We start from the raw sequence: 47,658 nt of genomic DNA, 5'->3' as shown, positions 1-47,658 counted from the left end.
ACTTTTTTGTAGTAACTTTGCAATATAAAATAATAAAATTTCAATTATGAGAAAGAAACTGTTATTATCCTCATTGGTATTACTAATGGCTATGGGGATTTTTTTTGCCGCTTGTACGGAGACGGTGCAGAAAGCTTACTATGATGCAATTCCTGAAAATGCCTCGGCAATCGGTAGCATAAAGATAAACCGCTTATTGGAAAAATCGGATGCCGGAGAAAAATTGTCTGCTTATGCCGGACAATATGTAACTCCTGAGATAGCCGGTAAATTGGATTTATTTTTGAAGAACGGGAATGAGTCCGGTTTGGATTTGAATGAGAACGTATTTCTTTTTACAGCCGATTGCGAAGGTGCTGTTGCCAAAGTTGCAGACCTGTCCAAGCTGAAAGAGACTTTTCAAATACTGCAACAGCAAGGTAAATGTGAAGCCTTATCGAAAAAAAACGGATATTCCCGTACGGTAATCGGAGGGGAATTTGCCTGTCTTTTTAATGAGTATGTGTTGTTGGGACTTAATATACAGAGTACTGCCGAGGAGACATTTGCGACAGCCGAAAAATTACTTACCGCTCAGTCAACTGCAAATATCAGTGAGACACAAGGATTTAAAGATATGGTTGCAGTCGATAGTGATATTGCTTGGTGGTTCTCTTTTAAAAAGTGGGGGGAAGAGTCCTTAGCCCAAAGCAACCCATTGCTGAACGGAGTAGATATATCCCAAATCAGTATACTGGGAACCTTGAATTTTGAAAATGGAAAAATAGGGTTGACATATAAGATATTGTCGGACGATCCGGTCATGAAGCAATGGATAGCACAGGCCGGAAATCTGAATAACAGCCTGTTGAATTATTTCCCGGCAACGACGCTTTGTTATGCTGCGGCTCATATCAACGGCGAACAGATTTGTCAGCAATTTGAGCAAAATGAAGCCTGGAACCAGGCCCTGCAACAAGTGAATAAAGATGAATTAGTAAAGGTTTTATCGGCTTTCGACGGGGATTTTTCCTGGGGAATATCGGCCTTTAATCCCATGGGCATTCCGAATGTCTTAGCTTATGCCCAGGCTAAAAATGCTTATCCGGTTCAACTGTTGGCACTTACATTACAACAACCGCAAATGGGACAAGTGGTTGAGGTGAAAAATAAAGGTAAAAATGCGTACGAGGCAAAAATAAATATGGTGGGAATGACGGTATATTTCGGAGAAAAAGACGGACTTCTTTACCTGACAAATGATTCGGATAGTTTCAAAAACCTGGGTAAAAAGGCAAAGAAACCTCTAGGAGATACACCCTGGACAGCCGGTTTAAAAAATGCCGGATCAGCTTTATTGCTTAATGTAGAGGAAATGCTGGCATCTCCATTTATTCAGATGAGTATTTATCAGATGCAGGGTCCGCAACAAGGAGCCCTTATGCTGCAGGCTCTCTCTATGTTCTCATACGTGGAAGCTTTAGGCGTTAATAATACGGCTTATCTGAATATCTATATGAAAGATAAGGAGCAAAACAGTCTGAAGGTTCTGATACAGGAAGGCACCCAAATAGCTAAGCAGTAAAACACTCGTTCCGGAAATTTTGATTGAAAACAGATGGAAGAGATCTTATTGCGAAATATTGTACCTGAAATATTCAGCCGACAAGATTGCCGGACATCTGAAATCTGGCATAAAGAGGTGACTTTCCGCTCGGGACAAAAGTATTTGATAGAAGCTGTATCCGGAGCCGGAAAATCGTCTTTATGCAGTTATATTTACGGCTATCGCCGGGATTATCTGGGCGAAATTGCATTTGACGGACAAAATATCAGGCACTTGGATAAGAAACAGTGGGGATTATTGCGTAAGGATTCGCTTAGTATTCTTTTTCAGGAATTACGTTTGTTCGGAGAACTGACTGTCTGGGAAAATATCCAGATAAAGAACCGGCTTACGGGTTTTAAAACGCCGGAATGGATCATGGAAAGTCTGGAACGCTTGGGTATAGGCGATAAGAAAGAGCAGTTGGCCGGAAAACTATCTTTCGGTCAGCAACAGCGGGTTGCCTGTATCCGGGCTTTATGCCAACCTTTCCGTTTTGTATTACTCGACGAGCCGGTAAGTCACCTGGACGAAGCGAATAACCGGGCTGTCGGTGCTCTACTGGCAGAAGAAGCCGCCCGTCAGGATGCAGCGATCATTGTGACCTCTATCGGCAAAAAGCTGGATGTTCAATACGATAAAATTTTGCATTTATGAATCTGGTCTGGAAATTACTGCGTGCGCATCTGAGTCCTGCCCAATTGATCGGGTTCTTTTTCGCCAATCTGGCCGGAATGGTTATCGTATTGCTGACCCTCCAAATCTATTTGGATTTACGGCCTTTATTCGAAGGAGGAGACAGCTTTCTCAAAAAAGATTATCTGGTGGTCACAAAGAAAGTCAGTACCTGGGGGGTATTATCCGGTAAAGACAATACTTTCAGCAGGCAGGAAACAGAGGAATTGGCGCGACAGCCTTTTGTCAGGAAAGTAGCCGGTTTTACCGCTTCCAGATTCAGAGTAACGGCAGGTGTTGAAATACAGGGGCGCGGATTTGCTACGGAAATGTTTTTCGAATCGGTTCCGGATGACTATATCGACGTGAATACGGATGAGTGGCATTTTGATGAAAAAGAGGGAGTAATTCCTATTATTATACCTCGCAATTATCTGAATTTGTATAATTTCGGTTTTGCTCAATCCCGTAGTTTACCGAAACTTTCGGAAAATGTAATCGAAATGCTTCGTATGGACGTAGAACTGCGTGGAAACGGACAGCAGACAGACTACACGGGGAAAGTTGTCGGTTTCTCGAACCGGTTGAATACGATTCTGGTGCCGCAACAATTTATGGACTGGGCCAATCGTACTTTTGCATCCGGCGATTCCAACCCGGTTTCCCGTTTAATTGTAGAAACCGGTAATCCTGCCGATGAACGGATTACCCGCTTTTTCCGGCAAAAAGGATATGAGAGCGAAGAAGGTAAGGCGGATGTCGGAAAGATGACCTGGTTCTTGAACGTTTTGACAATTTCGGTATCCGTAGTCGGATTGCTGATATGCCTCTTGGCTTTCTATATTTTAATGTTGAGTATTTATCTGCTTTTACAGAAGAATAGCTATAAGCTGGAAAATTTATTATTGATCGGATATCCGGTCGGACAGATAGCGCGTCCTTATCGGAATTTAACGTTATTTTTAAACGGATCGGTTATTGCGGCCGCTTTATTGCTTGTCATGCTGGTCCGCAATTTCTATATGGACTGGTTCCGGGCAATCTGGCCTGAATTTACACCGGGCGGTGTGGCTGTTTTATGGATGACCGGAATAGGCTTGTTTCTTTTGGTTTCCGGTTTTCATGTACTGGTTATCCGGAAGAAAATCAAAAAGTTATAGTATTCTTTTGCCGTTTCCGGCAAAAGAATACTTCATTATTTTATTGACGTTGCAAGATAAATCCCAATTCCAGGGTTTCGGTTTTGTTCAGTATACCGGTAATTTGCTCGTTTAAACTCTGAATGACAGCGGGTAAGGCCTGTTCCGGAATCCGGTCGAATCCCGGTATTAAAGAAAGAATTTTTGAACGCAATTCTTCATTTCCCATGATGGTACGAACCAATGAATTAACGTAAACTTTATCAAAATAAAGCAGTAATTTATTGTTCTGTAGGGTATAAGTAAAGCTGATCGCCGGAATTTGAGGGATATTTCCACCCATAATCTGCTGTAATATCTCCGTATCGAGATTGATCTGGACATGTTTACCGTCAGTTTTATATGTACCACTCATAGCCATCGTCGTTCCACCTTGCAAACTCATATTGATTTTGAGGGTTCCGTCGTTTTTAAAATCCACACCTTTGAAGTAAGCTCCCATTTTTTCTGTTGCCATAGCCAGAAACTCCGTTTTTAAATCTTCAACCTTCTTTTTATATGGCTCCTGCATAATTTGGAATACAATCGAATCTTCGGCATATTCAAATTGAAAATGGGGTTCCTCGTAGGTCCATGAACCGGTGAGAGGGCTATCGTCGTTCTTCTTATCGTCACAGGCAATAAAAACGGTTGAGAACAGTGCAATAATAATGTAAATGATATGCTTTTTCATAATCATGTATTTAATAAGTTAAGTAATTGTTCAAAATCAAGTATACATCCTAACAATTTAAGTGTTTGTATACAAATAGTCTACAAAAATACTGAATACGTCAACGGACTTAAATTTTAAATGTTACAGAGGCTCCGAAACGGGCAGGGGCTCCGGACTGTCCCATATCGTAATATTGAGGTAGTTTCTGTCCGACCGGATTATTCAGCATATAAGTAAAAAATGCTTTGTCCAGTATGTTCTTGCCCCATATATGGAAATCCACGTATTTCCCGGATAGGGTAATATCCATATTCCACAGGAAGTAAGGAGATTGTTTTAACCGGTTGGCTTCGTCAAAATACTGGGTACCGAAACCGGTGACATTTGTCGATATTCCCAGGGTCCGGCACCAGCTTGTGCGAAGCGCTTTTTGGTAAGCGATTCCCGTATTACCCGTAAATTCAGGAGCCATAACGATACGGTTGCCTTCGTATTCTTTGGTCAGGTGATGATAATATTTCGAATTGCTGTATCCGGCAGATAAGAAATAAGTCAAATTAGGGAATAATTCCCAGTTTAAGTCCATTTCACCTCCGATACTCCTTGCGTCTCCGGCATTTTTTATACTCGGACCCATCATACCCATAACGAATATCTGCTGGTCCTTCCAATCGATATAGAAAACGGCGGCATTCAGGTTGAATGTCCCGGCGGGACTGAAATATTTGAAACCCAATTCATAGTTCCACAATTTTTCTTCGTCATATCCGAGATCCGTCAACAACGAGCTCATTTCGTTGGCAATGATATTGTATCCTCCGGCTTTATAGCCTTTCGCTATACTGAGATAAAGAGATACACGGTCGTTCCATTTCTGCATGAAAGAGAATTTGGGCAACCAGGCGTGAAAATCACTTTTTTTATCCGACGCATGAAAAGGACCGAAAGCTGCATCTCCGGTGAAAAGAAGACTATCCCGGTAGGTGAGGGCTGCATTTTCATAGTCATAGCGGATACCGGCCGTTACTGCCATACCGGGCCACATCTCTTTCAGAGTGATTTGTCCGTAACCGGCAATGCCTTTCGTTGTGGTATTATTAAAATATTTGGCCTGATCCAAAGGTAAAGGCAACAGGTAAGCCTTGTCTTTGCCGAAAGTTGCCAGGTATTTATTCGTCAGGTCTTTATAAAAGCCGAATGCACCAACGGTCCAATCCCAGTGTGCTGCGGCAATCGATTGGAGGTTGATTTCCTGGGTAACCAAATTCTGATTGGATTTTTTGATATTGTCAAATACGTCCAGATAAGTAAAATCCGCATCCAGAATCTGTTTATCCTTTGTCCAGGAATAAGATGTGATCCAGTTAAAAGCGGTATGTTTTCCCATTTTCTTCAGATTCAGATAAGAAGATATCATATCTCTTTTGTAAGAAGAAGGGGTATTGTAATTTACCAGATACCGGTCGGCTTTTAACGAATCGACTGCATGATAAGCATATCCGCCGTCGAAAGAATGATTGTAGTTTACACCGAAAGCGATTTTCCAGTCTCTTGCTGCATATATATTTCCCTGATAGCGGCCATTATAAGATTCTGTCGGATTCGAACGCCTGTCATTGTCATACCGGTTTTTGAAATAACCTTTCGATTTATTGTAGGAAAAAGATAATTTATTGTAAATAAATTTAACCGGCAGATTGACAATCAGATTGTAATTTTGAGAATAGTAACTGGCAAGACCGGCCTTCGCCCGGATGGCAAATTTGTTATCTGCCGGACGGGTGTTGATATTGATCAGGCCATTGATACTGTTCCGTCCGTACAATGTCGTCTGGGGTCCACGCAACACTTCTATCTGCCGGATATCATACAGATCGAAGACAAATGCATTTTTATCGAATACAGGCACTCCGTCAACATAAAGTCCTATCGGAGGGGTTCCGGAAACCGTCCCTATACCTCTGATATACAAAGGTGTGGAAAGCTTTAAGCCGCCTTCCTGCATGTAAAAATTCGGAACAATACCGGATATATTCCGCAAATCCGGATTATTCTCACCCGGAATTGTACGTTCCGTAACCACCGTCAAGGCAGCCGGAATATCTGTCGGTTTCAGCTCTCTCTTTTCAGCCGTAACAACAACCTCCTGCATCTGTTGTATGATGTGATATAAAGAATCGTCTGTCGTTAATATAGCCGATTTCTGAGAAAACGCCGGAAATACCGGAATAATAAATAAAATATAAAATAGATAACGCATACACATCATTTTAATGATGAAATAATACAATGCTAAAATTTATCGGATGACTTATCCGGACAACATTACCGGATTGAAATTCTTTCCGGTATTATCAAGCCATAGGGACAGGCGGAGCACGCAAAGCCTTCCGTGTTAAGAAAAGACTTTGATAGTGAGGTGGGACATAAAGCGGTGTCTGTATTTCTACATATACGATGGTATGTTCTTTCTCCGCTTTCGGTACGATTTGTTCGCAATAAGCATACCATTCGTAATGAACCGGCTCTTCCTGCCGTGTTTCGACAACGACGACAGCAGAACTGACATATTCTGCCGGCACACTCTTTTCATGTGTATACAAAAGTACACCCAAAAAGGCAGAAGCCAGTAAATAAATCAATATGTTTGCCGATATACCTAAGAAAAACATGTGGCGAAGTTAGAAAAATATTTTATACACTTTACAACTATTTACATCGTTTATTTTATTTATTGTGGAAATAGCTTTTCGTAAACTTATAAAATGAACGGAATATATAGCTTTTTCATGACCGCTAAAAGAGAAAAGATAAAAAATTCATTTCATATTAAGTATTTGCCAATTAATGATTTGTAGATACATTGTCCCTGTATTGAAACAACGTGAATTCAAAAAAATTTCTTACATTTTGGCGATTTATGAGAAAAAATATAATTTTGTATTAAAATCAAATTTGTAATCATTACAAATAAAAAATGGATTCAATCGTAACGGCTCAGGACTATTTGGCCAAATATGGGATAAAGCCTTCCGTACAACGGATAGCCATTATGGAATATCTGATGGAACACCGGACACATCCCAGTACGGACGAGATTCATTCTGTGCTGATTAAATGGATGCCTACTTTATCGAAAACAACTGTCTACAATACATTGAAGCTGTTCACCGAGCAAGGTGCATTGATGGCTTTGGGAATAGACGATCGGAATATACGTTATGATATTGATGTTTCGGATCATGCGCATTTTATCTGTTTGGGATGTGGGAAAGTGTATGATATACCGGTTGATCATCTGGATAAACTGATTGTCCGGGGGGGAGAGGAATTGACGATAACGGAAACTCATTTATACTATAAGGGATATTGTAAATTGTGTGATAATAAGAGACTTAAGTAACATTAATCGTTAATTTAAAATCAAAATCATTATGAAAAAATTTATCTGTACAGTATGTGGTTATGTGTATGAAGGAGAGGAAGCTCCGGAATTTTGTCCTCAATGTAAGGCTCCGAGAAGTAAATTCAAAGAAATGGAAGCAACGTCAGGTAAGCTGACATTTGTCGACGAACACGTCATCGGTGTGGCACAAGGTGTAGATCCGGAAGTTTTAGAAGGATTGAAAGCACATTTTAACGGGGAATGTACAGAAGTCGGAATGTATTTGGCCATGAGTCGTCAGGCCGACCGCGAAGGTTATCCGGAAGTTGCCGAAGCTTTCAAACGTTACGCTTGGGAAGAAGCCGAACACGCATCAAAATTCTGTGAATTATTAGGTGAAATGGTATGGGATACCGAAACAAATTTGAGAAAACGTATGGAAGCAGAAGCCGGCGCATGTGAAGATAAGAAAAGAATTGCGACATTGGCCAAAAAACTGAATTTGGATGCTATCCATGACACCGTACACGAGATGTGTAAAGACGAAGCGCGTCACGGAAAAGGATTTGAAGGACTGTACAACCGTTATTTCAAAAAATAAATTCCGTCGCTGGACTATAAACCGGATTCAGGGAAAAACTCTGAATCCGGTTTTTTTGTGTATGTTTGCGAATAAAATTATCAGTAATGACGGATCTGTTTTCTTGTGGAAATCCAATCTTCACGCTTCCCAAACACTCGGATAAACTATGTATTCCGATACAAAAGTGGGAATTTTTATGCCATACCCTGTATTTGAAAAAATATCCTTTTTTACTGGGTCCGAAAGGTTGCGGCAAATCTTCTGTGGCCAAAGAGCTGGCGGATGCTATGGGTATGGAATACCATGCCTTTAATATGGGACAGGCGTTTAAGCCCAAAAAAATGTTTGTGGGCAGTCTGATCATTGGAGAAGACGGAAAAACTCTTGCGGTACGTTCAGAGTTTTTCCGGGCATTCGTTTCAGACCGGCCGACGTTGATTTTTTTGGACGAATTGACGCGTACTCCGGCTGTAGCCGCTAATTTTCTAATGACGGTACTGGATCGGCATCAGTCGTATTTGTACGACGAAGATTCCGGACAAAGGTATGATAAAGGCAGGAATGTCCTTTTTATTGCAGCGGGTAATACCGGTTTTGCTTATGTTTCGGCTCAACGTCTGGACACGGCTTTTGAAGACCGCTTTATCAAAACACGTTTGGATTATTTGTCTCCCCGGGAAGAATCGGCTCTGATATGCAGCCGGATTGAAGGTGTAGCCCGTAAAGATGCTGTCCGGTTAGCGGAAATCGCCCGCATATTAAGGCTGGGGGAAGCCAAAGAAACCCTTTCCGTATCCTTGTCTACCCGGCAGGTACTGGACGCTGCCGCTTACCTTCCGTTGGGTTATTCGCTACAGGATGTGGTAGAAGAAGTCATTCTTACCAATTATATGTTGTCGGGGGAGGAAGTGCTTGCCAGAGCTTTGTTGCAAGGTATATGAACTAACCGGGATAAAGTATGGATTTTGAACGACTGCAACGAATATATGAAGATCAGTTTATCGACCGGGCCTGGTGGGGACATTTCAATATTTCCGGGGCACCGGTCAATAAATCATTTCATACGGTAAATCTCGTCGGGATCGTTGCAGCCTGTGCTAAGCTGGCTTTGCATATCACCGGCGAAATTCCCAGAATCGTACTATCGAACAAAGCTCCCAATTTGTCGGTAAATCCTGCAAAAATTGCATTGAATATCAAGATTTTGCGTTTGGATATACCGGAAGATATAAAAGTAAATGCCCTGTTTGGAAGTTTTATTCACGAACTGGGACATCTGCTCTATACCCGCGAGGATATCGGGGCCAGAGAAGCCAGGAGGTATACCCCTGTACAAACCGGTTTTTTACATATGCTGGAAGACCGCCGGGTGGAATCCAAACTGGTAAATGCGTATCCCGGCTATCATTCTTTTCTGTATACGGCCAGGCGTTTGGCCTTATCCATGGGATGGTGGGCTATGGAACAGCGCATCGGATTTTACGGAGGGATGGACCCGGAAAACCGGGATATCAACGGAAACGACGGACATGAAGCGTTAACTGATTATATATGTTGTAAAATATTGTATCCCAACATCCTGGAAGATCCGGTATACATACGGGAGGTAAACAGTTTTCCGGGTAATTCCCGGAAAGTGAAAGAGATTGATTTATTATTGGATAAAATCAAAGGATATGCTGCGTTGACATTTACGGAAATAGAGAACGTTGCAGAAGAATTGGCTGGAATTGTCGGAGAAAACGGGACGGTTAGCGAAAATTTCTGTTTACAGGAAGTAAAGAATACACTCCGGCAATTTGAAGATTATACGGCTGACCGCGATATCCGGATGGCAGAGTCTGTTATTGCAGATATGCAAAGGACATTCAATCCGGAAAAGTTCCATTATTATGCGAAGACCTCTTCTTCGGAGAGCAACCGCCGGACACAGGCGTCTGCCAGGGAATTTGTACATGTAATCCGGGAAGTGGAAGCCGAAGCCGGAACGATTTCCGGTGAACTGCTGAAAAAAGCCAGAGAATTGGCCGCAGGTATACAACTTCAGTTGTCGATGTTTTCGGCAAAAACAGATAAAAATAAGGTGATTTATGAACAGGATGCGGGAGAACTGGACGAAGAAGAATTATATCAATCCCGCTATAACCGGAATATTTTCTGGGAAGAAACCCCGGCTCCTTCGGCCCGGTTGGAAGTCGTCATTTTACTGGATTTGTCCGGCTCTATGGTTACGGGAGATAAAATCGCCATGCAAACGGTCTTGGCTGTCGCCCTGGTATTGGCTTTTGAAAGATATGCGAATGTGGTAACGTATTCCGTATATGGACACCGCTGCGACGACAACGGTATTGAAGTAACTTGTTTTCATAAACCCGGACGGCGGTTGCAACTCGCTAAACTTTTCTCACAAAAGGCTTTGTATGCCAATGCCGACGGTTATGCCATGCAATATTGCTTTGAAAAATTTCAGCCCGACAGTCCCCATAAATTGTTTCTGATGATATCGGACGGAACGCCTTCTGTAGTTGCTTCTGAAGGAGAGGATCCCCAAGAGCAGGTGCGGGAAGTTGTTCATGAAGGGAAAAAGAAAAGAATCGAAGTCTTATCTCTGGGAATCGATAATTTTGACCAGGCAGATATGTATGATGAATTTATTCCGTATTCCGGAGCTGATACAATTGTACTGTTTTCCCGCTGGCTAAGAAAGAAATTCAGTTCGCTGGCCGATGAAACCGTATTCTGACGGCTTAGCGGGCATATAGGATAAATATGGCCGGGCGTTTGTCTATAGCGGGTGGAGGCAATTGCTTCCATTCCCGTATTGTTTTTGTCTTAATATATTCGTTATCAGTAGTGATATCACAGGCTACCGTAAGTTTTGTTTGAAGAGAAAGCACATGCAGCATTTCTTGAAAAAGTTTCAGGTTACGATAGGGAGTCTCGATAAAAATTTGGGAGCGGTTTTCCAGGGCAGACTCTTTTTCGTAGTTTTTTAAAGCTTTACTGCGCTCGTTATCTTTCACAGGCAGATAGCCGTTGAAAGAAAAATGTTGTCCGCTGCAACCGGAAGCCATAAGTGCCAATAGGATAGAAGAAGGACCTACAAGGGGACATACCCGGTAACCGCGACGATGAGCCAACGCAACCAGTTCGGCTCCCGGATCTGCGATTCCGGGACAACCGGCTTCCGAAATGATCCCCATATCTTCTTTTTCCAGCCAGGGCAAGCAAGCTTCGATTTCTTTCGGGGTAGAATGTTCATTCAGGTCCAGAAAAATCAAACTGTCGATATCTATGGTTTTGTCTATTTTTTTAAGGAAACGACGTGTGTTTTTAGGATTTTCGGTGGCGAATACCCGTAACTGACGAATCAGGCTGATAACTTCATTTGGCAGTACGCATTCCAAAGCCGATTCTCCCAAACTGTTCGGTAGCAGATAAAGTTTTCCCATATACTTGTTTTTGCGTACAAAAGTACAAATTTGGTTGTAGATTCCGGATCGTAGGTTTCAATTTAATTTCAAAAAGGCAGGTCGGATACGGGGGCATTACAGCTTTTTCAGTAACAGACTGTATAAAAAAGTATTCAGGGGCAGACTCCGGCAGAATGATTAAAATCAGAAAAATTACCGTTTACCATATCTCCGGGGTGTATTTTTCAGGTAAATTATAATTGCCAGCACCGGTTTTTCATTATTTTTGTATGAAAATTAAGAAAACTATGAAATTGACTTTTTTAGGGAGCGGTACATCACAAGGCATACCGGTTATTGCTTGTGAATGTGAGGTATGTCGGTCAGAAGATAAAAAAGATAAGAGGTTACGTTGTTCTGCCATGTTGGAAATCGATGGAAAAAACATTGTCATCGATGCGGGACCCGATTTTCGTTACCAGATGCTGCGGGCAGAAGTAAAGGATATCCGGGCCATCCTGTTGACCCACGAGCATAAAGATCATATCGGAGGTCTGGATGACGTGAGGGCTTTCAACTGGGTGAAACACGGAGCTGTCGATGTATATACGGATATCCGGACGAAAGAAGCTGTTTTTAAGGATTATTCGTATGCTTTCAGTGAATTTAAATACCCCGGGGTACCGGAAATCAACATGCATGTCATTGACCCGAATCCTTTTTACATCGATGATATCCGGGTCATTCCCATTCCGGTGATGCATCACAAGCTTCCGGTGATGGGATTCCGGATCGGTAATTTCGCCTATATTACGGATGCCAATTACATACCCGAGAGTTCGATGGAGCGGTTGAAGGGAACGGAATACATGGTCATAAACGCTTTGCGTAAAGAAAGCCATCTGTCTCATTTCACCTTGGCCCAGGCGGTTGAAGTTGTACAAAAATTACAGGTGAAAGAGGCCTGGCTGACACATATAGGGCATCAAATGGGCCTGACCGCTGAAGTGTCTGCGGAATTACCCGCCCATATACATTTGGCATACGATACGTTAGCGGTAGAGGTAAATTAAATCTCATACATAATCAATGATATCAGGATTGATAATCCTTCCCCTTTCTCGTAGGATTTACACGTCCGGAGCAAGTAGGAATATTAAAACTTTCATTCGTTTATGTCTTAAAATTCGGTTGAATTTATTACATTTGTGAGGTTTTCACGGGTGGGAGTGCAGCGTTTGTGTAAATATTTGGATTTAAACAAGTTAATAATATAATTAGTAGATGGAAAACGGCGGAGAAAAAATCATTAAGATTAACATTGAAGAGGAAATGAAATCGTCCTACATTGATTATTCAATGTCGGTCATTGTTTCACGAGCATTGCCGGACGTAAGGGACGGAATGAAACCGGTACATCGGAGGGTGTTATTCGGTATGAATGAACTGGGAGTCAATTCTAATAAGCCTTATAAGAAATCAGCCAGAATCGTCGGAGAGGTAATGGGAAAGTTCCATCCTCACGGAGACAGTTCTGTATATATGACCATGGTGCGTATGGCACAACCCTGGTCTTTGCGTTATCCTTTGGTCGACGGTCAGGGTAACTTCGGCTCCGTTGACGGAGACAGTCCTGCTGCCATGCGTTACACGGAAGCCCGTATGGAGAAAATTGCAGAAGAGATGCTGGCCGATTTGGATAAAGATACGGTGGATATGGTTCCTAACTTCGATGAATCTTTAAAGGAGCCGACCGTACTTCCGTCTAAAATTCCGAATTTACTGGTGAACGGAGCTTCAGGTATTGCTGTCGGTATGGCAACGAATATGGCACCTCACAACCTCAATGACGTTGTAGATGCGATATGTGCCTATATCGATAATGAGGATATCGACATTGAAGATTTGATCAAAATCATCAAGGCTCCGGATTTTCCGACGGGAGGTACGATATACGGATACAACGGTGTCAAAGAATCTTACCGGACGGGGAGAGGACGCATTATTGTGCGGGCTAAAACTTCCGTAGAAGTGACTCCGAACGGAAGAGAGAAAATCATTGTACATGAGATTCCTTATCAGGTAAATAAAATGGAGTTGATCATGCGCATCGCCGAATTGATCAATGAAAAGAAAATCGAGGGAATTTCCAATGTCAACGATGAGTCCGACCGGAACGGTATGCGGATCGTGATCGATGTAAAAAAAGATGCCATTTCCAACGTGGTATTGAATACCTTACTAAAACATACCGCTTTACAGACGTCTTTCGGGGTTAACAATGTCGTACTGGTGCACGGTCGCCCAAAACTACTCAACATCAAAGATTTGATTCACTATTTTGTGGAACATCGTCATGAGGTGGTGACCCGTCGTACGGAATTCGAATTGAGACAGGCTGAAAAGAGAGCCCACATATTGGAAGGTTTAATTATTGCCTGCGACAATATCGACGAAGTTATCCGGATCATCCGGGGCTCTAAAACGCCGGAAGAAGCACGTAATACATTGATCGATCGTTTCAGTCTGTCAGATGTTCAGGCTGCTGCCATCGTCGATATGCGCTTGCGTCAGCTTACCGGTCTGGAACAGGATAAATTACGCGCCGAATACGAGGAAATCGAGAAATTGATTGCACATTTGCGTGAAATTCTGGACAGTCTGGAATTACGTATGCGTATTGTCAAGAGCGAATTGCTGGAAATGAAAGAGCTATACGGAGATGAAAGACGTACCGATATCGTATACGCTTCGGAAGAATTCAATCCGGAAGATTTCTATGCCGATGACGAAGTCGTCATTACCATTTCACATATGGGTTACATAAAACGCACTCCTCTGAGTGAATACAAAGTACAGAATAGAGGAGGGGTAGGGTCGAAAGGATCGGCTACCCGGGATGAAGACTTCCTGGAACACCTGATCATGGCAACAATGCACAATACCATGTTGTTCTTTACGGAAAAAGGCCGGTGTTTCTGGTTGAAAGTATACGAAATTCCGGAGGGTACAAAACAGTCCAAAGGACGCGCCATACAGAATTTGCTGAATATAGAACCGGATGATAAAGTTAAGGCATATATCAATCTGCTTGACTTAAAAGATACCGATTATATAAACAGCAACTATATTGTTTTGTGTTCCAAAAAAGGCATCATCAAAAAGACAACTCTGGAAGCCTATTCGCGTCCGCGCCAAAACGGGGTGAATGCCATTACGATCAAAGAAGGCGATCAATTACTGGAGGCCAAACTGACCAATGGAGATAACGATATTATGCTGGCCGTAAAATCCGGTAAGGCAATCCGCTTCCCTGAAATTAAAGTTCGTCCGATGGGACGTATTGCAGCAGGCGTAAAGGCAATCAAACTGAAAAGCGAAGAGGATGAAGTAATCGGAATGATATGTGTCGAACCGGATAAAGCGGATATATTGGTCGTTTCTGAAAATGGTTTCGGTAAACGCTCGGCTATCAGCGATTATCGTATTACAAACCGGGGCGGCCAGGGAGTCAAAACGATAAATCTGACGGAGAAGACCGGAAATCTGATCGCTTTATTAGATGTTACGGATGAAGACAATCTGATGATTATCACAAAATCCGGATTGACGATTCGTATGGAAGTCGCTTCACTGAGAGTTATGGGACGGAATACACAGGGTGTAAAACTGATAAACCTGCGGAGCGATGATGCCATTGCTGCCGTGGCCAAAGTGTCGGCATCCAAAGAAGATGAGAATATGGACAATGAAGAGAATGCACCGGAAGCAGATACTTCGAATGAATAATGAAACAAAATGCGCGTTTGAAACGTGAAACTGAAACATAAATTAAATAACACCTACGTATGAGAAAATTAACTTTTATTGTAATTTTACTTTTCTGTGCAGGTTTTACTTATGCACAGAAAGGAAAAGTAGCCCAGGCTACAAGTTATTTTACGTCCGGAAAGCTGGATGAAGCCAAAAAGCTGATTGATGAAGCCATTACACACGAAAACTGCGTAAATGACGCTAAATCTCATTTTACAAAAGGTCAGATTTATCAGGCGATTTTTGAGAGTCCGCTAAATGATTATCGTAAACTGGACCCGAATGCATTGGATGTTGCCTGGGAAGCTTTTCAGAAAACCATTCAACTGGATGAAAAGGGTAAATTTAACAAAAAGCTGAAAACCCAATACGAAAATTTAATTGCGGATTATACTAACAAGGCTATCGAGTATTATAACTCAGAAAACTTCAAAGGTGCTTTGGGAGCATTCAAGAGAGTACTGGAAATCGAAAAATCTCCGATAGTCAATTCTACGGCTGTAGATACTGCTATTATCTTCAATGCCGGTGTGGCTGCTCAAAGAGCCGGAGAATTTGCCGAAGCTGAAAAATTTTATAAGGAATCCCTGAAACACAATTATGAACCGGCCCGTACTTACGCTATGCTGGCCAACGTATTGAAAGAACAAGGGAAAGAAGAAGAAGCTGTTGAATACCTTCACAAAGGCTATGAATTATTCCCGAACGATGCTTATATGCTGGTAGAATTGATCAATTACTACCTGTTGGGCGGTGAACCGGAAAAAGCAGAAGTATATCTGGATGCTGCCATCAAGCAAGACCCGAATAACGCTTCTTTCTACAGAGCCAAAGGAACGTTGTATGAGAAAATGAAAGAGCCGGAAAAAGCAATGGCTATGTATGAAAAAGCCCTTTCTGTAGATCCGAAAGATTTTGCTGCACAATACAATCTGGGAAACCTCAAATTGACAGAAGTCATCGAACTGCACAAAAAAGTAAACGACATCGTAGATGCTGACGAATATAACAAAGGTATGGAACAGGTATATGCCGGTTATACAGCCGTAATTCCGTATTTCGAAAAAGCACGGGAACTGAATCCGACGGAAAGAAATACACTGACTACCTTAAAAGAATTGTATTTCAAACTGAGAAATAACGATCCGGGTTATATGCAAAAATACGAGGAAGTGAAAGCTGAATTGGAAAAATAATTCGTTACGGAATGATAAAGGGGAACTTCTCCCCTTTATTTTTTGGGATTCATATTTTACATAATATAAATTATAGGACAAATAAAAACTTCTTCCTTCCGGACAAATATCATAAAACTTTATAAAAAAATAGTCTTTCAGCCTTTAGAAATTATTATATTTGTGGAGTTTAAAAGATTGGCTTAAATATTTGAGATATGCGGAATTCCCTGAAAGATAAAGTTGCAGTTGTCACAGGAGCCTCTTCTGGCATCGGCAAAGCTTTGGTTTATGAATTGGCGCGTCAAGGTGCAAAAATTGCTTTGGCTTCCAGAAGTCTGGAAGACTTATTGGTTATTGAAAAAGAATTGAAAGCACAAGGTGCCGATGTATTATCGATCCGTACGGATGTCACAAAGGAATTGGCCTGTAAGGAATTGATGGAACAGACATTCCGCTATTTCGGGCGAATCGATATATTGATTAATAATGCCGGTATCTCTATGCGTGCTTTATTGGAAGACCTGGATACAAACGTGCTTCGCAAAGTCATGGATGTCAATTTCTGGGGAACGGTATATTGCAGTAAATACGCACTTCCCTACCTTTTGCAAACAAAAGGCAGTTTAGTCGGGGTTATTTCGATTGCCGGATATATCGGTCTGCCCGGCAGAACGGGTTATGCTGCCAGTAAATTTGCGGTACGGGGTTTCCTGAATACAGTACGGGTAGAAAACCGGAAAAAGGGATTGCATGTCCTGGTGGCAGCTCCGGGCTTTACGGCCTCGAATATTCGCAAAACGGCTTTGAACAGCGAAGGGCGCCAACAAGGAGAAAGTCCTCGTAATGAAAGTAATATGATGACGGCAGAACGGTGTGCCTCGATCATTATTAAAGGTATCCAGAAACGGAAAAGAGAAATTATAATGACTTTTATCGAAGGAAAACTGACGGTCTTTTTAAGTAAATGGTGGCCCCGATTCGTAGAAAAGCTTACCTATGCCCATATGGCTAAAGAACCGGATTCCCCTTTTAAATAAATACCTGCATTTTAGTTGAAAGTATGTGTCGTATTGTATTGATTTTGTGTGCTTTATTGATGAGTTTTAATTCGTCTTTCGGACAGCTTTTATATCCGGAGATCATGGAAATCAGAAATCTGGATGTACAGCCTTTAGAATCCGGACAATTGGCTTTCCCTGCAAATTTGTCATTTTTAAAGAAAAACTTGAAAAACAACCATATTGAGAATCCGGCAATCCGTTATGCCATTCAAAATCTGAAAAAGGAAAAGCACCGGGACTCTGATCTGAATAATGCCCTGGATGTCCTGATGCGTTATGCCCAGAACGATACCTTGAAAAATATGGTGAATTACATCCGGGATTATGTCAGTACGACCTGTAAAAATGAGGAAGCATTGAATACGGTCAATGCCCGCCTGGTCATAGACAGTATCCGGTACGCTTCCGACACCGTCCGCTATACGTTTGATTCGGATTTGAGAACACTGGCTTCTTACATTCAGCTTGATTCAAATTATATATGGCTGAAAAAAATCAGCCGGGATTCCGTTATGATTGAAATCAGTAATACGACTGACAGCACTTTGAAATTCTGGATCAACAACGGTCGTAAAGAATACCATCGGTTTTGGGCGGTAAATAAACTGGGTGATTCAATCGGGACGTGGATACAGGTTGCTCCTCCGGGAAATACAATCCGTTTTTATGTAGATGACGATGTATATCGCTCTAAAATGGATTTGAAAAAGGCCCGTGCCAAAAAAATTTCAAACCGCCTGGCGGCTTCTTATTACCATCTTCAGGCTCTTACTCCGGGCGAACTCCACCGACGTCACTGGACTTATTATTCGGAAGTAGAAATGGCTATGGGACAAGGTTATGTGGCAAACTGGTCCGGCGGCGGTGAAAATTCCCTCTCTGTTTTGAGTAATCTGCGTTATTTCATCAACTACAATAAGAATAAAACCAGTTGGGAAAACTTTCTGCATTACCGTTTGGGATTCCTTAAAAGCGGAGATCAGAATATAAGGAAAAATGAAGAAAAACTGGAATTGAATTCGAAAGTCGGTCAAAAAGCTTTTAAACATTGGTATTATACGGCCCAGTTGAATATCCTGACTACTGTTTTCAATTCTTATGAATATTCGGGTGAAAACGAAAAGAAAAAAATCGGAAATTTCATGACTCCGGGTTATTTTACTTTATCCGTCGGTATGGACTACAAGCCGAATGATAATTTTTCCCTGTATCTGTCCCCTATTGCCGGAAAATGGACTTATTTAAGGGACACTGTGGGTATCGACCCGGGACGTTACGGTGTAGATGCCGGTAAAAAATCCAAGGGAGATGCCGGTGCCCGTGTCGAGCTCCGGAATAAATTTTCATTATTCAAATTTATCGATGTACGTAACGAACTGATTATGTTCAGCAGTTACTATAATTCGCAACAGAGTTTCACCGGTAATTGGCAGGTTCAGCTTGATTTTAAGATAAACTATTTTATGCGGGCTTCGGTATATACAAATGTCGTATACGACGAAAACTATTCGAAGAAACTGCAATTTAAAGAGAATTTGAACTTAGGCGTTAATTTTAGATTCTGAGATATGATAAATTTTGAAAATTGTGAAATCTCCAATATTGTAATCCACAACATTGGGAACAAGTACGATGGCGGCGAGTTGACGGTTTCGGATAAATGTTTTTTACCGGATGATCCGGATGTCGTGGGATTACTGAAAAATTATTTCCTCTCTCCCTTTAAAAAGGATGCTTTTTACAATTTTCTTCCCTATGAGGACGAATTGATGAATAATCCGGTTTACGGGGCAGTTACCGACATATTCAATAACGAAGCATCTTTTTATGTACAATCGGTATTTATGGCCCAGCATCTGTTCGAACAATCAAACAATCCCAATATCAAAGCGGGCGAATTGTATGTCGTTCACTTCCGGAATTGTAACATAGAAGAAGGCGTTTGTGATGCCATCGGTATATTTAAATCGGAAACGAAAGACACTTTTCTCAAGATTGTCATGAATCAAAATACATATCAGTTGGAAAGTGAATCCGGAATCAATATCCGTAAGCTGGACAAGGCTTGCATTATTTTCAATACACATGCCGAAAGCGGATATAAAGTGTCGATACTGGATAAGACAAATACCAAGGAAGCGATTTACTGGACGACAGATTTTCTGGGTTTACAACCTACAAACGACAGCTATTTTCAGACAGCCAACTATCTGAATCTGTGCAAAGATTTTGTCAAAGATATATACAATAAAGAAAACGACGTGCCCCGGGCCGATCAGATCGACATGCTGAACCGTTCCCTGAATTTTTTCAAGGAAGCGGAAGTTTTCTCTGAAGACCGCTTTAAAGAGGAAGTAGTCCGGGAGCCAGAAGTTATCAATGCTTTCGAGAATTTTAAAAAACAATATGAAGAAGAAAAGGAACTTCCGTTAAGCAACACCTTCCCCGTCTCGGATTTTGCCGTTAAAGACGAGAAAAAGTATTTCAGACATGTACTGAAATTGGATAAAAATTTCCACGTGTATATACACGGACAACGTAAATATATCGAAAAAGGATACGATACGGCCCGGGATATGAACTACTATAAGCTTTATTTCCGGGACGAAGAGTAAACAATTATGAAAATCATTGCCAGAACAGGGATCGCCTTATTGTTGATTGCTGCCGTTGCCGGTGGCCTGGGATACTATTTTGTATGCTATCCCAACACACAGGTCGATGATGAAGGCGTGTTTTATATCCGGGAAGATGATTCTTTTGAAAATGTAATGGAAAATTTGCAGAATAACGGGTATATAAAAAACAGTTACACGCTTCGCCTTGTTTCCCAGCTGAAAAAATACCCGGAAATGGTAAAATCAGGGCGATACCGGCTCAAAGACGGTATGAACAATAATACCCTGGTTAATCTGTTACGTTCCGGAAATCAGGAAGCAGTTCATTTTACATTTAACAACCTCCGTACCCTGGAACAGCTGGCTGGAGTCGTTTCACGTCAATTGGAAATCGATTCCCTGGAATTTCTGGAAACAGCCCGACGTCCCGATTTACAAAGGGAATTAGGATTTACTCCGGAAACATTCATCGGTATGTTTATTCCCAACACGTATCAGGTGTACTGGAATACAAAACCCGAAAAACTGATCCGCAAAATGGCGGAGGAATACCGGAAATTCTGGAACGATACCCGATTGGCCGAAGCAAAAAAAGCAGGCCTGTCCCCCATGGAAGTTATAACATTGGCTTCAATTATTGAAGAAGAGACGGTTCGTCCGGAAGAATACCCCGTCATCGCAGGGGTTTACATCAACCGATTGAATAAAAATATTCCGCTGTCTGCTTGTCCTACCCTTAAATTTGCTTTGGGAGATTTCACCCTGAAACGGATTCTGAACAAGCATATGGAAATCGAATCTCCTTACAATACGTATAAGAACCAGGGGTTACCTCCGGGACCGATCCGAATGGCATCGGTCAATGTTATCGATGCCGTACTGCATTACAAGAAACACGATTACCTCTACTTTTGTGCGAAAAGTGATTTTTCCGGAGGACATTATTTTTCGAAAACCCTTCATCAGCATAATATATATGCGAAGCAATATCACAGGGCTCTCAATCAGAGAAAGATATACTGATAACATTTATAATCTAATTTAAAAGCCCTTTGTTTTTGCATTTCATATAAAAATAGTATCTTTGCGCCGACAAATTATTTTTATACTAATAATCAATTAATTATGTTGAATCATTACGAGACCGTTTTCATTACAACTCCCGTTTTATCTGAAATACAGATAAAGGAAGCGGTAGAAAAGTTCAAGAATGCCATTACGGAAAATGGCGGTTCCATTGAACATGAGGAGGCATGGGGCCTTCGCAAGCTGGCTTATCCGATCCAGAAAAAAACGACCGGATTTTATCACTTACTCCAATTTGAAGCAGAAGGCTCATTGGTAGACAAGTTGGAAACAGCTTATCGCCGTGACGAACGTGTAATCCGTTTCCTGACCTTCAGATTAGACAAGTATGCATATGAGTATGCTTTAAAGAGAAGAAGTAAAAACCAAGAAAAAAGAGAGGAGAAATAAGCCATGGCACAGAACGAAAGTGAAATCAGATATTTGACCCCGCCTTCAGTAGAAGTCAAAAAGAAAAAATACTGCCGTTTTTTAAAGAGCAGAATTAAATTTATCGATTACAAGGATCCTGAATTCTTAAAGAAATTCTTGAATGAACAAGGTAAAATCCTTCCGAGAAGAATTACCGGAACTTCTCTGAAATATCAGAGAAAAGTGGCTACAGCAGTAAAAAGAGCCAGACATCTTGCTTTATTGCCTTATGTAACCGATTTGATGAAATAATTTAAGGAAGGAGGACAAAATGCAAATTATATTATTGACAGATATAGCAAACTTAGGTCATAAGGACGACGTAATCAACGTAAAACCGGGTTATGGTCGTAACTACCTTATCCCCCAGGGATATGCTATCCTTGCCACCGAATCGGCTAAAAAAGTTGTAGCAGAAAATACCAAGCAAAGAGCACACAAAGAAGCTAAATTAAGAGCGGAAGCTCAGGAACTGGCTGCTAAACTCGAAGCGTTGAAACTGACGATCGGTGCAAAAACAAGCAGTACCGGCAAAATTTTCGGATCCGTGAATAATATCATGATCTCTGAAGCTTTACAGGCACAAGGGTATGATATCGATCGTAAGAAAATCATGCTGAAAGAAATCAAAGAAGTGGGAACTTATTCTGCAACGATAAAACTTCACAGAGATGTGAAAGTAAATGTGGAATTCGACGTGGTTTCCGAATAATTAAAATGAGTCATTAACAAGACTTAAACGTATTTCCAAACATATCCAAACACGAAAAGCACCCTTACGCGGGGTGCTTTTTATTTGCTATTATTTTCACTATCTTTGTACGTTTACTGCAACAAAGGCAGTATTCCAAAAATTAAAAGTTGAAAGGTAGAGGACGTAAAATGGGAAAGCAATACATAGAACTGAAAGGCATCCGGGTACACAATCTGAAGAATATAGACCTGAAAATAGAACTGGGAAAATTCATCGTGATTACCGGAGTGTCAGGAAGCGGAAAATCATCTCTGGCCTTCGATACCCTGTATGCAGAAGGACAGCGAAGATATGTGGAGAGTTTGTCGGCATATGCCCGTCAATTCCTGGGGAGATTGAATAAGCCGGAATGCGACTATATAAAGGGTATTCCGCCTGCCGTAGCCATCGAGCAAAAGGTCAATACCTCTAATCCCCGTTCTACCGTCGGAACTTCTACGGAAATATACGATTATATAAAATTGTTGTATGCCCGTGCCGGACGTACCTATTCTCCTGTATCCGGCAATGAAGTTAAACGTGATACGGTAGACAGCATCTGCCGCTATGTACTGGAACATGAAGGGAAAAATGCCGTTATCCTGGCAAAACCCGATAAGCTCGACGAACCCGAAGGGATATCTCTCCTGTTAAGCCAGGGATTTGTGAGATTGAAATACGGCGACGGGTTTCTGCGAATCGAAGATGTAATACATGATGCCCGCCCCTTACCGGATCAGGAAAACTGTTTTCTGGTGGTCGACCGGATTTCCGTCAACCGGGAAAAAGATACCGTTTCCCGTATATCCGAATCAATAGAAACAGCTTTGTATGAGGGAAATGGAGAATGTTTTATTGAAATAGACGGTGTCCGGCATCCTTTTTCAAATCGCTTTGAAGCAGACGGTATCAGTTTTCAGGTACCTTCCGTAAATATGTTCAGTTTCAACTCTCCTATCGGTGCATGTCCGAAATGTGAAGGATACGGCCGGGTATTGGGTATTGACGAAGACCTGGTCGTCCCGAATAAGTCTTTGAGTCTGTACGAAGACGCCGTCATGTGCTGGCGGGGAGAAGTTATGAGTGAATGGAAACGGCAGGTGATCAGTGCAGCTCATCACGTGAATTTCCCGGTGCATACCCCCTATTACGAACTGACTGCCGAAGAAAAACGGTTGCTGTGGCAGGGATGCCGTTATTTTAAAGGTATCTATGATTTCTTCGAACATCTGGAATCCAAAAAATATAAAATCCAAAACCGGGTAATGATTGCCAGGTATACCGGAAAAACTATTTGCCCCGATTGTCATGGGACCCGCTTAAAGCCGGAAGTTTCTTACGTCAAAATCGGAGGTAAATCCATAGCAGAATTAGTGGAGATGCCGATTGCCGAATTGAAAGATTTCTTCGACCGGCTGGAATTGGATCCCTATCAGCACAAAGTGGCTGAACGAATCCTGCCCGACATACGCAGCCGGCTGGAATTTCTATTGGAAGTGGGCTTGGGATATCTGACCCTCAACCGCCTTTCCTCCTCTCTATCCGGAGGTGAATCGCAACGCATAAATTTAGCTACGTCTTTGGGCTCTTCATTGGTCGGTTCGCTCTATATCCTGGACGAACCCAGTATCGGATTACATTCACGGGATACCGACCAGTTGATAAAGGTCTTGAAAAAATTGAGGGATCTGGGAAATACGGTTGTCGTCGTCGAACATGACGAAGACATTATCCGGGCGGCCGATGAAGTAATCGATATCGGACCTTTGGCCGGAAGATTGGGCGGAGAGGTCGTCTTTCAGGGAAATATGGAAAAACTGGAAAAAGCCGATACGCTGACAGCCGCATATATGTTTGGGAAAAAAAATATCAGTGTACCCGACCACCGGAGAAATTTTACTAAAAAAATAACGATAACGGGAGCTACGGAAAACAACCTGAAAAACATTTCAGTCGATATCCCGCTGGGTATTATGACAGCCGTGACCGGTGTGAGCGGTTCCGGGAAAAGTACTTTAATTAAAACGATAGTCGTCCCTGCACTTAAAAAGTATTACGGAGATTATTCCGACCGTACCGGAAGTTTTGATAAGTTGCTGGGAGATGTAAAAGCCATAAACGGTGTGGAATTTATCGATCAGAATCCGATCGGGAAATCCACACGCTCCAATCCGGTCACCTATCTCAAAGCCTGGGACGATATCCGCAAGATATTCTCGGAAGTAAAACTGGCTAAGATACAGGGATTCAAACCCTCCCACTTTTCTTTCAATGTACCGGGCGGCCGCTGTGAAGAATGTCAGGGAGAAGGAATTATCAAGGTCGAAATGCAGTTTATGGCCGACGTTTATCTGCAATGTGAACATTGCAAGGGCAAACGCTTTAAAAATGAAGTACTGGAAGTCAAGTACCGGGAGAAAAGTATTTACGACATATTGGAGATGACTGTAAACCAAGCCATTGATTTTTTTGCAGAAGACGCCGGATACAGTGAGCGTAATGTCGTCGATAAATTGCAGAAATTAGCCGATGTCGGACTGGGATATGTAAAATTAGGCCAATCTTCCAGTACATTGAGCGGCGGAGAAAGTCAACGGGTCAAATTAGCCTATCACCTGAGTCGTGAAAATGCAGAGCCGACTCTTTTTGTCTTCGATGAACCGACAACCGGTTTGCATTTTCATGATATACATAAATTGATGGAATCCCTGAACGCTTTGATTGTCCGGGGACATACCGTATTGATCATCGAACACAACATGGATGTCATCAAATGTGCAGATCACATCATCGATTTAGGACCGGAAGGCGGTAATGAAGGCGGACGGGTTGTGTTTACCGGTACACCGGAGGACCTGATAAAATGCCCCGATTCCTATACCGGAAAATATTTGAAAGAAAAGTTATAACGCTTTTGATAAGAAATGGATACAAGAAAATAAACCGTGCAACTTTTAAGCTTACATGAAAAAGATTATTGATTTTGAAGTTTTAGAAAACCGGAAATTAAATCGGGATATGTTTTTGCTGACTGTACATTCCGAAGAATTACCGGAAATCAAGCCGGGACAATTTGTAAATATAAAGGTAGAAGGCTCCTCCTCTACTTTTTTACGCCGGCCGGTTTCTATTTATGACGCTGATCCTCAAAAAGGATTATTGTATTTATTGATTAAAATTGCCGGACACGGAACTGCGAGGTTATCGGAATTGCAGAAAAATGAAAAGTTGAACATTATACTACCATTGGGAAACAGCTTTACTCTTCCCGAATCCGGACGCTGCCTGCTCATCGGAGGCGGTGTCGGTATCGCCCCTTTGCTGTATTTATCAAAAGAATTGAATAAACGGGGAATTGTCCCGGATTTGCTTATCGGAGTCCGGTCGGAAAAGGATATTATATTGAAGGACGTTTTCGGAAAATTCTCCCACCTGCATTATACGACAGAGGACGGCACTTACGGAGAAAAAGGCTATCCGACCGGGCATTCTTTATTGAAAGAACATTTCGATCATATTTTTTGTTGCGGTCCGGACCCGATGATGAAAGCTGTTGCACGTTATGCTTATACTAATAATATTGATTGTGAAGTATCACTGGAAAATATGATGGCTTGCGGTATCGGAGCGTGCCTGTGTTGTGTTACGGATACGACAGAGGGACATAAATGTGTGTGTACGGAAGGACCTGTATTTAATATAAACGATTTGAAATGGCAGATTTAAATATTTCCTTGAAGGAACTGGAGTTAAAGAACCCGGTATTAACAGCTTCCGGTACATTCGGATACGGTACCGAATTTCAGGATTTTATAGACTTATCGGCACTCGGAGGCTTTATTGTAAAAGGTACGACCCTGCATCCCCGGGAAGGTAATCCTTATCCCCGAATGGCGGAAACGCCTTCGGGCATGTTGAATGCAGTCGGACTGCAAAACAAAGGCGTAGATTATTTTGCAGAGCATATCTATCCCGGAATAAAAGATATAAAAACACATATACTGGTAAATGTTTCAGGGTCTACTGTATCCGATTATGTCGCGACCGCAGAGAAAATAAACGACCTGGATAATATTCCGGGGATCGAACTGAATATCTCCTGCCCGAATGTAAAGGAAGGTGGAATGGCTTTCGGTACCCGTTGCTCTTCTGTGGCAGAAGTCGTAAAAGCCGTCAGGAAAGTATACGGAAAACATCTGATGGTGAAATTATCTCCCAATGTCACCGATATTCAGGAAATCGCATTGACGGCAGAAGCCGAAGGAGCTGATTCTGTCTCCCTGATCAATACACTGCTGGGAATGGCCGTAGATATTCGTAACAGACGACCGGTTTTGAGTACTGTTACCGGAGGATTAAGCGGACCTTGTGTTAAACCGGTAGCCTTGAGAATGGTGTGGCAGGTGGCAAAGGCCGTAAAAATTCCGGTTGTAGGTCTGGGAGGCATCATGACTGCTGAAGATGCTATCGAATTTTTGCTCGCCGGCGCCTCGGCCGTTCAAATAGGTACGGCTAATTTTATTGATCCGGCTGTCACCGTAAAAATCATTAACGGAATTAACGATTACCTGGAACAAAACCATTTTAAAAGTGTACGGGAAATTATAGGATTGATTTAGTCAGTCCTTTTGGTAATCTTCAAAACTTCCATCGCTGAAAAACAGGATAATTCGCTTTAATGCTTTCTTGTTTGTCAATAAAGGGATCGTAGCTGCAATTTCACCCGGGATTGCAGCTATTTCTTTTTCTGCGGACGCGTGTTCCGGTTCTTTAGGCGTTTGTAAAACGGTTTTTTCTTGTATATCTACAGACGGGGCTGTCGCCGGATGATTATAAATTCCGCCTTTCCCGGTAAGCAGCCAATCCATACTGATATCCGGAAACGCCTTGGCTATATTTACCAGCACATCATAGCCGGGCTTATTGCGTCCCTTCAGTAAATGAGAGATGGCAGAAGGATTTACATCTATCATATTGGCAAATTTCGTTGCCGTCAGTCCTTTTTTTTCAATAATCTCATTCAACCTGTCTTTCATTTTCCCGAAATTTACATGACACAAGTCATTTTATCGTTATAACAAAATCATCCGTTTCCTTTTACAAATGTAATAATTAACCTCAAATCTACCAAATTACATTTGTAATTAATGAAGTTTACATATGTAATTTATACTCATATTAACCCTCCTATCTCTACCCTATTTATTTCATTTTCAGTATATTGAAACTGAATTACAGATATTGCATTGTATGAATAGCTGATATATAGTATGTTACAATCAAACAATCTTCTGTTTTAAAAGAAAATATATTAAATAAAAACTATATATAAATACATTAAACAACTGATTATCAAACAATTTTTTAATTTTATAAGACCGATTTATAATCAAAATGGGCTTTAAATATCTTATTCGGCTTTAAAATATTAAATATATACATGATATATTTATATTTAAAATACTGGTTTAAAGTATATTATATCTAATATATTCAGATCGGAAAAATCTAGTCCCCAACAAGGCGTTACTTTTGTAAAATTTATATTTCAGAGAATATAACATTACATATGTAACATTCAAATGGGACCCAAAAACACCGGCATACTACATTACATTTGTAAACAATCCTCTTTTTTGCAAATTGAGCTTATTCTTATTACATTTGAAAAAATTAAAACATATAAAAAATGACTATACCTGAAAAACTCACAGCTTTAAGAAAAATAATGGAGCGAGAATCTTTGGATGCCTATATTATATCCGGCACGGATCCGCACAATAGTGAATATTTACCGGAAGCATGGCAACAACGAAAATGGATATCCGGATTTACGGGGTCGTATGGAACCGTTGTAGTCACCTTAAAAGAAGCCGGGTTATGGACGGATACCCGTTATTTTATTCAGGCAGAAAAAGAATTGGCCGGAAGCGGTATAAACATGCACAAACTCAGAGTACCCGACGCCGTTGACTATCCGGAATGGCTGGCATCCGTCCTGCCGGCGGAAGCCCGTGTCGGTATCGATGGATTTTGTATGCCCGTAAATGATATAAAAAGCCTGGAATCTTATTTTACGGCGAAAAAAATCCGGGTGATTGATAAAACAGACCTGCTGGGGGAAATCTGGCTGGATCGTCCGGGGCTACCGGAGGCTCCCTTGTTTTTGTTAAAAACGGAATTTACCGGTAAGCCGGCCCGGGAAAAAATAAATTCTGTCCGGGAATATTTACAGGAAAAGCAAGCCGATTATGCCCTGTTCAGTTGCCTGGATGAAATTGCATGGCTCTATAATATAAGAGGCCGGGATGTTTCGTATAATCCGGTGGTGATCAGTTATGCTGTTGTCGGCCGGGAAAAATCCTGGCTGTTTGTAAAAAACCGGAAAGTTTCGGCCGAAATATCCAAAGAATTGGCGGCAAACGGAATCGAGATACGGGATTATCATCATTTATTTTTATTTCTGGACGAATTGAAAAAAACGGATGCGGTTTTTTGTCTGGATACGGACACATTGAATTATGCCGTATACAATAAAGTCAAATCGGTTTGCCGGTTGATTGAAAGCAAATCGCCTGTCGTATTGTGGAAATCAATAAAAAATACGACGGAATCAGAAGGATTCAGAAAAGCTTGCATACAGGACGGTATCGCCATGACCCGCTTTTTCTATTGGCTGGAAGACAGTTTAAAGAAACAGGAATTGACAGAAACCGAGGTGGCGGAAAAACTGACCGCATTCCGTCAGGAATGTCCCGATTATATTTCAGATAGTTTTCATACCATTTCCGCATACGGTATGAATGCGGCTTTACCTCATTATTCTGCCGTTCCCGGACAGGATGCCGTACTGAAAACCAAAGGCTTGTATCTGGTTGATTCGGGGGCCCAATATTGGTATGGGACAACGGATATCACCCGTACGATTCCTTTGGGAGAACTGACTGATTTGGAAAAAGAGGATTATACACTGGTATTAAAAGGCATGATTAACCTGGCAAGATGTATATTCCCGAAAGGAACAGCCGGCGCAAATATCGATATAGTTGCCAGGCAGCCTTTATGGGATAATCTAAGAAATTACGGACATGGAACGGGACACGGGATCGGTCATTTCCTCTGTGTACATGAAGGACCTCAAGACATCCGCCAAACCTGGCGTAACCAGCCGATACTTTCCGGAATGGTTACGTCCGACGAACCGGGCATGTACCGGGAAGGTTCACATGGCATACGCCACGAAAACATGATTTTATGCCATCCTATCGCCGTGAATGAGTTCGGGGAATGGTTGGGGTTTGAAACATTAACTCTTTGTTATTTTGATACTTCTGCATTGTCAATTGAATTATTAAGTGCGGAGGAAAAAAAATGGCTGAATGCTTACCACAATACGGTATATGAAAAGTTGTCGCCCCATCTTCAACCGGAAATTGCAGATTGGCTGAAAATAAAAACTCAAAAAATTTAAAAATAAATTGCGTCATTCTCAAAGAATGACGCAACCTTTTTATAATCTGCGCATCTATTGAGCAACGAGTCATGTGTATAGTGGAAGATATAGTAGAAAAGTGCAAGAAAAGAGACCGTAAAGCCGAAGAGCAGCTTTACAAACTTTTTTCTGCTCGCATGTTTGCACTATGTCTCCGCTACTCCCCAAGCCGGACGGAAGCGGAAGATAATTTCCAGGACGGCTTTATCCGGGTATTCGAATCAATCGGACAATATACCGGAAAAGGCTCTTTTGAAGGCTGGATGAAGCGCATTTTTATCAATACGGCTTTGGAAAAATACCGGAAAAATCAGTCCGTTCAGTTAACAGAAGATATTCCCGATGTCGTACAAACGGAAACCGACGACGAAGAGGCCTATATTCCCGAAAACGTATTGATTGGCTTTATAGAAGAGTTGCCTGAAAGGTACAAACTGGTTTTTCGCCTGTATGTCGGAGAAGAATTACAACACAAGGATATTGCAGCTATGCTCGGCATCTCAGAGGGAACTTCAAAATCCAATTTAGCCAGAGCCAGAGAAATCTTAAAGAAAAGAATAAAAGAATACGCAGAGCGATGAGTAATAATATGGACAACAGATTGAGAAAGGTATTCCGGGAAGAATCGGTAGAACCTCCTGCCTATTTGTGGGAAAATATCCGGAAAGAAGTGGATGCCAGAAGGAGACAGAAAAAATCCGTTGTGTGGTGGTATAGTACTGCTGCCGGGATTGTCTTGTTGCTGGGATTGTCCTGGCTGATACAAAAAAAAGAACCGCTGGAAAAAGTTGTATCGTATACTGAAATCGCTGCACTTGGACAGGATTACATAGAAAAGGAGTATAAAAACAGGGAGCTTGTAAGCTGCCTGTCTGCCCGTCGTCCTTTACCGACGGAACATCTGCCGCAGACACTTCTTCCCAAAAAGACAACAGAGACTCCGCTCGAAATCGTACAATTGTTTGCAGAGCGTACACTTTCAACACCAGTCCCCGAAGCTGAAATAAAAACACCGGCCATTCGCAGGGATTTTATTCCACTTGTAAATAAAAATTCCTACGAAACGCAAAAACTGTACAGACAACTTTTACTAGCCGACTCCGGAACTAAACCGGAAAAAATGAAACAATCCCCGGGTATATCATTGGGAGGATACATTGCTCCCGGATATTCTTCCGGAAATTATACAGCACCCGACAAAGCAGCCAGAAACTACCGATATTCCGGCAACCAGATGCAGGGTATGTTCAATTTAAGCGGAGGACTGAAAGTAGCTGTCAATACAGGGAAACGCCTTAGTATCCAAACGGGGATCATGTATACGAAAATAGGTCAGAAAACCGAAGGAGAGAAAAATACTTCGGTGTATAATTTAAACATGACGGCCATCGCCGGTCCGAGACAGGTGCGCAACATTCCTTCACTTTTGGGAAATATAAAAACCACTAAAAAATTACCGTCGGTGTACTACGCAACTACATTCTCTTCAAGCGGAGGTGGTAATATCGAACAAGTATTCGAAGCCCTTGAAATTCCATTGGCCTTAAAATACCGATTGAACAATAACAAGTTAAAAATAAGTGTATTGGGGGGATTCAGCGGAAGCTTTATCGTAGCTAATAAAGCTTATCTGAATTACGGGAATAACCGGAAATATGTAGGAACGACCGAAGACATCCGGACATTCAATATCAGTACGGATTGGGCGCTGGGTGTCGAATATCCGATTTTTCCCCGGATTACATTTATGGTAGAACCGGGATTCCGGTATTATTTACAATCCATCAGCAAAAACAAAGATATTGATTTTAAACCCTATATGTTCTCTTTTTCAACAGGTATCGGAATCAGTTTTTAATCGTATTTGCGATTGAGAATTTCATTGCTGATAATCGCTTGCCGAAGATCGAAAGCATAACTTTCGGTCTCTTCCTCTTCCAAAGACACCTCTTCTTTAAACAGGCCATTGCTTTCCTCCTGTTTATCGGTTACCGTCAGGCAATTTGATTGTATCCGGGAATCCGGCCATTCGGTTGCCTGCACCAACTCGCCATCTTCTTCTTCCGTTTCCAGAAACGGGTCCGGAGTTTCCGTGGAATCCGGGGTGTCCCCGACTTGTCGTTTTTTGGTTTTCTGAGCCTTGAAAAGACTCGCAATTCCTGCAATTAATGTTAAAAGCAGATATATCCAATCTGAATTTGAACCGTTGTCGCTCATTTTATTATCTTTGCAGATGTTTGAAAAATTACCTGTTATGAAGTCAAAAATAGTTATTTTTTTACTCTCTGCCATTTTTTTGTCTATAAATATGAGTTGCGGAGATAAATACGGTAATAAACTGGGAGGCGATCATATCATTCCTTACGTCCAGATTTACACGGAAATTCCTTTCGGTACGGGAGGTGACGATCCTTTATCCTGGCAAAACATAGCCCGTTATTTTGCAACCTCTACGCCTAATCCGACAGCTATCGGATACAAAGGACACGGCATCATCGTATTTACATCTGATTTGGAAGATTTTCATTGCTATGACGCAACCTGCACCAATTGCAGCGATTTAGAGTCTTTTATTACCGCCAAGGATTTAAAAGGAACAACGGCTGTATGTCCGGTTTGCGGTACGGAATTTGAATTGTTTTCCGGTCAGGCTATCACCAATACCGAAAAGATATACCCTTTAAAGTCCTATTCCATTACTAAAGTAGGTAAAAAACTGATTGTCAGGAACTAAAATACTGCGAAGTGGAATGTAAATAAAAATATTATACTATCTGCGAAATTATTAAAGAAAAAACATTCTTTTTTTTTACCTTTGCGGCGAAACAGAAAATTACACACTAAAAATAATAAACGTCCGGATGAAAAGAGCATTAATAAGCGTTTATGATAAAACAGGAATTATTGATTTTGCCAAGTCACTGAATTCCATGGGTTGGGAAATCATTTCTACCGGAGGAACCTCAAAAAAACTGAAAGAAGAAGGCATTAAAGTTCAGGATATTTCAGAACTGACAAAGTTCCCCGAATGTTTCGACGGTCGAGTAAAGACCTTACATCCTAATGTTGAAGGTGGCATTCTGGCTATCAGAGATAATGAACATCATCTCAAACAGATGCACGATTTAGGAATAGAACCCATCGATATCGTCGTATGTAACCTTTACCCTTTTAAGCAAACGGTTTTGAAACCGGGAGTCTCACACGAAGAAATTATCGAGAACATCGATATCGGCGGTCCGACAATGATACGGGCTGCTGCTAAGAATTACAGATTTGTCACCGTATTGACCGACCCGGCCGATTATGACCGGGTGATTTCCGAATTGCAGGAATCGGGCGATACTTCTGCCGCTACCAAAGAACTGCTAGCGGCAAAAGTATTTATTCATACGGCTCACTACGATGCACTCATCGCCGATTATTTCTCTAAAAAATTAAATATACAGTCTCCGCAAACCTTGACCCTTACCTATGAAAAGAAACAGGATTTACGGTATGGGGAAAATCCGCATCAGGCAGCGACATTCTACACTGCCATACAGGGTACGGCCGGTACGCTGACCGCAGCCGTTCAGCTACACGGAAAAGAATTGTCATATAACAACATCGGTGATACCGACGGAGCACTGGAAACCCTGAAAGAATTTGAAGAGCCGACTGTCGTTGCTGCCAAACATGCCAATCCTTGCGGAGTCGGAAGTGCAGCTACAATTGCCGAAGCCTACCGGAAAGCTTATGAGGCTGATCCGGTTTCCATATATGGCGGTATCGTTGCTGCAAACCGGGAAATAGACCGGGAAACAGCCGAAATGATGGCCCGGACATTTCTGGAAGTAATTGTGGCTCCCTCTTATTCACCGGAAGCTTTGGAAATTTTATCGAAGAAAAAGAATATCCGGTTATTACAACTGGAAGACATATTGACGAAAGACGAAAAAGCACACAAAGCAAAAACCGTATTAGGCGGCCTGCTGATTCAGGATCAGGACACTTTATTGTTACCGGAAAACGGGCTGAAAGTGGTAAGCAAACGGCAACCGACCGAACGGGAAATGGAAGATTTATTGTTTGCCTGGAAAGTTGTAAAGCATACTAAATCCAATGGTATTGCAATTGCAAAAGACAAATGTACGACAGGTGTCGGACCGGGACAAGTAAGCCGAATCTGGGCATTGGAAAATGCAATTCGCCAGGGAGGTGACCGCATTGCCGGTAGTGCCATGGCTTCGGATGCCTTCTTCCCTTTTGCCGATTGTGTTGAAGCTGCACACAAAGCGGGTATCACAGCCATTATCCAGCCCGGAGGTTCCGTTCGGGATCAGGAATCGATAGAAGCTGCCGATAAATACGGCATTGCAATGATATTTACAGGTATGAGACATTTCAAACATTAATAATATGGGATTATTTTCATTTTTATCACAAGATATAGCGGTCGACCTGGGTACGGCCAACACCATTATAATAAATAACGACAAGATGGTCGTTAACGAACCTTCTATCGTAGCCATCGACCGTCGCACGGAAAAAGTAATTGCTATCGGAGAAAAAGCCCGGCAAATGCAGGGAAAAACCCATGATAATATAAAAACAATACGCCCATTGAGGGACGGAGTTATCGCCGACTTCAACGCTGCGGAACAAATGATCCGCGGTATGATCAAGATGGCGAATATCAATAACAAATTCTTCTCACCTTCTTTGCGCATCGTTATTTGTATTCCTTCGGGAAGTACCGAAGTGGAGGTACGTGCCGTACGCGACTCTTCCGAACATGCAGGAGGCCGGGATGTATATATGATTTATGAACCGATGGCAGCGGCTTTGGGTATCGGTTTGGATGTTGAGGCTCCGGAAGGTAATATGATCGTAGATATAGGCGGTGGTACGACTGAAATTGCAGTCATTTCACTGGGAGGTATCGTGACCAACAAATCCATCCGTATTGCCGGTGACGATTTGACGGACGATATCCAGGAATATATGCGTCATCAGCACAATATTAAAATCGGAGAACGTACCGCCGAAGAAATCAAAATTCATGTAGGCTCGGCGTTGTCCGAACTGGATGAGCCCCCTGCCGATTTTATCGTACAAGGCCCGAACCAGATGACGTCACTGCCGGTAGAAGTGCCCGTTTCCTATCAGGAAATAGCTCATTGCCTGGAGAAATCCATCTCCAAAATTGAAATTGCCATTCTGGGGGCCCTGGAACAGACTCCTCCTGAGTTATATGCCGACATTGTGAACAAAGGCATTTACCTCGCCGGGGGCGGTGCTTTGTTGAGAGGACTGGACAAACGCTTGTCTGACAAGCTTAATATACCTTTCCACATTGCAGAAGACCCGCTTCGGGCTGTGGCCAGAGGAACAGGAATAGCCTTGAAAAATGTAGACAAGTTCTCATTCCTGATCCGATAAAACAGCAGAACAATCCATGAATCTGTAAATACCGAATGAAAATATCCGCAGGAATCATCTGCCGGATATTTTCGTTTAAGACAAATAGGAAATCGTGAAAAATATTATAAAACTTATATTAAAGTATCATTTTACTATATTTTTTATACTGTTGGAAATTGTGGCTTTCTCTATGATTGTACAACACAATCGCTACCAGAGAACCATTTTTTTCAGACAGAGCTCTTCCCTGTTTTGTCATATTTCTTCGTATATCTCCGATATCGGGGAATATTTTAATCTGAAAGTGATAAACGAAAAATTAGTTGCAGAGAATACCGGTTTAAAGAATACAATTGAAGAATTGAAATCCTCTCACCCGTTTGTGTCTATAGACACCAGTAAATCCGAAGGAGATTACCTGTATATGAACGCCAGGACGGTCAATGCCAACTTTAACAAAACCAAAAATTACATCACTCTGGATAAAGGCATTGTAAACGGTATACGCAAGGAAATGGCAGTAACTTCCCGGGACGGAGTTGTAGGCATTATCCAAAATATCAGTAATACCTATGCCGTTGTTCTTCCCCTGATCAATACAAATCTGAAAATATCCGCTAAAATAAAGAAAAACGGTTATTACGGTTCCTTACAATGGGACGGTAACGATTACCGGTATTCCTATCTTAACGATATCCCCTTTCATGTTGATGTTGCTCAGGGAGATACAATTGTAACTTCAGGCTTCTCCTCTATTTTTCCCGAGGGGGAATTAATCGGATTTGTAGAAACGGTTGATAGGGAAACCGCCAACTTTCTTACTATAAAAGTAAAACTGGCAACTGATTTCGGTAAATTATCGGATGTGTATATCGTCGATAACCGGAAGAAAGAAGAAAAAGAAACTCTGGAAAAAGTCAGTTATGACGAAAGATAAAGTGTAATCTAATGAACAGTACAAAATATCTTATTCATGTGGTTTGCCTGTTTATTATTCAGTTGGCTATTTTGGATAATATACAGTTGAATTCATACATCTACATCAACATTTATATTTTGGCCATTCTGATATTACCCTATACCATGAAGAAAACGTCTGTATTGCTACTGGCTTTTCTGTTCGGTTTTATCATAGATTTGGCTAATAATACAATGGGAATTCATACTGCAGCTACGACGTTTATAGCCTATCTTCGTCCTAAATTGTTGCAATTGACTTCAAACCGGGATCAGATCGACGACATACAGGGGGCACAAAAGGTACGGAAATTCGGATGGTTTTTCAGGTATACGACATTGTCCGTATTTATTTTCAACGTAGTACTGATGCTGGCAGAAGCTTTCAGTTTCGCTAATTTCTCCATCACCTTGCTACGTATCGTGTGCAGTACTGTTGTATCCGGTTTCTTTATCATGCTGTATTATTTTATTGCTTTGAAGAAAAAACAGGAGTAACGAACGATTTGAATTGGTGGTTATTCAAACATTATAACTCCGCAGGGAACCCATGAACAAATTCTCACATAGAAAGGCTGTTATTTCCGGATTGATTGTTTTCGTATTCGGGATATATATTATTCAGTTATTCAAATTACAGGTAATTGATGAATCCTATAAGCTTTCAGCCATCAACAATTCACAACGGGTGGAAACCCAATATCCGGCCAGAGGATTGATTTATGACCGGAACCATAAATTATTGGTATACAATCAGGCTGCTTATGACTTGATGGTCATTCCCCGTCAGGTAAAAAATTTCGATACGCTGGAACTGATCTCCATACTGGGAATACCGAAAGAAGTTTTGGTAAAAAACATGGAAAAATGTAAACGGTATTCCCGTTATAAAGCATCCATCTTAATTTCCCAGATCACGGATAACAAATACGCCAAACTTCAGGAAAAACTGTATAAATACCCCGGTTTTTTTATCCAGACCAGAACCCTGCGCAAATACAACGTAGCTCATTCTGCAGATGTATTCGGCTATATCGGAGAAGTCAGTCAGAGCCAAATTGAAAAAGACAGCAGTTATACTTCCGGCGACTATATCGGAGTAAACGGCTTGGAGAAAAGTTACGAAAAGATTTTGCGGGGAACCAAAGGAAAACGAATCTTATTGGTGGATAATTATAACCGCATCAAAGGTTCCTACAAAAACGGAGAATACGATATTCCGGCAGTTGTCGGCGGCGACCTGACGACGACACTGGATATCGATTTACAGGAATATGCTTACCGGCTGATGCAAAATAAGAAAGGCGGGATCATTGCCATAGAACCTTCAACCGGAGAAATTTTGCTGAAAGTATCCAGCCCCGGTTACGACCCGCAATTTCTGGTCGGTCTGGAGCGAAGTGAAAACTACCGGAAATTACAACAGGACCCGAATCTGCCATTATTCGACCGTACCGTTACGGCGACCTATCCTCCGGGTTCTATTTTCAAAACGATTCAAGGCCTGATCGGATTGCAGGAAGGTGTAATCACTCCGGCCACCCAATACGAATGTCACAGAGGTAATTCTTTCAACGGGCAGTTTATGAAATGTCACGGACATGCTTCTCCCCTGGATTTGAAAGGAGGAATTCAAAATTCATGTAATCCTTATTTCGTAAATGTATTCCGCCGGATATTGGAGAATAACAAATATGCGAATGTACGGGAAGCGTATGGAAAATGGCGGGATTATGTCCTGGAATTCGGATTGGGACAACGGATTTGTCCGGATTTTATGAACGAATCTTCCGGTTCGATACCGACACAGGCATATTACGACAAAGTGTTCCGCACGCACAACTGGTATTACACTTACATCATGTCCCTTTCCATCGGCCAGGGAGAACTGTTGATCACTCCGCTTCAGATGGCGAATATCGTTACATGTATTGCCAACAGAGGATCTTATCTGACCCCGCATATTGTGCGTCCGGCTGACCCCGAACACCGGGCCAGAATCGTGCGCCACGACTTAAACATCAAAAAGGAATATTTCGATGTCATTGCCGATGCCATGGAAGAGGCTGTCAAAGGCGGAACCGCCCGTGTTGCAGCTTGTGATTCCGTTACCGTATGCGGAAAAACCGGAACAATTCAGAATCCTCACGGACTGGATCACTCGGCATTCTTCGCTTTTGCCCCGAAAGTAAATCCTAAAATCGCCATTTTGGTATATGTAGAAAACGGAGAATGGGGATCGACATACGGAGCTCCGATTGCAGGATTGCTGATTGAAAAATATTTGACGGGAAAAATCTCTTCCCGGAAAATGGCTTTGGAAAAGAAAATGCTGGAAGCGGATCTGATCCACACCCCGGTCAAAAAAACAACAGATAAACGAGAAGAAGCGGAAGACTAATTTTTATACCGTATGAACAGACAGAATGAACTGATAAAAAACATCGACTGGCTCTCCATATTTTTATATGTCGTGTTGGTTTTTATGGGATGGTTGAATATCTATGCCGCAGTATACGATGATAATCACAGCAGCATACTGGATATATCCCAGAAATACGGTAAACAGTTGATCTGGATCAGTGCTTCATTTGTATTGGGGTTCTTTATTTTATTGACAGACAGTAAGTTTTTTACAGCCTTTTCTTTTGTATTGTACGGGTTGATGATCGGTCTTTTGGTATCCGTATTACTCTTTGGACACGAAGTTAACGGTGCCCGTTCCTGGTTTCAAATCGGCGATATACGGATACAACCGGCCGAATTCGGAAAATTTGCCACGGCATTGGCCGTCGCGAACGTAATGAGTCGGCATGGCTTTAAAATGATGCGATTCAGTAGTTTGCTGCAAATCGGACTTCTTCTGTTTATCCCGGCAGCATTGATTATTTTGCAGAACGATACGGGCTCGGCTTTGGTATACAGTGCATTTTTATTAGTCATGTACCGGGAAGGATTACACGGATCGATTCTGCTCCTGTTCTTTATCACCATAGTTCTGTTTATTTTTACATTGTTATATACTCCCCTGACGGTATTGATCATCATCATAGCCTCCACAATGATCGCATTCTTTTATTACCGGCAAAACAAGGGCGAACTGTACCGGGTATTTATCTTTCTGACCGGGTGTTTCCTGTTTTTGATGTTTATCCGCTGGCTGTTTGATCTGCCGTTTTCGGAAGAACGTTTGCTGCTCTACTCCTATCTGGTGACAAATATTGTAGCTATCTATTTCATATACAAAAGGAAAATGAAGCACATACTGTTCATTGTATTGGCTTCCTGGCTATGTATCGGAGCCACCATTATGGTCGACTATGCATTCGATAAGCTTCAACCCCACCAAAAGGACCGTATCAACAATCTGCTCGGTATTGAAACGGATTTGACCGGAGCCGGATACAATGTAAACCAATCCAAAATAGCCATCGGTTCGGGTGGCTTTTTCGGCAAAGGCTATCTGCAGGGTACCCAGACAAAGTACAATTTCGTGCCGGAACAAAGTACCGATTTCATTTTCTGCACCGTCGGCGAAGAATGGGGCTTTATCGGAAGCACCGTTGTTATACTGTTATTCCTGGCTTTTATATTACGGATTATCAACCTGGCCGAGCGTCAACGCTCCGATTTTTCCCGGGTCTACGGATATGCTGTTGCGTGTATTCTCTTTTTTCATGTGGCCGTTAACATCGGTATGACAATCGGTATTGCTCCAGTTATCGGGATTCCCTTGCCCTTCTTCAGTTATGGAGGTTCTTCTTTATGGGCATTTACAATACTGATTTTTATATTTTTACGTTTGGATGCAAATCGGTTGCAGGTATTCAGTTAATCCCTGTAGCCGGGTAAAAACGAATAAAACTTAAAAGCGTTTACACAAACGTTTTAAATGTGCTACTTTTTTTCTACTTTAGTGCCTTCAGGCAAAAAAATAGAAAAATTTATGAAAACACTGATTACGAATATAAAACAATTAGTACAGGTAGAAAAAGAACCCCGGACTTGGGTTGCCGGCAAGGATATGGCACACCTGGAATGTATCGAAAACGCATATTTGCTGGTTGAAGACCAGAAAATCGCTGCTTTCGGAAAAATGGAGACTTTGAATAAAGAAGCCATTGAAAAAGGGACTGATTTCTTAAAAGAAGTCGATGCGACGGGGCGATTGGTTTTACCATCCTTCTGCGATTCGCATACCCATCTGGTATATGCAGGCAGCCGGGAAATCGAGTATATCGATAAAATCAGGGGATTATCTTATGAAGAAATAGCCAGGCGAGGCGGTGGCATACTGAATTCGGCCGAGCGGATGCGTAAAGCTTCCGAAGAGGAATTATTCGATTCGGCCCTGGCCCGGATCGAAGAGATTGCTGCATTCGGAACCGGTGCTGTAGAGATTAAAAGCGGATACGGTCTGGAAACCGAAAGTGAATTGAAAATGCTTCGTGTCATCCGGCGTTTGAAAGAAGCAACTCCGCTCCTGATCAAATCCACTTTTTTGGGTGCACATGCCGTGCCTGCTGAATACCGCAATGACCAAACCGGATACGTAAACACAATTATCAACGAGATGATTCCGGCTATCGCTGCAGAGGAATTGGCGGATTATATCGACGTATTCTGTGACAAGGGATTTTTTACCGTGGAAGATACAGACCGTATGTTAAATGCAGGTATGAAATACGGAATGCGTGCGAAGATACATGCCAACGAACTGGATTATTCGGGGGGGGTACAAGTCGGAGTAAAATACAATGCCGTTTCTGTAGATCATCTGGAATACATCGGTCCCGAAGAAATCGAATGCCTGTTGGAAAGTGAAACTATGCCGACAGTATTGCCGGGAGCAGCCTTTTTCCTGAATATGCCGTACTCGCCGGTCCGGAAAATGATTGAGGCCGGACTACCGGTTGCTTTGGCCTCCGATTACAATCCAGGGTCCTCTCCTTCCGGAAACATGAAATTTATCATGTCTTTGGGATGTATCAATTACAAGATGCTCCCCGAAGAAGTCATCCATGCTACGACTATCAATTCCGCTTACGCAATGGGTGTCGAGGAAGAAGCCGGGAGTATTGCCGTCGGTAAACAGGCCAATTTTTACATCACCAAGCCGATCCCCGGTATCGAATATCTTCCTTACGCATACACCAGCAATTTGATCGATACCGTATTCTTAAAAGGAGAAGAATTTTAAAACATCAAAATTGAAAATATAAAATTGATATGAAAAAGCAACTAATCGAATGTGTTCCGAATTTCAGCGAAGGAAATGACATGAACATCATCAATCAAATCACCGATGCCATGAAAACCGTAGAGGGAATCAGTGTTATCGATGTTGATCCGGGTAAAGCCACAAACCGTACAGTCGTTACGATGGTCGGAGAACCGGAACCGGTCTGTGAAGCAGCTTTCCGGGCTGTAAAAAAAGCAGCGGAATTGATTGATATGACAAAGCATAAAGGGGCGCATCCCCGATTCGGAGCTACCGATGTGTGCCCTCTGGTACCCGTTTCCAATATTACAATGGAAGAAACGGTGGAATATGCCCGTAAATTAGCAAAACGTATCGGAGATGAACTCAATATACCGGTATACTGTTACGAATCGGCCGCCTATACCCCTGAAAGGAAGAATTTAGCGACCTGTCGTGCCGGCGAATACGAAGCTTTGGGCGAACGCTTACCGAGTGAAAAATGGCATCCGGATTTCGGCCCCCGGGAATTGAATGCCTGGACGGCTAAAACAGGTGCTACAGCCGTAGGTGCCCGTAATTTTTTAGTGGCTTACAACGTAAACTTAAATACCACTTCTACCCGCCGGGCAAATGCCATTGCATTTGATGTCCGCGAACGTGGCCGGGTAAAACGGGAAGGTAATCCTGTTACCGGTAAAAAAGTGCTGGATGAAAACGGTAAACAAGTCATGATCCCGGGTACTTTAAAATCCGTCAAAGCCATCGGCTGGTTTATCGAAGAATACGGTATAGCACAAATTTCTATGAATCTAACAGACATTTCGGTAACATCGGTACATGAAGCTTTTGATGAAGTATGCCGTAAAGCCGCTGACCGGGGAATCAGAGTGACCGGTTCGGAATTGGTAGGCGTTATTCCGTTACAGGCTATGCTGGATGCCGGCCGTTATTTTTTACGCAAACAACAACGCTCTACCGGAGTTTCGGATAAAGAACTGATAAAAATTGCCGTAAAATCTCTGGGATTGGATGAACTCTATCCCTTCGATCCGCATAAAAAAATCATTGAATATATTTTGGAAGACGAAGCCGGAAAAGGTAAAAAGAAACTGATCGATATGAATCTGACCGATTTTGCGGATGAAACGGCTTCCGAATCCCCGGCTCCGGGAGGTGGTTCGATTTCCGCCTACATGGGGGCTTTGGGAGCAGCTCTGGGAGCCATGGTTGCCAACCTCTCTTCTCACAAACGGGGTTGGGACGATCGTTGGGAAGAATTCAGCAACTGGGCCGAAAAAGGCAAATCTTACCAAACGGAACTGATTAAATTAGTCGATGAAGATACCAATGCATTCAATAAAATCATGGATGCTTTCAGTCTTCCCAAGAAGACCGACGAAGAAAAAGCCGCCCGTCAGCAAGCCGTACAGGAGGCAACCCGTTATGCGACAGAAGTGCCGTTTAAAACCATGAACCTGTGTTATGAATGCATGTCGGTGGCAAAAGCTATGGCTGAAATCGGTAATCCGAACTCCGTAACGGATGCGGGAGTCGGTGCACTGGCAGCCCGTGCCGGCGTTATGGGAGCCTTCTTAAATGTAAAAATCAATGCTGCCGGTCTGGAAGACAAAGCATTCGCCGAAAAAATCATTCAGGAAGGAGAAACGATTGCCGCCAAAGCCAATCAACTGGAAGCCGAAATCCTGCAAATCGTAAATTCAAAAATCTGATAATTCCAATTATACCAGATCCCCGGTTATGTAACGATAACCGGGGATTACTTTTTTAATTTGACGGACCGTTTCAACCTTACCCCTAAAGTCGGAAATTTACAATTTAAAATCAATTATATATCCATAGTTTTCTTTTATATTTGCATCCGTATGGATAAACGCGACTTTCTATATTTTATTTTCGTACCACTATTGGTATTGACATTTTTTTCTCACCGGCAGCCGGAACAAACGGAGCGGACAATAATCTCTACAACCGTACAGGCAGAACTGGAAATTTTTGCCGAATACCACTGGCAGGATGATGACGACTATATATACGCACCGTCGTCCCGTAACAGAAAAGCCAATATACCGGTGCTTTCAGCCAGACTATATACTTCGGCAAGCTGTCCCTTTGGCTCGGATATTTCGAAGTCGCTAACAACTCCCTGTAAAAACAAACAGGTCTCCCTTTCCGTTTTATGTGTTTACCGGATTTGACCATAAATTACGTCAAAGAACCGCCGGATAGCATTTTACATTTCAAGGATACGATAATTCTGTTTCTACATGTCCTGACTGAAACGATAGCAGAAAAAGTTCGTATCAAAAATGCCCGATATTTATTTAAACACAGGTAAAATCATTAATTTTGAACAAAACATACCGATTGACTATGGAAACCAGACATTATTCAGGTTTAAACAATATAGAAGTTGAAGAAAGCCGGAAAAAATACGGAGAAAACAGACTGACACCGCCGCCCCGGACTCCCCTCTGGAAATTATTTCTGGAAAAATTCAAAGACCCGATTATACAGATATTGCTGGTTGCTGCTACTTTATCTTTGATAATTTCCATTATACACAGCGAATATGCGGAGACTATCGGCATTTTTGTGGCTATTTTTCTGGCTACAGGAGTCGGGTTCTGGTTTGAAATGGATGCCAACAAAAAGTTCGAACTACTGAACCAGGTCAACGACGACATATTGATCAAGGTGCTTCGCAACGGCAACATTCACGAAGTAGCTAAAAAGGACATCGTAGTCGGCGATATTGTTGTCCTCGAAACGGGTGAAGAAATTCCGGCCGACGGTGAATTGCTGGAGGCTATCTCCTTACAGGTAAACGAATCGACTCTGACCGGAGAGCCGGTGATCGATAAAACCACCGATCCCGCTGAATTTGATAAAGAAGCGACCTATCCTTCAAACAAAATTTTAAGAGGTACCACCATTGTAAACGGACACTGTATCTACCGGATTGAAAAAGTCGGAGATGCGACTGAATTCGGAAAAGTAGCTGAAAAATCGACAGAAATCAACAACGATAAAACTCCGCTCAGCAAGCAATTGGAAAAGCTGGCCAAATTCATCAGTATTGTCGGCTTTATTGTTGCAGGTGCTACATTTATCGGTTTACTTACTAAAGATATCTTTACAGGCGCATTTACAGCGGATAATATCTTTACACTGGATACAGCCGGACGCATCCTGCAATATTTTATGATCGCTGTCACTCTTATCGTTGTTGCCGTGCCCGAAGGTCTGCCTATGAGCGTTACATTAAGTCTTGCATTAAGTATGCGTAAAATGCTGAAAACGAACAATCTGGTCCGAAAGATGCACGCTTGTGAGACAATGGGAGCGACAACGGTCATTTGTACCGATAAAACCGGTACACTTACCCAAAATCAAATGCAGGTGTATCAAACGAATTTTTATGCCTTATCCGGACAGCAACTCGGTGAAGATGAAGCCAGCACATTAATTCGTGAAGGTATTTCTGTCAACTCTACGGCTTACCTGGAGTATAACGATTCGGAAAAAATCAAAACCCTGGGAAATCCGACAGAAGCAGCCCTACTCCTTTGGCTGTATTCACAAGGAGTCAACTATATGGATTACCGGGAAAATACCAAAGTACTGGAACAACTTACGTTCTCCACCGAACGTAAATACATGGCCACCATTGTCCGTTCTTCGCCGGAGGATAAACCGATCCTGTACATGAAGGGAGCGCCGGAAATCGTTCTCGGCAAATGCAACCGGGTATTGACAGTTGAAGGCCTGGCTGAAGCTACGGCTTATCAGGCCACCGTTGAAAAACAACTGCTGGATTATCAAAACCAGGCGATGCGTACCCTGGGATTCGCATATAAAATATTGGAGGATGAAAATTACGATGAAATCGAATCCATCGCTTCAAAAGACCTGACGTTCTTAGGTATTGCAGCGATTTCCGATCCGGTGCGTCCGGATGTTCCGGAGGCCGTACAAAAATGTCTGAATGCCGGGATCAGTGTAAAAATCGTTACCGGTGATACCCCGGCAACAGCGCGGGAGATCGGCCGGCAAATCGGCATCTGGAAAGAAACGGATACGGACGAACAAATCATTACGGGCATCGACTTTGAAAAATTACCGGATGAAGTGGCTGTTCAGAGAGTATTGAAACTTAAAATCATGTGTCGTGCCCGGCCGACGGACAAACAGCGACTGGTAGAATTACTCAAGCAAACCGGTGCTGTGGTTGCCGTTACAGGAGACGGTACCAACGATGCTCCGGCATTGAATCACGCAGACGTCGGTTTGTCAATGGGTACCGGTACATCCGTGGCCAAGGAAGCCAGCGATATTACCTTACTCGATGATTCGTTCAACAGCATCGCAACGGCTGTTATGTGGGGACGCTCCTTATATCACAATATCCAGCGTTTTATACTGTTCCAGTTAACCATCAATTTATCGGCTTTATTGATTGTACTGATCGGTTCCATGATCGGTCACGAATTACCTTTGACCGTTACGCAAATGCTTTGGGTAAACATGATTATCGATACTTTTGCTGCTGCTGCATTGGCTTCGCTCCCTCCCAATCCGAAAGTGATGGATGAAAAACCGCGGAAACCTTCGGACTTTATCATCAGTCCCAAAATGCGGAACTACATTCTGGGGATCGGTTTCAGCTTTACGATATTGTTATTGGGAATGATGTACTATCTTGCCGACACATTTGTCGATGCACAGGGCAAAGCTCTTGTCGGGTCGTCCCTATTTTTTACGACCTTCGTCATGTTGCAGTTCTGGAATATGTTCAATGCCAAAGCCTTTCTTTCACACGGCTCGGCTTTTGCCAACCTGAAAAACTGTACGGGCTTTTTAATCGTAATGTTTATAATACCTATAGGACAATTTTTAATTGTACAATTCGGCGGAGAAGTGTTTCGTACGGTTCCTCTTTCCTTAAAAGACTGGGGAATTATAATCGGAGCAAGCTCTCTCGTTCTTTGGATAGGAGAAATTCTCAGATTATTCAAAAATAACAACAAATGAAATCGGAGTAATACTCCGATTTCTCCTAATTTCCCGATAATATGAGTTCCAGAAAAATCAGAACGGCTTTATACAATGTCTTGCCGGGAGAAAAAGCCCATTGTAAAATGGCTCCGCGCCCTAAATATATTGCAGGAATTGAAGGTATTCATTCAACACCTCCGGTCAACAGTGCTGTACTCATATTGATTGTCCCTTATGAAAACGAGCTGGCCATTCCTTTTATCAAGCGGGTAAACCGTGGCAAATACCACGGCGGGCAAATTGCATTTCCCGGGGGCAAAATGGAAAAAGAAGATACCAACGCCTTACAGACTGCTCTGCGGGAATGCCACGAAGAAATAGGTGTACCCGAAGAAAAAGTATCGATTCTCGGGGTATTGAGCGATATTTACATCCCGTTGAGTAATTTCAATATTACGCCTATTGTCGGCACTACCCTTAAATTACCGGATTTTACCTTATCCAGGGATGAAGTGGAATGTGTACTCCTGGTAAAATTATCCGATTTATTCAACGACAAAAATAAAACGACTCATTCCTTTGTCCGGCACGACCATGAAATCATAGCACCGGGATATACCATCGGTGAAAACTTTATCTGGGGAGCCACAGCGATGATTATAGCGGAATTGGAACAATTAATGAAAACCAATACATTTAATCATCTGGGACAATTGTAAGTACGCTTATTTTTTCCGGCAAACGAAATACACCGGATGATAAGTCAGCGGATACGTGTGTCTTTCATTTGCAAATCGATCGTATGCCTTACAAAATTGCTGTATCTTACTTTTTGTCCAGGAATAAGGAGTGGCTGTTGCATTGGCTCCCGTCCGCTTTACATGTAATAATACTTCCAGCGGATCCTGAAAATACAGGATGTGTTGCCTTTCCTCCGCATACAATAACTCGAAATCAGCAGACAACCACTTTTCCCATTCATCGGAAGCATGGTATACTAATCCTTGTCCTGTTAATGTACGCAATTCAGTGAGGTTTTCGTCTCCAAAAGTGCTGAATATCAAAAAACCTCCCTCCCGGATTTGTCCGGCTAATTTTTTCAACGTCATTGCCGGCGCATTAAACCACTGAAATGTTGAAGCCGAAACAACCAGATCGTAAATCCGTTCGAGTGTGATCGTTTCAATAT

At 42.2% G+C, this 47,658-nt stretch carries 42 protein-coding genes (1 of these 42 cut by a window edge); 35 read left to right on the top strand and 7 right to left on the bottom strand.

Annotated elements, in window-relative coordinates; all coding sequences use genetic code 11:
* Nucleotides 1–46: 46 nt before the first annotated feature.
* The 3 genes from DD657_RS10270 to DD657_RS10260 are packed head-to-tail and all read left to right on the top strand — an operon-like array spanning nt 47 to nt 3,420.
* Nucleotides 47–1,564, top strand: coding sequence for a DUF4836 family protein (locus tag DD657_RS10270; protein WP_287049800.1), 1,518 nt, complete (start codon nt 47–49; stop codon nt 1,562–1,564).
* A gap of 33 nt (nt 1,565–1,597) precedes the next feature.
* Nucleotides 1,598–2,242 carry an ATP-binding cassette domain-containing protein gene (locus DD657_RS10265; protein WP_021988730.1) on the top strand — a complete coding sequence of 215 codons (645 nt, stop codon included), beginning with the start codon at nt 1,598–1,600 and terminating at the stop codon, nt 2,240–2,242.
* Complete coding sequence (locus DD657_RS10260; RefSeq protein WP_287049799.1) at nt 2,239–3,420, top strand: transporter; 1,182 nt, start codon at nt 2,239–2,241, stop codon at nt 3,418–3,420. Before DD657_RS10265 ends, DD657_RS10260 begins: the two co-directional genes overlap by 4 nt.
* A 40-nt stretch (nt 3,421–3,460) precedes the next feature.
* Here DD657_RS10260 and DD657_RS10255 read toward each other — a convergent pair whose 3' ends face one another.
* From DD657_RS10255 to DD657_RS10245, 3 genes are all read right to left on the bottom strand, one after another.
* A complete protein-coding gene (locus DD657_RS10255; RefSeq protein WP_287049798.1) occupies nt 3,461–4,132 on the bottom strand; it encodes a hypothetical protein in 672 nt (223 codons plus the stop codon).
* 109 nt (nt 4,133–4,241) lie between these two features.
* On the bottom strand, nt 4,242–6,374 hold the full coding sequence (locus DD657_RS10250; protein ID WP_287049797.1) for a TonB-dependent receptor: 2,133 nt from the start codon (nt 6,372–6,374) through the stop codon (nt 4,242–4,244).
* Between the two features lie 94 nt (nt 6,375–6,468).
* Nucleotides 6,469–6,786 (bottom strand): hypothetical protein, encoded by a 318-nt coding sequence (locus DD657_RS10245; RefSeq protein WP_021988726.1) that lies wholly within the window; start codon nt 6,784–6,786, stop codon nt 6,469–6,471.
* A gap of 305 nt (nt 6,787–7,091) precedes the next feature.
* Here DD657_RS10245 and DD657_RS10240 point away from each other — a divergent pair, with 305 nt between their 5' ends.
* From DD657_RS10240 to DD657_RS10225, 4 genes are all read left to right on the top strand, one after another.
* Complete coding sequence (locus DD657_RS10240; protein WP_021988724.1) at nt 7,092–7,517, top strand: Fur family transcriptional regulator; 426 nt, start codon at nt 7,092–7,094, stop codon at nt 7,515–7,517.
* Nucleotides 7,518–7,548: 31 nt separating this feature from the next.
* Nucleotides 7,549–8,100, top strand: a complete 552-nt coding sequence (locus tag DD657_RS10235) for an NADH peroxidase (RefSeq protein ID WP_021988723.1) — start codon at nt 7,549–7,551, stop codon at nt 8,098–8,100.
* Between the two features lie 86 nt (nt 8,101–8,186).
* Nucleotides 8,187–9,023: an AAA family ATPase gene (locus DD657_RS10230; protein ID WP_021988722.1), complete on the top strand. Its 837-nt coding sequence runs from the start codon at nt 8,187–8,189 to the stop codon at nt 9,021–9,023.
* A gap of 17 nt (nt 9,024–9,040) precedes the next feature.
* Nucleotides 9,041–10,825: a vWA domain-containing protein gene (locus tag DD657_RS10225; RefSeq protein ID WP_287049796.1), complete on the top strand. Its 1,785-nt coding sequence runs from the start codon at nt 9,041–9,043 to the stop codon at nt 10,823–10,825.
* 4 nt (nt 10,826–10,829) lie between these two features.
* Here DD657_RS10225 and DD657_RS10220 read toward each other — a convergent pair whose 3' ends face one another.
* Nucleotides 10,830–11,534, bottom strand: coding sequence for an SAM-dependent methyltransferase (locus DD657_RS10220; RefSeq protein WP_021988720.1), 705 nt, complete (start codon nt 11,532–11,534; stop codon nt 10,830–10,832).
* 269 nt (nt 11,535–11,803) lie between these two features.
* On the opposite strand from DD657_RS10220, the gene DD657_RS10215 reads away from it, so the two are divergent.
* The 13 genes from DD657_RS10215 to DD657_RS10155 all read left to right on the top strand — a co-directional run bounded on the left by DD657_RS10215 (nt 11,804) and on the right by DD657_RS10155 (nt 27,014).
* Complete coding sequence (locus tag DD657_RS10215) at nt 11,804–12,568, top strand: MBL fold metallo-hydrolase (RefSeq protein WP_021988719.1); 765 nt, start codon at nt 11,804–11,806, stop codon at nt 12,566–12,568.
* A gap of 211 nt (nt 12,569–12,779) precedes the next feature.
* Nucleotides 12,780–15,284, top strand: coding sequence for a DNA gyrase subunit A (gene gyrA, locus DD657_RS10210; RefSeq protein ID WP_273132771.1), 2,505 nt, complete (start codon nt 12,780–12,782; stop codon nt 15,282–15,284).
* Between the two features lie 59 nt (nt 15,285–15,343).
* Nucleotides 15,344–16,504 carry a tetratricopeptide repeat protein gene (locus DD657_RS10205; RefSeq protein WP_021988717.1) on the top strand — a complete coding sequence of 387 codons (1,161 nt, stop codon included), beginning with the start codon at nt 15,344–15,346 and terminating at the stop codon, nt 16,502–16,504.
* Between the two features lie 197 nt (nt 16,505–16,701).
* Entirely contained in the window at nt 16,702–17,523 is an 822-nt protein-coding gene (locus DD657_RS10200) for an SDR family oxidoreductase (protein ID WP_287049795.1), read from the top strand.
* A gap of 104 nt (nt 17,524–17,627) precedes the next feature.
* Nucleotides 17,628–19,112: a DUF3078 domain-containing protein gene (locus DD657_RS10195; protein WP_227462023.1), complete on the top strand. Its 1,485-nt coding sequence runs from the start codon at nt 17,628–17,630 to the stop codon at nt 19,110–19,112.
* A gap of 3 nt (nt 19,113–19,115) precedes the next feature.
* Complete coding sequence (locus DD657_RS10190) at nt 19,116–20,162, top strand: nucleoid-associated protein (RefSeq protein ID WP_021988714.1); 1,047 nt, start codon at nt 19,116–19,118, stop codon at nt 20,160–20,162.
* Between the two features lie 6 nt (nt 20,163–20,168).
* A complete protein-coding gene (gene mltG / locus DD657_RS10185; RefSeq protein ID WP_287049794.1) occupies nt 20,169–21,188 on the top strand; it encodes an endolytic transglycosylase MltG in 1,020 nt (339 codons plus the stop codon).
* 105 nt (nt 21,189–21,293) lie between these two features.
* The gene (rpsF, locus tag DD657_RS10180; protein WP_202668897.1) at nt 21,294–21,641 is read left to right on the top strand and encodes a 30S ribosomal protein S6; all 348 of its coding nucleotides are present in this window, start codon (nt 21,294–21,296) and stop codon (nt 21,639–21,641) included.
* Between the two features lie 3 nt (nt 21,642–21,644).
* Nucleotides 21,645–21,914 (top strand): 30S ribosomal protein S18, encoded by a 270-nt coding sequence (rpsR, locus tag DD657_RS10175; protein ID WP_009136073.1) that lies wholly within the window; start codon nt 21,645–21,647, stop codon nt 21,912–21,914.
* A 19-nt stretch (nt 21,915–21,933) separates the two neighbouring features.
* Nucleotides 21,934–22,374, top strand: coding sequence for a 50S ribosomal protein L9 (gene rplI / locus DD657_RS10170; RefSeq protein WP_021988711.1), 441 nt, complete (start codon nt 21,934–21,936; stop codon nt 22,372–22,374).
* Between the two features lie 170 nt (nt 22,375–22,544).
* On the top strand, nt 22,545–25,304 hold the full coding sequence (gene uvrA / locus DD657_RS10165) for an excinuclease ABC subunit UvrA (RefSeq protein WP_287049801.1): 2,760 nt from the start codon (nt 22,545–22,547) through the stop codon (nt 25,302–25,304).
* Nucleotides 25,305–25,359: 55 nt separating this feature from the next.
* On the top strand, nt 25,360–26,121 hold the full coding sequence (locus DD657_RS10160; RefSeq protein WP_287049793.1) for a dihydroorotate dehydrogenase electron transfer subunit: 762 nt from the start codon (nt 25,360–25,362) through the stop codon (nt 26,119–26,121).
* Nucleotides 26,109–27,014, top strand: a complete 906-nt coding sequence (locus DD657_RS10155) for a dihydroorotate dehydrogenase (protein ID WP_021988708.1) — start codon at nt 26,109–26,111, stop codon at nt 27,012–27,014. The genes DD657_RS10160 and DD657_RS10155 overlap by 13 nt, the downstream gene beginning before the upstream one ends.
* On the opposite strand, the gene DD657_RS10150 is transcribed toward DD657_RS10155, so the two are convergent.
* Nucleotides 27,015–27,431, bottom strand: a complete 417-nt coding sequence (locus DD657_RS10150; protein WP_021988707.1) for a helix-turn-helix domain-containing protein — start codon at nt 27,429–27,431, stop codon at nt 27,015–27,017.
* A gap of 653 nt (nt 27,432–28,084) precedes the next feature.
* Between DD657_RS10150 and DD657_RS10145 the strand changes: the two genes are divergently transcribed.
* The 3 genes from DD657_RS10145 (at nt 28,085) to DD657_RS10135 (ending at nt 31,745) form a co-directional block, all read left to right on the top strand.
* On the top strand, nt 28,085–29,866 hold the full coding sequence (locus DD657_RS10145) for an aminopeptidase P family protein (protein WP_287049792.1): 1,782 nt from the start codon (nt 28,085–28,087) through the stop codon (nt 29,864–29,866).
* Between the two features lie 71 nt (nt 29,867–29,937).
* On the top strand, nt 29,938–30,468 hold the full coding sequence (locus DD657_RS10140) for an RNA polymerase sigma factor (RefSeq protein ID WP_021988705.1): 531 nt from the start codon (nt 29,938–29,940) through the stop codon (nt 30,466–30,468).
* A complete protein-coding gene (locus tag DD657_RS10135) occupies nt 30,465–31,745 on the top strand; it encodes an outer membrane beta-barrel protein (protein WP_287049791.1) in 1,281 nt (426 codons plus the stop codon). Before DD657_RS10140 ends, DD657_RS10135 begins: the two co-directional genes overlap by 4 nt.
* On the opposite strand, the gene DD657_RS10130 is transcribed toward DD657_RS10135, so the two are convergent.
* Complete coding sequence (locus DD657_RS10130) at nt 31,742–32,104, bottom strand: hypothetical protein (RefSeq protein WP_287049790.1); 363 nt, start codon at nt 32,102–32,104, stop codon at nt 31,742–31,744. The genes DD657_RS10135 and DD657_RS10130 overlap by 4 nt on opposite strands.
* Nucleotides 32,105–32,141: 37 nt before the next feature.
* On the opposite strand from DD657_RS10130, the gene DD657_RS10125 reads away from it, so the two are divergent.
* The 12 genes from DD657_RS10125 (at nt 32,142) to DD657_RS10070 (ending at nt 47,188) form a co-directional block, all read left to right on the top strand.
* Nucleotides 32,142–32,621, top strand: a complete 480-nt coding sequence (locus DD657_RS10125; protein WP_021988702.1) for a Rieske (2Fe-2S) protein — start codon at nt 32,142–32,144, stop codon at nt 32,619–32,621.
* Between the two features lie 127 nt (nt 32,622–32,748).
* Nucleotides 32,749–34,284 carry a bifunctional phosphoribosylaminoimidazolecarboxamide formyltransferase/IMP cyclohydrolase gene (gene purH / locus DD657_RS10120; protein ID WP_287049788.1) on the top strand — a complete coding sequence of 512 codons (1,536 nt, stop codon included), beginning with the start codon at nt 32,749–32,751 and terminating at the stop codon, nt 34,282–34,284.
* A 4-nt stretch (nt 34,285–34,288) separates the two neighbouring features.
* The gene (locus DD657_RS10115) at nt 34,289–35,311 is read left to right on the top strand and encodes a rod shape-determining protein (RefSeq protein ID WP_009136110.1); all 1,023 of its coding nucleotides are present in this window, start codon (nt 34,289–34,291) and stop codon (nt 35,309–35,311) included.
* 94 nt (nt 35,312–35,405) lie between these two features.
* Nucleotides 35,406–36,230: a rod shape-determining protein MreC gene (mreC, locus tag DD657_RS10110; protein ID WP_287049786.1), complete on the top strand. Its 825-nt coding sequence runs from the start codon at nt 35,406–35,408 to the stop codon at nt 36,228–36,230.
* A gap of 11 nt (nt 36,231–36,241) precedes the next feature.
* Nucleotides 36,242–36,748: a hypothetical protein gene (locus tag DD657_RS10105; RefSeq protein WP_021988699.1), complete on the top strand. Its 507-nt coding sequence runs from the start codon at nt 36,242–36,244 to the stop codon at nt 36,746–36,748.
* Nucleotides 36,749–36,800: 52 nt separating this feature from the next.
* Nucleotides 36,801–38,651 carry a penicillin-binding protein 2 gene (gene mrdA / locus DD657_RS10100; protein WP_118774572.1) on the top strand — a complete coding sequence of 617 codons (1,851 nt, stop codon included), beginning with the start codon at nt 36,801–36,803 and terminating at the stop codon, nt 38,649–38,651.
* A gap of 12 nt (nt 38,652–38,663) precedes the next feature.
* Nucleotides 38,664–40,085 carry a rod shape-determining protein RodA gene (gene rodA / locus DD657_RS10095; protein ID WP_068689474.1) on the top strand — a complete coding sequence of 474 codons (1,422 nt, stop codon included), beginning with the start codon at nt 38,664–38,666 and terminating at the stop codon, nt 40,083–40,085.
* A 111-nt stretch (nt 40,086–40,196) separates the two neighbouring features.
* Entirely contained in the window at nt 40,197–41,450 is a 1,254-nt protein-coding gene (gene hutI / locus DD657_RS10090) for an imidazolonepropionase (RefSeq protein WP_068692112.1), read from the top strand.
* Nucleotides 41,451–41,479: 29 nt separating this feature from the next.
* Nucleotides 41,480–43,183, top strand: a complete 1,704-nt coding sequence (gene ftcD, locus DD657_RS10085) for a glutamate formimidoyltransferase (protein ID WP_021988695.1) — start codon at nt 41,480–41,482, stop codon at nt 43,181–43,183.
* Nucleotides 43,184–43,336: 153 nt separating this feature from the next.
* Nucleotides 43,337–43,669 carry a hypothetical protein gene (locus tag DD657_RS10080; RefSeq protein ID WP_147379451.1) on the top strand — a complete coding sequence of 111 codons (333 nt, stop codon included), beginning with the start codon at nt 43,337–43,339 and terminating at the stop codon, nt 43,667–43,669.
* A 175-nt stretch (nt 43,670–43,844) separates the two neighbouring features.
* Nucleotides 43,845–46,505, top strand: a complete 2,661-nt coding sequence (locus tag DD657_RS10075) for a calcium-translocating P-type ATPase, PMCA-type (protein WP_287049783.1) — start codon at nt 43,845–43,847, stop codon at nt 46,503–46,505.
* 41 nt (nt 46,506–46,546) lie between these two features.
* Entirely contained in the window at nt 46,547–47,188 is a 642-nt protein-coding gene (locus tag DD657_RS10070; RefSeq protein WP_021988686.1) for an NUDIX hydrolase, read from the top strand.
* Nucleotides 47,189–47,194: 6 nt separating this feature from the next.
* Here the strand turns inward: DD657_RS10070 and bioC are convergent, their stop codons facing one another.
* A protein-coding gene (gene bioC, locus DD657_RS10065) for a malonyl-ACP O-methyltransferase BioC (RefSeq protein WP_287049781.1) crosses the window boundary here: on the bottom strand, nt 47,195–47,658 show its 3' portion. It continues 298 nt past the right edge of the window; 464 of the gene's 762 nt are visible here — the last part of the coding sequence; its start codon lies off the right edge, out of view; its stop codon occupies nt 47,195–47,197.

This window comes from Culturomica sp. (genome assembly GCF_003524185.1).
Taxonomy (GTDB): Bacteria; Bacteroidota; Bacteroidia; order Bacteroidales; family Marinifilaceae; genus Culturomica; species Culturomica massiliensis.
Note: the sequence above shows the minus strand (reverse complement) of the source record. Positions and strands in the feature narration are given on the sequence as shown.

Bases quoted from the DNA above. Each gene is read 5' to 3' on its own strand.
- DD657_RS10145 (WP_287049792.1), top strand. From the start codon at position 28,085: ATGACTATACCTGAAAAACTCACAGCTTTAAGAAAAATAATGGAGCGA.
- mrdA (WP_118774572.1), top strand. From the start codon at position 36,801: ATGAACAAATTCTCACATAGAAAGGCTGTTATTTCCGGATTGATTGTT.
- rplI (WP_021988711.1), top strand. From the start codon at position 21,934: ATGCAAATTATATTATTGACAGATATAGCAAACTTAGGTCATAAGGAC.
- DD657_RS10225 (WP_287049796.1), top strand. From the start codon at position 9,041: ATGGATTTTGAACGACTGCAACGAATATATGAAGATCAGTTTATCGAC.
- DD657_RS10160 (WP_287049793.1), top strand. From the start codon at position 25,360: ATGAAAAAGATTATTGATTTTGAAGTTTTAGAAAACCGGAAATTAAAT.
- DD657_RS10070 (WP_021988686.1), top strand. From the start codon at position 46,547: ATGAGTTCCAGAAAAATCAGAACGGCTTTATACAATGTCTTGCCGGGA.
- DD657_RS10240 (WP_021988724.1), top strand. From the start codon at position 7,092: ATGGATTCAATCGTAACGGCTCAGGACTATTTGGCCAAATATGGGATA.
- rodA (WP_068689474.1), top strand. From the start codon at position 38,664: ATGAACAGACAGAATGAACTGATAAAAAACATCGACTGGCTCTCCATA.
- uvrA (WP_287049801.1), top strand. From the start codon at position 22,545: ATGGGAAAGCAATACATAGAACTGAAAGGCATCCGGGTACACAATCTG.
- DD657_RS10190 (WP_021988714.1), top strand. From the start codon at position 19,116: ATGATAAATTTTGAAAATTGTGAAATCTCCAATATTGTAATCCACAAC.
- DD657_RS10140 (WP_021988705.1), top strand. From the start codon at position 29,938: ATGTGTATAGTGGAAGATATAGTAGAAAAGTGCAAGAAAAGAGACCGT.
- DD657_RS10215 (WP_021988719.1), top strand. From the start codon at position 11,804: ATGAAATTGACTTTTTTAGGGAGCGGTACATCACAAGGCATACCGGTT.
- DD657_RS10255 (WP_287049798.1), bottom strand. From the start codon at position 4,132: ATGAAAAAGCATATCATTTACATTATTATTGCACTGTTCTCAACCGTT.
- DD657_RS10080 (WP_147379451.1), top strand. From the start codon at position 43,337: ATGGATAAACGCGACTTTCTATATTTTATTTTCGTACCACTATTGGTA.
- DD657_RS10130 (WP_287049790.1), bottom strand. From the start codon at position 32,104: ATGAGCGACAACGGTTCAAATTCAGATTGGATATATCTGCTTTTAACA.
- DD657_RS10230 (WP_021988722.1), top strand. From the start codon at position 8,187: ATGACGGATCTGTTTTCTTGTGGAAATCCAATCTTCACGCTTCCCAAA.
- DD657_RS10235 (WP_021988723.1), top strand. From the start codon at position 7,549: ATGAAAAAATTTATCTGTACAGTATGTGGTTATGTGTATGAAGGAGAG.
- DD657_RS10075 (WP_287049783.1), top strand. From the start codon at position 43,845: ATGGAAACCAGACATTATTCAGGTTTAAACAATATAGAAGTTGAAGAA.
- DD657_RS10105 (WP_021988699.1), top strand. From the start codon at position 36,242: ATGAACAGTACAAAATATCTTATTCATGTGGTTTGCCTGTTTATTATT.
- DD657_RS10195 (WP_227462023.1), top strand. From the start codon at position 17,628: ATGGAAATCAGAAATCTGGATGTACAGCCTTTAGAATCCGGACAATTG.
- hutI (WP_068692112.1), top strand. From the start codon at position 40,197: ATGAAAACACTGATTACGAATATAAAACAATTAGTACAGGTAGAAAAA.
- DD657_RS10245 (WP_021988726.1), bottom strand. From the start codon at position 6,786: ATGTTTTTCTTAGGTATATCGGCAAACATATTGATTTATTTACTGGCT.
- rpsR (WP_009136073.1), top strand. From the start codon at position 21,645: ATGGCACAGAACGAAAGTGAAATCAGATATTTGACCCCGCCTTCAGTA.
- DD657_RS10205 (WP_021988717.1), top strand. From the start codon at position 15,344: ATGAGAAAATTAACTTTTATTGTAATTTTACTTTTCTGTGCAGGTTTT.
- DD657_RS10260 (WP_287049799.1), top strand. From the start codon at position 2,239: ATGAATCTGGTCTGGAAATTACTGCGTGCGCATCTGAGTCCTGCCCAA.
- DD657_RS10250 (WP_287049797.1), bottom strand. From the start codon at position 6,374: ATGCGTTATCTATTTTATATTTTATTTATTATTCCGGTATTTCCGGCG.
- DD657_RS10155 (WP_021988708.1), top strand. From the start codon at position 26,109: ATGGCAGATTTAAATATTTCCTTGAAGGAACTGGAGTTAAAGAACCCG.
- gyrA (WP_273132771.1), top strand. From the start codon at position 12,780: ATGGAAAACGGCGGAGAAAAAATCATTAAGATTAACATTGAAGAGGAA.
- mltG (WP_287049794.1), top strand. From the start codon at position 20,169: ATGAAAATCATTGCCAGAACAGGGATCGCCTTATTGTTGATTGCTGCC.
- DD657_RS10270 (WP_287049800.1), top strand. From the start codon at position 47: ATGAGAAAGAAACTGTTATTATCCTCATTGGTATTACTAATGGCTATG.
- ftcD (WP_021988695.1), top strand. From the start codon at position 41,480: ATGAAAAAGCAACTAATCGAATGTGTTCCGAATTTCAGCGAAGGAAAT.
- DD657_RS10200 (WP_287049795.1), top strand. From the start codon at position 16,702: ATGCGGAATTCCCTGAAAGATAAAGTTGCAGTTGTCACAGGAGCCTCT.
- DD657_RS10125 (WP_021988702.1), top strand. From the start codon at position 32,142: ATGAAGTCAAAAATAGTTATTTTTTTACTCTCTGCCATTTTTTTGTCT.
- DD657_RS10115 (WP_009136110.1), top strand. From the start codon at position 34,289: ATGGGATTATTTTCATTTTTATCACAAGATATAGCGGTCGACCTGGGT.
- DD657_RS10150 (WP_021988707.1), bottom strand. From the start codon at position 27,431: ATGAAAGACAGGTTGAATGAGATTATTGAAAAAAAAGGACTGACGGCA.
- DD657_RS10220 (WP_021988720.1), bottom strand. From the start codon at position 11,534: ATGGGAAAACTTTATCTGCTACCGAACAGTTTGGGAGAATCGGCTTTG.
- DD657_RS10135 (WP_287049791.1), top strand. From the start codon at position 30,465: ATGAGTAATAATATGGACAACAGATTGAGAAAGGTATTCCGGGAAGAA.
- DD657_RS10265 (WP_021988730.1), top strand. From the start codon at position 1,598: ATGGAAGAGATCTTATTGCGAAATATTGTACCTGAAATATTCAGCCGA.
- purH (WP_287049788.1), top strand. From the start codon at position 32,749: ATGAAAAGAGCATTAATAAGCGTTTATGATAAAACAGGAATTATTGAT.